At 70.9% G+C, this 56,907-nt stretch carries 50 protein-coding genes and 1 riboswitch (2 of these 51 cut by a window edge); of the genes, 17 read left to right on the top strand and 33 right to left on the bottom strand.

Going from position 1 to position 56,907, the window contains the following annotated elements; translation table 11 throughout:
• Positions 1-1,777 carry the 3' portion of an anthranilate synthase family protein gene (locus PGH47_RS11570; protein ID WP_271663350.1) on the top strand. It extends 113 nt beyond the left edge of the window, so the window shows 1,777 of its 1,890 coding nt (coding positions 114-1,890); its start codon lies off the left edge, out of view; the stop codon is at positions 1,775-1,777.
• Here PGH47_RS11570 and PGH47_RS11575 read toward each other — a convergent pair.
• From PGH47_RS11575 to PGH47_RS11595, 5 genes are all read right to left on the bottom strand, one after another.
• Complete coding sequence (locus PGH47_RS11575) at positions 1,729-2,724, bottom strand: 2-hydroxyacid dehydrogenase (RefSeq protein ID WP_271663351.1); 996 nt, start codon at positions 2,722-2,724, stop codon at positions 1,729-1,731. The genes PGH47_RS11570 and PGH47_RS11575 overlap by 49 nt on opposite strands.
• Positions 2,725-2,840: 116 nt before the next feature.
• The gene (locus PGH47_RS11580) at positions 2,841-3,869 is read right to left on the bottom strand and encodes a 6-phosphofructokinase (RefSeq protein WP_271663352.1); all 1,029 of its coding nucleotides are present in this window, start codon (positions 3,867-3,869) and stop codon (positions 2,841-2,843) included.
• A gap of 138 nt (positions 3,870-4,007) precedes the next feature.
• Entirely contained in the window at positions 4,008-4,697 is a 690-nt protein-coding gene (locus PGH47_RS11585) for a response regulator (protein WP_107907021.1), read from the bottom strand.
• Positions 4,694-5,923 (bottom strand): MacS family sensor histidine kinase, encoded by a 1,230-nt coding sequence (macS, locus tag PGH47_RS11590; RefSeq protein WP_271663353.1) that lies wholly within the window; start codon positions 5,921-5,923, stop codon positions 4,694-4,696. Before macS ends, PGH47_RS11585 begins: the two co-directional genes overlap by 4 nt.
• A 96-nt stretch (positions 5,924-6,019) precedes the next feature.
• On the bottom strand, positions 6,020-6,751 hold the full coding sequence (locus PGH47_RS11595) for a lysophospholipid acyltransferase family protein (protein ID WP_030958580.1): 732 nt from the start codon (positions 6,749-6,751) through the stop codon (positions 6,020-6,022).
• A 192-nt stretch (positions 6,752-6,943) separates the two neighbouring features.
• On the opposite strand from PGH47_RS11595, the gene PGH47_RS11600 reads away from it, so the two are divergent.
• Positions 6,944-7,723 carry an alpha/beta hydrolase gene (locus PGH47_RS11600; RefSeq protein WP_271663354.1) on the top strand — a complete coding sequence of 260 codons (780 nt, stop codon included), beginning with the start codon at positions 6,944-6,946 and terminating at the stop codon, positions 7,721-7,723.
• A complete protein-coding gene (locus tag PGH47_RS11605) occupies positions 7,716-8,351 on the top strand; it encodes a hypothetical protein (protein WP_271663355.1) in 636 nt (211 codons plus the stop codon). The genes PGH47_RS11600 and PGH47_RS11605 overlap by 8 nt, the downstream gene beginning before the upstream one ends.
• A gap of 1 nt (position 8,352) precedes the next feature.
• On the opposite strand, the gene PGH47_RS11610 is transcribed toward PGH47_RS11605, so the two are convergent.
• The 6 genes from PGH47_RS11610 to PGH47_RS11635 all read right to left on the bottom strand — a co-directional run bounded on the left by PGH47_RS11610 (position 8,353) and on the right by PGH47_RS11635 (position 13,494).
• Positions 8,353-9,102, bottom strand: coding sequence for an endonuclease/exonuclease/phosphatase family protein (locus tag PGH47_RS11610; RefSeq protein ID WP_271663356.1), 750 nt, complete (start codon positions 9,100-9,102; stop codon positions 8,353-8,355).
• Positions 9,103-9,232: 130 nt separating this feature from the next.
• Positions 9,233-10,186 (bottom strand): ROK family glucokinase, encoded by a 954-nt coding sequence (locus PGH47_RS11615; protein WP_107907018.1) that lies wholly within the window; start codon positions 10,184-10,186, stop codon positions 9,233-9,235.
• 112 nt (positions 10,187-10,298) lie between these two features.
• Positions 10,299-10,805 (bottom strand): DUF5304 domain-containing protein, encoded by a 507-nt coding sequence (locus tag PGH47_RS11620; protein ID WP_271663357.1) that lies wholly within the window; start codon positions 10,803-10,805, stop codon positions 10,299-10,301.
• A 57-nt stretch (positions 10,806-10,862) separates the two neighbouring features.
• A complete protein-coding gene (locus PGH47_RS11625; RefSeq protein ID WP_271663358.1) occupies positions 10,863-12,038 on the bottom strand; it encodes an ArsA family ATPase in 1,176 nt (391 codons plus the stop codon).
• A gap of 73 nt (positions 12,039-12,111) precedes the next feature.
• Positions 12,112-12,552 carry an SRPBCC family protein gene (locus tag PGH47_RS11630; RefSeq protein ID WP_030954567.1) on the bottom strand — a complete coding sequence of 147 codons (441 nt, stop codon included), beginning with the start codon at positions 12,550-12,552 and terminating at the stop codon, positions 12,112-12,114.
• Between the two features lie 144 nt (positions 12,553-12,696).
• Positions 12,697-13,494 (bottom strand): metallophosphoesterase family protein, encoded by a 798-nt coding sequence (locus PGH47_RS11635; RefSeq protein ID WP_271663359.1) that lies wholly within the window; start codon positions 13,492-13,494, stop codon positions 12,697-12,699.
• 296 nt (positions 13,495-13,790) lie between these two features.
• Between PGH47_RS11635 and PGH47_RS11640 the strand changes: the two genes are divergently transcribed.
• Positions 13,791-15,587: an AMP-dependent synthetase/ligase gene (locus tag PGH47_RS11640; RefSeq protein ID WP_271663360.1), complete on the top strand. Its 1,797-nt coding sequence runs from the start codon at positions 13,791-13,793 to the stop codon at positions 15,585-15,587.
• Between the two features lie 91 nt (positions 15,588-15,678).
• Here PGH47_RS11640 and PGH47_RS11645 read toward each other — a convergent pair whose 3' ends face one another.
• Positions 15,679-16,821 carry a glycosyltransferase family 4 protein gene (locus PGH47_RS11645; protein ID WP_271663361.1) on the bottom strand — a complete coding sequence of 381 codons (1,143 nt, stop codon included), beginning with the start codon at positions 16,819-16,821 and terminating at the stop codon, positions 15,679-15,681.
• 120 nt (positions 16,822-16,941) lie between these two features.
• On the opposite strand from PGH47_RS11645, the gene PGH47_RS11650 reads away from it, so the two are divergent.
• Complete coding sequence (locus PGH47_RS11650) at positions 16,942-18,177, top strand: glycosyltransferase 87 family protein (RefSeq protein ID WP_271663362.1); 1,236 nt, start codon at positions 16,942-16,944, stop codon at positions 18,175-18,177.
• Between the two features lie 16 nt (positions 18,178-18,193).
• Here PGH47_RS11650 and PGH47_RS11655 read toward each other — a convergent pair whose 3' ends face one another.
• The 5 genes from PGH47_RS11655 to PGH47_RS11675 all read right to left on the bottom strand — a co-directional run bounded on the left by PGH47_RS11655 (position 18,194) and on the right by PGH47_RS11675 (position 23,526).
• Complete coding sequence (locus tag PGH47_RS11655) at positions 18,194-19,384, bottom strand: hypothetical protein (RefSeq protein ID WP_271663363.1); 1,191 nt, start codon at positions 19,382-19,384, stop codon at positions 18,194-18,196.
• Positions 19,385-19,416: 32 nt separating this feature from the next.
• Positions 19,417-20,430 (bottom strand): C40 family peptidase, encoded by a 1,014-nt coding sequence (locus PGH47_RS11660; protein ID WP_271663364.1) that lies wholly within the window; start codon positions 20,428-20,430, stop codon positions 19,417-19,419.
• 229 nt (positions 20,431-20,659) lie between these two features.
• Positions 20,660-21,691, bottom strand: a complete 1,032-nt coding sequence (locus PGH47_RS11665; RefSeq protein ID WP_125529424.1) for a C40 family peptidase — start codon at positions 21,689-21,691, stop codon at positions 20,660-20,662.
• Between the two features lie 211 nt (positions 21,692-21,902).
• Positions 21,903-23,246: an NYN domain-containing protein gene (locus PGH47_RS11670; RefSeq protein WP_271663365.1), complete on the bottom strand. Its 1,344-nt coding sequence runs from the start codon at positions 23,244-23,246 to the stop codon at positions 21,903-21,905.
• Positions 23,247-23,286: 40 nt separating this feature from the next.
• Positions 23,287-23,526 carry a hypothetical protein gene (locus PGH47_RS11675; RefSeq protein WP_030953300.1) on the bottom strand — a complete coding sequence of 80 codons (240 nt, stop codon included), beginning with the start codon at positions 23,524-23,526 and terminating at the stop codon, positions 23,287-23,289.
• A gap of 164 nt (positions 23,527-23,690) precedes the next feature.
• Here PGH47_RS11675 and PGH47_RS11680 point away from each other — a divergent pair, with 164 nt between their 5' ends.
• The 7 genes from PGH47_RS11680 (at position 23,691) to PGH47_RS11710 (ending at position 30,083) form a co-directional block, all read left to right on the top strand.
• A complete protein-coding gene (locus PGH47_RS11680; RefSeq protein WP_271663366.1) occupies positions 23,691-24,452 on the top strand; it encodes a rhomboid family intramembrane serine protease in 762 nt (253 codons plus the stop codon).
• Entirely contained in the window at positions 24,449-24,730 is a 282-nt protein-coding gene (locus PGH47_RS11685; RefSeq protein WP_030953305.1) for an Lrp/AsnC family transcriptional regulator, read from the top strand. Before PGH47_RS11680 ends, PGH47_RS11685 begins: the two co-directional genes overlap by 4 nt.
• A 98-nt stretch (positions 24,731-24,828) precedes the next feature.
• Positions 24,829-25,098, top strand: coding sequence for a small secreted hydrophilic protein (locus PGH47_RS11690; protein WP_271663367.1), 270 nt, complete (start codon positions 24,829-24,831; stop codon positions 25,096-25,098).
• Between the two features lie 179 nt (positions 25,099-25,277).
• The gene (locus PGH47_RS11695; protein ID WP_365103237.1) at positions 25,278-26,642 is read left to right on the top strand and encodes a sensor histidine kinase; all 1,365 of its coding nucleotides are present in this window, start codon (positions 25,278-25,280) and stop codon (positions 26,640-26,642) included.
• Positions 26,639-27,301: a response regulator transcription factor gene (locus PGH47_RS11700; protein ID WP_271663369.1), complete on the top strand. Its 663-nt coding sequence runs from the start codon at positions 26,639-26,641 to the stop codon at positions 27,299-27,301. Before PGH47_RS11695 ends, PGH47_RS11700 begins: the two co-directional genes overlap by 4 nt.
• A gap of 57 nt (positions 27,302-27,358) precedes the next feature.
• Entirely contained in the window at positions 27,359-28,768 is a 1,410-nt protein-coding gene (locus PGH47_RS11705; protein ID WP_271663370.1) for an SLC13 family permease, read from the top strand.
• 121 nt (positions 28,769-28,889) lie between these two features.
• On the top strand, positions 28,890-30,083 hold the full coding sequence (locus tag PGH47_RS11710) for a glycerate kinase (RefSeq protein WP_271663371.1): 1,194 nt from the start codon (positions 28,890-28,892) through the stop codon (positions 30,081-30,083).
• On the opposite strand, the gene PGH47_RS11715 is transcribed toward PGH47_RS11710, so the two are convergent.
• The 6 genes from PGH47_RS11715 to ctaE all read right to left on the bottom strand — a co-directional run bounded on the left by PGH47_RS11715 (position 30,038) and on the right by ctaE (position 37,139).
• A complete protein-coding gene (locus PGH47_RS11715; protein WP_271663372.1) occupies positions 30,038-31,420 on the bottom strand; it encodes an aminotransferase class V-fold PLP-dependent enzyme in 1,383 nt (460 codons plus the stop codon). The two genes, PGH47_RS11710 and PGH47_RS11715, sit on opposite strands and share 46 nt — an antisense overlap.
• 129 nt (positions 31,421-31,549) lie before the next feature.
• A riboswitch (SAM riboswitch) is annotated at positions 31,550-31,666 on the bottom strand.
• Between the two features lie 75 nt (positions 31,667-31,741).
• Positions 31,742-32,806, bottom strand: coding sequence for an anthranilate phosphoribosyltransferase (trpD, locus tag PGH47_RS11720; protein ID WP_271663373.1), 1,065 nt, complete (start codon positions 32,804-32,806; stop codon positions 31,742-31,744).
• A gap of 140 nt (positions 32,807-32,946) precedes the next feature.
• On the bottom strand, positions 32,947-34,584 hold the full coding sequence (qcrB, locus tag PGH47_RS11725; RefSeq protein ID WP_107907005.1) for a cytochrome bc1 complex cytochrome b subunit: 1,638 nt from the start codon (positions 34,582-34,584) through the stop codon (positions 32,947-32,949).
• On the bottom strand, positions 34,581-35,630 hold the full coding sequence (gene qcrA, locus PGH47_RS11730; protein WP_107907004.1) for a cytochrome bc1 complex Rieske iron-sulfur subunit: 1,050 nt from the start codon (positions 35,628-35,630) through the stop codon (positions 34,581-34,583). The genes qcrB and qcrA overlap by 4 nt, the downstream gene beginning before the upstream one ends.
• A complete protein-coding gene (qcrC, locus tag PGH47_RS11735) occupies positions 35,627-36,439 on the bottom strand; it encodes a cytochrome bc1 complex diheme cytochrome c subunit (protein WP_107907003.1) in 813 nt (270 codons plus the stop codon). Before qcrC ends, qcrA begins: the two co-directional genes overlap by 4 nt.
• Before the next feature lie 79 nt (positions 36,440-36,518).
• Complete coding sequence (gene ctaE / locus PGH47_RS11740; RefSeq protein ID WP_107907002.1) at positions 36,519-37,139, bottom strand: aa3-type cytochrome oxidase subunit III; 621 nt, start codon at positions 37,137-37,139, stop codon at positions 36,519-36,521.
• Between the two features lie 145 nt (positions 37,140-37,284).
• Here ctaE and PGH47_RS11745 point away from each other — a divergent pair, with 145 nt between their 5' ends.
• Complete coding sequence (locus PGH47_RS11745; RefSeq protein ID WP_107907001.1) at positions 37,285-37,686, top strand: response regulator transcription factor; 402 nt, start codon at positions 37,285-37,287, stop codon at positions 37,684-37,686.
• Positions 37,687-37,801: 115 nt separating this feature from the next.
• On the opposite strand, the gene PGH47_RS11750 is transcribed toward PGH47_RS11745, so the two are convergent.
• From PGH47_RS11750 to ctaC, 4 genes are all read right to left on the bottom strand, one after another.
• Positions 37,802-39,064: a L,D-transpeptidase gene (locus PGH47_RS11750; protein ID WP_271663374.1), complete on the bottom strand. Its 1,263-nt coding sequence runs from the start codon at positions 39,062-39,064 to the stop codon at positions 37,802-37,804.
• A 130-nt stretch (positions 39,065-39,194) separates the two neighbouring features.
• Positions 39,195-39,593: a cytochrome c oxidase subunit 4 gene (locus tag PGH47_RS11755; protein WP_030967416.1), complete on the bottom strand. Its 399-nt coding sequence runs from the start codon at positions 39,591-39,593 to the stop codon at positions 39,195-39,197.
• A complete protein-coding gene (gene ctaD / locus PGH47_RS11760; protein WP_093745727.1) occupies positions 39,590-41,326 on the bottom strand; it encodes an aa3-type cytochrome oxidase subunit I in 1,737 nt (578 codons plus the stop codon). The genes PGH47_RS11755 and ctaD overlap by 4 nt, the downstream gene beginning before the upstream one ends.
• On the bottom strand, positions 41,323-42,288 hold the full coding sequence (ctaC, locus tag PGH47_RS11765; RefSeq protein ID WP_271663375.1) for an aa3-type cytochrome oxidase subunit II: 966 nt from the start codon (positions 42,286-42,288) through the stop codon (positions 41,323-41,325). Before ctaC ends, ctaD begins: the two co-directional genes overlap by 4 nt.
• 288 nt (positions 42,289-42,576) lie before the next feature.
• On the opposite strand from ctaC, the gene PGH47_RS11770 reads away from it, so the two are divergent.
• On the top strand, positions 42,577-43,956 hold the full coding sequence (locus tag PGH47_RS11770) for a cysteine desulfurase/sulfurtransferase TusA family protein (RefSeq protein WP_271663376.1): 1,380 nt from the start codon (positions 42,577-42,579) through the stop codon (positions 43,954-43,956).
• 80 nt (positions 43,957-44,036) lie between these two features.
• On the opposite strand, the gene PGH47_RS11775 is transcribed toward PGH47_RS11770, so the two are convergent.
• Entirely contained in the window at positions 44,037-45,011 is a 975-nt protein-coding gene (locus PGH47_RS11775) for a carbohydrate kinase family protein (protein ID WP_271663377.1), read from the bottom strand.
• A 131-nt stretch (positions 45,012-45,142) separates the two neighbouring features.
• Here PGH47_RS11775 and PGH47_RS11780 point away from each other — a divergent pair, with 131 nt between their 5' ends.
• A complete protein-coding gene (locus tag PGH47_RS11780) occupies positions 45,143-45,352 on the top strand; it encodes a hypothetical protein (protein WP_030967407.1) in 210 nt (69 codons plus the stop codon).
• A 180-nt stretch (positions 45,353-45,532) separates the two neighbouring features.
• Positions 45,533-47,449: a hypothetical protein gene (locus PGH47_RS11785; RefSeq protein WP_271663378.1), complete on the top strand. Its 1,917-nt coding sequence runs from the start codon at positions 45,533-45,535 to the stop codon at positions 47,447-47,449.
• Positions 47,450-47,542: 93 nt separating this feature from the next.
• Here the strand turns inward: PGH47_RS11785 and PGH47_RS11790 are convergent, their stop codons facing one another.
• On the bottom strand, positions 47,543-47,899 hold the full coding sequence (locus PGH47_RS11790) for a HesB/IscA family protein (protein ID WP_126902039.1): 357 nt from the start codon (positions 47,897-47,899) through the stop codon (positions 47,543-47,545).
• A 328-nt stretch (positions 47,900-48,227) separates the two neighbouring features.
• On the opposite strand from PGH47_RS11790, the gene nadA reads away from it, so the two are divergent.
• The gene (gene nadA, locus PGH47_RS11795) at positions 48,228-49,412 is read left to right on the top strand and encodes a quinolinate synthase NadA (protein WP_271663379.1); all 1,185 of its coding nucleotides are present in this window, start codon (positions 48,228-48,230) and stop codon (positions 49,410-49,412) included.
• A 16-nt stretch (positions 49,413-49,428) separates the two neighbouring features.
• On the opposite strand, the gene PGH47_RS11800 is transcribed toward nadA, so the two are convergent.
• From PGH47_RS11800 to PGH47_RS11815, 4 genes are all read right to left on the bottom strand, one after another.
• A complete protein-coding gene (locus tag PGH47_RS11800) occupies positions 49,429-51,669 on the bottom strand; it encodes a protein kinase domain-containing protein (RefSeq protein WP_271663380.1) in 2,241 nt (746 codons plus the stop codon).
• Positions 51,670-51,805: 136 nt separating this feature from the next.
• Positions 51,806-54,940 (bottom strand): efflux RND transporter permease subunit, encoded by a 3,135-nt coding sequence (locus PGH47_RS11805; protein WP_271663381.1) that lies wholly within the window; start codon positions 54,938-54,940, stop codon positions 51,806-51,808.
• Between the two features lie 143 nt (positions 54,941-55,083).
• Complete coding sequence (locus PGH47_RS11810; protein WP_271663382.1) at positions 55,084-55,764, bottom strand: response regulator; 681 nt, start codon at positions 55,762-55,764, stop codon at positions 55,084-55,086.
• 82 nt (positions 55,765-55,846) lie between these two features.
• A protein-coding gene (locus PGH47_RS11815) for a sensor histidine kinase (RefSeq protein WP_271663383.1) crosses the window boundary here: on the bottom strand, positions 55,847-56,907 show its 3' portion. 157 nt of this gene lie beyond the right edge of the window; only the last 1,061 of its 1,218 coding nucleotides appear in the window; the start codon falls outside the window, past its right edge; its stop codon occupies positions 55,847-55,849.

A 56,907-nucleotide genomic window follows, 5' to 3' on the forward strand; every position in this document is an offset into this window, starting at 1 on the left:
GTCCACCCGCGACCGCCTCGCCGACCTCCCGGACGAGGGCCTGGCCCTTGTCCCCTTCCGGCAGATCCGCGAGCGGGGCTTCGACGTCCGCGACGACGGCACCCCCCTGACGGTGCTCACCCCCGAGGAGTCGTACGCCGTCCCGCTCGCCGACGCGCTCGAGCAGCTCCCTTCGCACGACGTGCGCGTCGAGGGCGGCGGCTTCGACGTGGCCGACGAGGAGTACTCGGAGATCGTCGGGCGGGTGCTGCGGGACGAGATCGGGCAGGGCGAGGGCGCCAACTTCGTGATCCGGCGGACCTACGAGGGTGAGATCCCGGGGTTCGGTCGCGCCGACGCGCTCGCGCTGTTCCGGCGGCTGCTGGAGGGCGAGCGGGGGGCCTACTGGACGTTCGTGGTGCACACCGGGGAGCGGACATTGGTGGGCGCCAGCCCTGAGGTGCATGTGCGGATGTCCGGCGGCACGGTCGTCATGAACCCGATCAGCGGGACGTACCGCTACCCCGCCGAGGGCCCGACGCCGGAGCACCTGCTCGACTTCCTCGCCGACGGCAAGGAGATCGAGGAGCTGTCGATGGTCGTCGACGAGGAGCTCAAGATGATGTGCACGGTCGGCGACATGGGCGGTGTCGTCGTCGGGCCCCGGCTGAAGGAGATGGCGCATCTCGCGCACACCGAGTACGAGCTGCGCGGGAAGTCCTCGCTGGATGTGCGCGAGGTCCTGAAGGAGACCATGTTCGCGGCCACCGTGACCGGCTCACCCGTGCAGAACGCGTGCCGGGTCATCGAGCGGCACGAGGTCGGCGGACGCGGGTACTACGCGGGGGCGCTGGCCCTGATCGGGCGGGACTCCGGCGGCGCCCAGACCCTCGACTCCCCCATCCTCATCCGCACCGCCGACATCGACGCCGACGGCGGGCTGCGGGTGCCGGTCGGCGCGACCCTCGTACGCGGCTCGGACCCGGCGAGCGAGGTCGCCGAGACGCACGCGAAGGCGGCGGGTGTGCTGGCGGCCCTCGGTGTACGGCCGGGCCGGCCGCAGGAGGAGCACACGCGCGTGCGTCTCGCCGACGACCCACGCGTGCGTGCCGCGCTCGACGGGCGCCGGGCCTCGCTCGCGCCGTTCTGGCTGCGGATGCAGGAGCGGTCCGGGGAGCTCTCCGGGCATGCCCTGGTAGTCGACGGCGAGGACACCTTCACGGCGATGCTCGGCCATGTGCTGCGCTCCAGCGGCCTGGAGGTGACCGTGCGGCGCTACGACGAGCCGGGGCTGCGGGAGGCGGTGCTCGCGCACGAGGGGCCGGTCGTGCTGGGCCCCGGGCCCGGTGACCCCTCCGACCTGGACGACCCGAAGATGCGCTTCCTGCGGGACCTCGCGGCCGAGGTCGTCACGGAGCACCGGCACGGTGTGCTCGGCGTCTGCCTCGGCCATGAGCTGATCGCCGCCGAACTGGGGCTGGACATCGTGCGCAAGGAAGTGCCGTACCAGGGCGCGCAGACGACGATCGACCTGTTCGGGCGGCCGGAGACGGTCGGCTTCTACAACAGCTTCGTGGCGCACTGCGACGACGACGTGCACGCGGAGCTCGCCGAGCACGGCATCGAGGTCAGCCGGGCCGGCAACGGCGAGGTGCACGCCGTGCGCGGGCCCGGCTTCGCCGGGGTGCAGTTCCACCCGGAGTCGGTCCTGACGCTGAACGGCGCCGCCGTCGTCCGCGATCTGGTGGGTCAGCTGCGGGGCACGAGCACGTTCTCCGAGCGGCGGCCGGCCTTGTAGTCGAGGACGTTCCTCAGGGTGGTCTCGACGATCTGCCCGACGGCGTCCTCGGTGTAGTACGCCTGGTGCGAGGTGACCAGGACGTTCGGGAAGGTGACGAGCCGGGCCAGGGTGTCGTCCTCGACGGCCTGGAGCGACTTGTCGAGGAAGAAGAGCCCGGCCTCCGCCTCGTAGACGTCGAGGCCGACACCGGTGAAGCGGCCCTCGCGCAGTTCGGCGACGAGGGCCGCGGTGTCGATGAGGCCGCCGCGGCTTGAGTTGATCAGGATCGCGTCGTTCTTCATCGCCTTCAGGGCGTCGGCGTCGATCAGCCGGCTGGTCTCCGGCATCAGCGGCACGTGCAGGCTGACCAGGTCGGACTCGGCGAGAAGGCGTTCCTTGGCGACGTAGCGCATGCCGAGCTGCATACAGGCGGGGTTCTCGGCGACGTCCCAGCCGAGCAGGTTCATGCCGAAGCCGTGGGCGATGCGGGCGAAGGCCTCGCCGATCTTCCCGGTGCCGAGGACGCCGGCGGTGCGGCCGTGCATGTCGCGGCCCATCAGGCCGTCGAGGCGGAAGTCGAAGTCACGCGTGCGCGTGGAGGCGCGCACGATACGGCGGTTGACCGCCATGGCGAGGGTCCAGGCGAACTCGGCCACGGAGTAGGGCGAGTAGTAGGAGACCCGCGAGACGGTCATGGCCAGGCGCTCGGCGACCTTGAGGTCGATGTTGTTGAAGCCGGTGGAACGCTGGGCGACCATCCGGGTGCCGCCGGCCGCGAGGGTCTGCAGGACGTGGTTGCCGAGGTCGCAGTTGACGCTGGTGCAGACGACCTCGTAGCCGGCCGCGATGGGAGCGGTGTCCTCGTTGAGGAAGACGTCCAGGCAGCGGACCTCGTGATGACCCCGGAAGGCCTGTTCGATCAGGGGTTTCTCGTCCGCCTGCACTCCGAAGGCGAGAATCTCCAAGGCTGCTCCCGTCGCACTGGGCCGTGGGCCATGGGCCGAATATACGGCCCACGACCCAGTGCCGCCGGGCGGAAAGCGGTCAGCTCGGACGGTCGTCGGACGGGTCGTCGGACGGGTCAGCCGAAGAAGACCCCGACCTCGTCGTACAGCTTCGGATCCACCGTCTTCAGCTTGGCGGTGGCGTGCGCGATCGGGACGCGGACGATGTCCGTGCCGCGCAGGGCGACCATCTTGCCGAAGTCGCCGTCGCGGACGGCCTCGATGGCGTGCAGTCCGAAGCGGGTGGCCAGCCAGCGGTCGAAGGCGCTCGGGGTGCCGCCGCGCTGGATGTGCCCGAGGACCGTCGTACGGGCCTCCTTGCCGGTCCGCCTCTCGATCTCCTTGGCCAGCCACTCGCCGACCCCGGACAGCCGGACGTGTCCGAAGGAGTCCAGCGACTCGTCCTTGAGCACCATGTCGCCGTCCTTGGGCATGGCGCCCTCGGCGACGACGACGATCGGGGCGTACGACGCCTTGAAGCGCGAGGTGATCCACGCGCAGACCTTGTCGACGTCGAAGCGCTGTTCCGGGATGAGGATGACGTTGGCGCCGCCGGCAAGGCCGGAGTGGATGGCGATCCAGCCGGCGTGACGCCCCATCACCTCGCAGACGAGGACGCGCATATGGGACTCGGCGGTGGTGTGCAGCCGGTCGATGGCCTCCGTCGCGATGCCGACGGCGGTGTCGAAGCCGAAGGTGTAGTCGGTGGCGGACAGGTCGTTGTCGATGGTCTTCGGCACGCCGACGCAGGGCACGCCGTAGTCGTCGGAGAGGCGGGTGGCGACGCCGAGGGTGTCCTCGCCGCCGATGGCGATGAGCGCCTCGACCTCCTGCTTGGCGAGGTTCTCCTTGATGCGGCGGATGCCGTCGTCCTGCTTGAGGGGGTTGGTGCGCGAGGAGCCGAGGATGGTGCCGCCGCGGGGCAGGATGCCGCGCACGGCGGGGATGTCGAGACGGACGGTGTCGTTCTCGAGCGGACCTCGCCAGCCGTCCCGGAAGCCGACGAAGTCGTAGCCGTACTCCTGCACGCCCTTGCGGACGACGGCCCGGATGACGGCGTTGAGACCGGGGCAGTCGCCGCCTCCGGTCAGTACTCCGACCCGCATGGAAATGTCCCTTCGCCGCGGTTGCCTGGTGAGGGCCACGCTAATGGTGAGCCAGGTCACAGCGGGATGGGTCGGAACGGCAATTCCGGTGAATGGCCGGGTGGCCGGTTTACGCGCCGTCAAGCCGGCGCCGCCGGATCACTCGTCGTCGAGGCCGCGCTCGATCGCGTATCGCACCAGCTCGACGCGGTTGTGCAGCTGAAGCTTGCCGAGGGTGTTCTGGACGTGGTTCTGCACGGTGCGGTGGGAGATGACCAGGCGTTCGGCGATCTGCTTGTAGCTCAGGCCCTTGGCGACGAGCCGCAGCACCTCGGTCTCGCGGTCGGTGAGCTGCGGGGCGCCGGGCTGGTCGGCGTCCTGGGCGGCGGGCGCCGGTTCGGAGGCGAGCCGGCGGTACTCGCCGAGGACCAGACCGGCCAGGCCCGGCGTGAACACCGGGTCGCCCACCGCCGTGCGGCGCACCGCGTCGAGCAGTTCCTCGGTGGAGGCCGACTTCAGCAGGTAGCCGGTGGCGCCGGACTTCACCGCCTCCAGCACATCGGCGTGCTCGCCGCTCGCGGACAGGACGAGGACGCGCAGGGCGGGGTTGTGGCCGACGAGTTCCTTGCAGACCTGGACGCCGGGCTTGGCCGGCAGGTTGAGGTCGAGGACCAGGACGTCGGGGGCGGCGGCCTTGGCGCGGCGTACCGCCTGGTCGCCGTCGCCCGCCGTGGCGACCACGTCGAAGCCGGACTCGCTCAGGTCGCGGGCGACCGCGTCGCGCCACATGGGGTGGTCGTCGACCACCATGACCCTGATCGGGTCCCGCTGCTCGCCGGTGTCCGTCATCGCTGCTCCGCCTTCCCCCGTGAAGCGCTGGTGGCCTTGGGTACCTTCAGTTCCACCTCGGTGCCCTGGCCCGGCACCGAGATCAGTTCGGCGCTGCCGCCGAGCTCCCGCAGACGCCCCCGGATCGACAGGGCGACGCCGAGCCGCCCCTCGCCCTCGGCCTGCGCGAGCCGGCCCTCGGGGATGCCGGGTCCGTCGTCCCGGACGGTGACGATCACCTCGCCGGGCTCGTCCTCGACGAGGATCCACGCGCGTGCCTGCTCGCCGGCGTGCCTGCGGACGTTGTCCAGGGCCGCGCCGACGGCCGCGGCCAGTTCCCGCGCGGCGGCCGGCGCCAGCGTCACCGGCGCCCCCGGCTCGGCGAGGCTTACCTTCGCACCGGCGTACCGGGCGAGCAGCACCCGCAGGTCGACGGCACCGTCGGAGTCGTCGGGCTCCTCCACGGCCCGTACGACGGCGCCCTCGGCGGCGTCCTCCGACACCCGGGACACGGGTACCAGGCCGCCGGAGACCAGGGTGCGCAGCGCCACCTCCTGCTCGCCGGCCAGTCGGCCCAGCTCGGCCGCCTCGCCGCCGATGACGGCGCCGCGCCGCTGGACCATCGCGAGCACCTGGAGCACGCTGTCGTGGATGTCCCGGGCGAGCCGCTCCCGTTCCCGGGTCGCCGCCTCGATCTCCAGGGCGCGGGCGAGGGTGCGCTCGGAGGCGCGGGCCACCTCGACGACGTAGCCGATGGCGATGGAGGCGATCCAGACGAGCAGCACCATGTGGACGGTGTCGCGGGTCGGTACGCCGGAGCGGTGGATCAGGTTGGCGACGGCGACCAGCGTGGAGGCGAACGCGGCCCAGCGCCAGCCGCCCTTGATGGCGAACGCCAGCACGGCGCCCGCCGTCCATATCGACGGCAGGGTCGGGGCGCCGGCCTCGATCCGCTCGTGCGTCTCGGCGATCCGCGTGAGAAGGATGCCGGTCAGGGCGATGGTGAGGTCGGCGGCGAGGAAGCGCTTGGTGCAGCTCGCGGCGTTCGCGACCCTCGGCAGGGTGGCCAGCGTCCACACGGCCAGGACGGCGAAGTAGGAGATGGCCACCCAGGGGTGGGCGACCTCGTCGTAGGCGCTGACGAACAGCCCGATGGCGTACACCATCGTCAGTACCCGGTATCCGGTGAGCGCGCGCCACAGCGGCTGCTCGACGGACATCCGCATGACCCGCTCGCGCTTGGCCATGCCCCCACCCCCTTGTTGTCGGAACGCCCCGGCCAAGACTGCCCTGTCCCGGCCCGGACCGCCCCGCCTCGTCCGCCCGCTTCTCGTGCCGGCCCGCTACTTCTCCTGCTGGGCCTTCTTCGCCTGTTCCTTCTCGGCCTTCGCCGCGTCCGCGATCTGCCGCTTGGCGGCGGTCGCGTACATGTCGACGTACTCCTGGCCGGAGAGCTTCATGATCTCGTACATGACCTCGTCGGTCACCGCGCGCAGCACGAAGCGGTCGTGCTCCATGCCCTGGTACCGGCTGAAGTCGAGGGGCTCGCCGATCCGGATGCCGGGCCGCATGAGCTTGGGCATGACCTTGCCCGGCGGCTGGATCTTCTCCGTGTCGATCATGGCGACCGGGATGACCGGCGCACCGGTGGCGAGCGCCACGCGCGCGAGGCCGCCGGGCTTGCCCCGGTAGAGCCGGCCGTCGGGCGAGCGCGTGCCCTCGGGGTAGATGCCGAACAGCTCGCCGCGCTCCAGGACCTCTATGCCGCTCTTGATCGCGGCCTCACCCGCGCCGCGCGCCCCGGACCGGTCCACGGGCAACTGGCCGACACCCTTGAAGAACGCGGCCGTCAATCGGCCCTTGACGCCGGGGGTGGTGAAGTACTCGGCCTTCGCGATGAAGGTCACCTTGCGGTCCAGGACCGCGGGCAGGAAGAACGAGTCGGAGAACGACAGGTGATTGCTCGCCAGGATCGCGGCACCCTCGGCCGGAATGTTCTCCAGCCCTTCCACCCATGGCCGGAAGGCGACCTTCAACGGTCCCCCGATGGCCACCTTCATCGTGCCGTACAACAACCGAGTGCCTCCTGTGTCTGTCGATCAGACCTTAACCCGGAGCGCCGTCAATGAGCCCGACGGCCCTGGTCGGTGTCAGTGCGGTCGCGTACGGTGAAGCACACCTGGCTCTGTCGGCACGCGGCTCCGCCGCGTGGGTTGATGTCATTGCTCTCGTCCATGTCGTCCTTCTCACGAACAGGAGACCGTAAGGTGCCGGTCCTTCCTGGAGCCGAGCCGTACCGCCGAGACGGCGGGGAGGTCGGGGTCCTCCTCTGCCACGGTTTCACCGGTTCCCCGCAGTCGCTGCGCCCGTGGGCGGAGTACCTCGCAGAGCACGGGCTCACCGTCTCGCTGCCGCTGCTGCCGGGGCACGGCACCCGCTGGGAGGACATGCGGCTCACCGGCTGGCAGGACTGGTACGCCGAGGTGGACCGCGAGCTGCGCGCCCTGCGCGACCGGTGCGCTCAGGTCTTCGTGGCCGGCCTCTCCATGGGCGGCGCCCTGGCCCTGCGGCTCGCCGCGAAGCACGGGGACGACGTGGCCGGGGGCGTGGTCGTCAACCCGGCGAACAAGGTGCACGGTCTGTTCGCGTACACCCTTCCGGTCTCCCGGCACCTGGTCCGCACGGTGCCGGGGATCGCCAGCGACATCGCCAAGGAGGGCGCCGCCGAGCTCGGGTACGACCGGGTGCCGCTGCACTCGGCGCACTCCCTGCGGAACTTCTTCCGGCTGGTCGACGGCGAGTTGCCGCAGGTCACCCAGCCGCTGCTGGTGCTGCGCAGCAGGCAGGACCACACCGTGCCCGCCGTGGACACCGCCCGGATCCTGAGCCGGGTGTCCTCCACGGACGTAACGGAGATCGTGCTGGAACAGAGCTATCACGTGGCGACGTTGGACCATGATGCGGACCGGATCTTCGAGGAGAGCCTCGGATTCATCGACCGGCTCGCGACCGGCGTCGGCAAGGAAGGGACGACCACACGTGGCTGAGCACGACTCCGATCGCGAGAGGCGCGAGGACAGCGATCCCGAGGAGCAGAACGTTCCGTTCGACGAGGACGCCGCCTGGGCCGCGATCGTCGCCGGGTTCGGCGAGGAGCCGAAGGACCCGCCGGGCTCGAAGCCCTTCAAGTCGGTCGAGGACCTGGCGCTGCTGGAGACCGAGGCGAACGGCGAGACGAGCGGTGCCTCGGCCCCGGAGCCCAAGGGCGACAAGGGCGAGACGGCTCCGGCAGCCCAGCCGGCCGACGAGCCCGGCGAGGAGAAGCCGGCCGGGCCGCTGGGCAGCTCGGTGTCCTTCGCGCCCGGTGTCGGGCCGCGCGACTACAGCGTGGCCGAGCCGTCCGAGGACGACTTCGAACCCGAAGACGAGGGTCACTTCGTGCCGCCGGAGCCGCCGCCGCTGCCCGCCGCCGACGCGACGGCGAAGTTCGCCTGGCTCGCGGTGGTCGGCGGACCGGTCCTGCTGCTGCTCGCCGTGCTGTTCGGCTGGGAGATGACGTGGTGGCTGGCCACCCTCGGCATCGGCGGGTTCCTGGGCGGGTTCGCCACCCTGGTGATGCGGATGAAGACGGATGACGAGGGCGACGACGACCCCGGCCGGGGCGCCGTCGTCTGACCTACAGCGCTGCGGGGACTCTGAGGGCGGCCAGGACCGGAAGGTGGTCCGTGGCCGCCCTCAGGTCTGTCCGCGTCACCCCCGGCCGGCCGGTCGGGACACCGCAGCCGAGCACCTCGATGCCCTTGGTGGCGAAGATCGCGTCGATGCGCTGGTGCGGATCGGCCGGGGTCGAGGAGTACTCGCCGCCCCAGGGGGCGGTGGCCCAGCAGTCCTGAAGGCTGTCGGCGAGCAGGCTGAAGGTGCGGCCGGTGGGGCGGTCGTTGAGGTCGCCGCCGGCGATCGCGTGCTCCGTGCCCAGCCCCGCGAGGCGGTCCAGGAGCATGCCGCCCTGTTCGAGGCGCTCGTCCTTCTGCAGCGAGAGATGGCAGCTGAGCACACCGAGGCGGGCGCCGCCGAAGCGGACCACGGCGGTGGCGAAACCGCGCCGGTGGAGTCCGGGAGTGAGCGGGAGGAGCACGTCCTCCGTCCGTTCCACGGTCGCCCTCAGGTTGCACAGGATCGCGGGGCCCGCGGCGGTGGCGCCGCCGGTGAGGACGACGAGGTCCGAGGCGCGGGCCAGGCGGGCGAGCTTCTTGCGCCAGCGGAAGAAGCGGGGGGCTTCCTGGATCAGGACCAGGTCGGGGGCGCAGGCGCGGATGACGCGGGCGAGGGCGTCGGTGTCGTCGCGCATGGAGCGGATGTTGTAACTGAGGACGCGGATGGTGGCTGAACCGTCGGGGTCTGTGCGGGACTCAGGGAGCAGCGCCATGTGGATCAATGTACGCCCACTGACTCGGGGCGCGAGGTCTGTGCGCGACCGCCGGTTCGATGTGGCTGGTCGCGCAGTTCCCCGCGCCCCTGAGGAGTTGCAGTTGCCGCGTCTTGAGAGGTGATAGGCGCTACATGATCGGGTCCGGCTCCCGGGCCAGGTCCGCCGCGCCCACGAGACCCGCGTCGTTGCCGAGCTGGGCGGCGATGACGTCGGCGACCGGGCGCCAGTTGCCGCCCACCAGCCAGCGCTTGTAGGACTTGCGGATGGGGTCCAGGACCAGTTCGCCCTCGTCCGAGAGGCCGCCGCCGACGATGAAGGCGGACGGGTCGAACAGGGAGGCCAGGTCGGCGAGGCCTGCGCCGGCCCAGCGGGCGAGCTCGCGGTAGGAGTCGACGGCGACCGGGTCGCCCTGGCGGGCGGCCACGGAGATGTGCTTGCCCTCGATGCCGTCGGGGCTGCCGTCGCCCAGGGCGAGCAGGATCTCGGCGTTCTCCGGGGTGGCGTTGGCGCGCTGCTTGGCGTACCTGACCAGGGCGCGGCCGGAGGCGTACTGCTCCCAGCAGCCCTGCGAGCCGCAGCCGCACAGCAGCCCGTCCGGGACCATCCGGATGTGGCCGAACTCGGCGGCGACGCCGTAGTGGCCGCGGCGCAGCTTGTTGCCGATGATGATGCCGCCGCCGAGGCCGGTGCCCAGCGTGATGCAGATGACGTTGCGGTGGCCCTTGCCGGCGCCGAACTTGTACTCGCCCCATGCTGCCGCGTTGGCGTCGTTCTCCACGACGACCGGGAGGCCGACGCGGGCCTCGACCTTCTCCTTCAGCGGCTCGTTGCGCCAGTCGATGTTCGGCGCGAAGTAGACCTCGGAGCGCTGGCGGTTGACGTAACCGGCCGCACCGATGCCCACGCCCACGATCTCGTGCCCGGCCCGTGCTCCCTCGACGGCGGAGGCAATGGCGTCCACGATCCCGTCGGGCGTGCCCGGGGTCGGCACCTTGTGGGTCGAGAGGATGTTGCCTTCCTCGTCGACCACACCGGCCGCGATCTTGGTACCGCCGATGTCGACGCCGATGGTGAGTCCCATGAATCCCTCAGTTTCGGTCGAGCCCCGCTACGGCCAACCGTACCCGAGGCCCTCCCCCCGGGGTCCCGGCGTCCGCCCGGCGGACCGGGCGTGAAGAGGGAGTCGCGCGCGCTCAGTCCAGATCGATGCGCTGGCCGGGGCCGGTGCCCTCGCCGGGGTCGCGCTTGTCGTCGTCGAGTTCGTCCAGCCCCTGGGCGTCCTTCGGACCGCTCGTCCAGCGCTGTTCCTGGTTCTGGACGGCGGAGCGGTAGGCGGCGAGGAGTTCGTTGCCGGCGGCCGCCAGGTGGTCGAAGACGTCCGGGTTGCGGTCGATGACGGGCTCGACGGCGGCCTTGGCCTGCTCCACGACCTGCTTGACCACCTGCTGGGCGGCGGGTCCCGCGACCGCGCCGAGCAGCGGCGACTGGATGGTCGAGAGCTTGTCCGCGACGGCGTCGACGAGCTTGCGCAGTTCCTCGGCGGCGGAGCCGGGCGGCACGCCGTGCTCGGCGCGGCGGCGGGCCTTCTCCGCCGCGAGGTCCTCGGCGCACGCCGTCGCCCAGGCGTCGGCGTCGGTCGCCCGTGCCTCGTCGACGGCCTCGGGTTCGGCGGCGTCGGACGGGGGGAGCTCTTCGCTCATGACGGACTCCTGACTACGGTTCGTCCCTACGACGTTACCCGAACGGGCGTACCCGCTTCACCGGGACCGCGGCCAGAGGTCCGGATCCGGCGCGAACCGGATCCGCAGCTCGCCGTCGCGCAGCGCGGCCCCGTCCACGGCGCACCGGCGCAGGGCGGACGGCAGTGGCACGATGCGCCGGAACTGCCCGGCGGTGACGACGAGTTCGTCGCCGCGCCGGATGAGGTCGAGCTCCTCGCGGGCGGCGCCCGGCAGCGGGATGTGCCAGACCAGGACGCCGTCGTCGGCGAGCCGGTCGGTGACGGGCCACTCGACGGTGGAGGACGTGCCGTTGACGGCGGGCGTGGTCAGCGCGGCGAGGTCGTCGGCGCCGCGGGGGTCGTGTCCGAGGTGGGCGACGCGGTGGACGTCGTACGCCTCCTCCCACTCCTCCAGGACCTTGCGCTGCTGGGCGACGGGCCCGGCGAGCCAGCTGCCGGCGGCGGCCTCCGCGTCCGGCAGGACCCGGTTGGCGATCAGCAGGTCGGGGCTCAGGCCGCGCAGGGCGAGGGCGAGGCCGGCGGCACGCACGGCGTCGGCGCCGCCGGGGCCGGGCTCGGCGACCAGACGTACGACGGTGTCGCGGTCGGCGAGGACGGCCTCGACGGCGGCGAGCTCGACGTCCCAGCGGGCGGTGGTCTCGTACAGCCACTCCGACGGCATCGGCACGCCGGCCAGCCGGCCGAGGACGGGCCGCAGTGCCCGGGCCGCCTGCCGCTCGGGCGGGAGGAGGCGTCGCAGGTAGCGGCGCAGTTCCTCGGGGAGGGAGAGCAGGGCGAGGGCGTGCGGGGTGGCGGGCAGGTCGACGACGAGCAGGTCGTGGGCCTCGGTGAGGGCGGCGTCCCGCAGCGCCCGCAGCAGCGCGAGTTCCTCGGCGCCGGGGAGGGGAGTGACCTCCTCCGGGTCCAGCCGGGAGGCGCCGAGGAGGTCGAGGGCGGTGGTGGCGCGTTCCTGGAAGGCGGCGAGGTCGTCCCGGAATCCGGTGGCGGCGTCGGGCCGCCAGGCGGTGAGGGTCTCGGCGACCCGGGTCGGGGTCGCGCCGGTGGCCACGCCGAGTGCCGCACCCAGGGTGTCGGTGCGGTCGGCGCTGAGGACGAGGGTTCTGGTGCCTTCGGCCGCCGCCGCCAGCGCGGTGGCGGCCGCGACGGTGGTACGGCCGCTGCCGCCGGGGCCTGTGATCAGGATGGTGCGCATGGGGGTGAACGGTAACCGAGACGCCTCGTGCGGCGCGGGGCCGTGCCTGTGCCGGTGTCCTGGCGGCGAACCCCTACTTGCCCGACTCGACCCGCTTCTTCAGCCCCGCCAGCGCCCGGTCGATGATGACCTTCTCGGCCTTGCGCTTGATCATCCCCAGCATCGGGATCTTTACGTCGACCGTCAGCTGGTAGGTGACCTCGGTGGAACCCGCGCCGGCCGGCTTGAGGATGTACGAGCCGTCGAGGGAGCGCAGCATCTGGGACTTCACCAGCGTCCAGGACACTTCGTTCTCGCCGGTCCAGGTGTACCCGAGGACCTGGTCGTCCTTGATCGCCCCGGCGTCCATGACGAGGCGGACCTGCTCGGCCCGGCCCTCGGCGTCGGTCTTGAGGACCTCCGCCTCCTTCACCTCGCCGGTCCAGTCCGGGTAGCGGGCGAAGTCGGCGATCACCCCCATCACGTCGGCCGGTGCCGCCTCGATCGTGATGCTCGAGCTGGTGTGTTCCGCCATCGCCGTGGCTCCTCCAGATGCGGGCCGGTAGGGAAGTCGTGGTGCGCACGCGTGCGCAGCGTGAAGGCTACCGCGCGCCCGACCGGCCGACTTCACCCCCACCTGCGCGATTGTCGCGAAAGCGCCCACCACGCCCGAATTCACTCACCATTCCAGTACCCATGGCGTTCCTGACGCCGCGAAGTGCCCCACGTTCACGCACTCCGTGGCCCCGATCCGCATCCGCGGCACCAGCGGCTGATGGACGTGCCCGAAGAGGGAGTAGCGGGGGCGGGTGCGGCGGATCGCCGCCAGCAGCGCCTTGCTCCCGCGCTCGAACCGGCGGGCCACCGTGTCGTAGACGAGCTCCGGGACCTCCGGCGGAATGTGCGTGCACAGCACGTCCACCTCGCCGACGGCCTCGATCTTCGCCGCGTACTCCTCGTCGCTGATCTCGTACGGCGTGCGCATCGGGGTGCGCAGTCCGCCGCCCACGAAGCCGAAGGTCCGCCCGCCGATCTCGACGCGCTGTCCGTCCAGCACCGTCGTACCGGGCTCGGCGTACTCCGGCCACAGGGGCGGCATGTCGACATTGCCGTAGGTGGCGTACGTCGGGGTGGGGAACGCCGCGAACAGCTCGGCGTACTGCTTGCGCACCGCCTTCTCGATCGCCGCGCCCCGGTCGGCGCCGATCCCGGCCCACAGCCGCGCCCCGAACTCCCGTGCCTCCTCGAAGCGCCGGGCGGTGCGCAGTTCCACGATGCGGTCGGCGTTCTCCACTCCGAACAGGTCGGGGAAGATGCCGCGCGAGTGGTCTGCGTAGTCCAGGAACAGCACCAGGTCCCCCAGGCAGATCAGCGCGTCCGCGCCCGTGCCGGCCCGGGCCAGGTCGCGGGCGTTGCCGTGCACATCGCTGACCACATGAACGCGGGTCCTGCTGTTTCGGGTCGGTGTCGGTGCCATGGCGATCAAGGGTAGGCGTGTGCGGCATACGTGAACAGTGGCAGCCGAACCGGCGGTTACTGGCCAGTCGTCAGAGCGCTCGACTACTGTGCGCGCAGAAACACCAATCCGTGTGACGCAGCGAACATCTCGCCGGGACCCCCTGTCGAAGAAGCCATACCGGCGGGTAACGTCCGGTCGGTCCAGTCGTGCTCTGGATTTCAACTTGTGAATCCGTGAGCACTTGCCCGAGCCGTGGACCGCACCGTCGCATCACACAACGTCGTGGCGCCGGCGCCCTATGAGGAGCAGCAGTCTTGCGCGAGTTCAGCCTTCCGGCTTTGTACGAGGTCCCTGCGGACGGGAATCTGACCGACATCGTCCGCAGAAACGCCGCGCAGCACCCGGACGTGGCCGTCATCGCCCGCAAGGTGGGCGGTGCCTGGCAGGACGTCTCGGCCACCACGTTCCTCGCCGAGGTGCGCGCGGCCGCGAAGGGGCTCATCGCCGCCGGCGTCCAGCCGGGCGACCGGGTGGGCCTGATGTCCCGCACCCGCTACGAGTGGACGCTGCTCGACTTCGCGATCTGGTCGGCCGGCGCGGTCACCGTGCCGGTGTACGAGACCAGCTCGCCGGAGCAGGTGCAGTGGATCCTCGGCGACTCGGGCGCGACCGCCATGATCACGGAGCTGGACGGCCACACCGCCGCCGTCGAGTCGGTGCGCGACCGGCTGCCCGCGCTGAAGCACGTGTGGCAGATCGAGGGCGGCGGCGTCGAGGAGCTGGGCCGGCTCGGCCAGGACATCAGCGACGCGACGGTCGAGGAGCGCGGCTCGCTGGCGAAGGCCGACGACCCCGCGACGATCGTGTACACCTCCGGCACCACCGGCCGCCCCAAGGGCTGTGTGCTGACCCACCGCAGCTTCTTCGCGGAGTGCGGCAACATCGTCGAGCGGCTGCGCCCGCTGTTCCGCACCGGCGAGTGCTCGGTACTGCTCTTCCTGCCGCTGGCGCACGTCTTCGGGCGCCTGGTGCAGGTCGCGCCGATGATGGCGCCGATCAAGCTGGGCACCGTCCCGGACATCAAGAACCTCACCGACGAGCTGGCCTCGTTCCGCCCGACGCTGATCCTGGGCGTGCCCCGCGTCTTCGAGAAGGTCTACAACTCGGCGCGCGCCAAGGCCCAGGCCGACGGCAAGGGCAAGATCTTCGACAAGGCCGCCGACACGGCGATCGCCTACAGCCAGGCGCTGGACACCCCGTCCGGCCCGTCCGTCGGTCTGAAGATCAAGCACAAGGTCTTCGACAAGCTGGTCTACAGCAAGCTGCGCGCGGTCCTCGGCGGCAAGGGCGAGTACGCCATCTCCGGCGGCGCCCCGCTGGGCGAGCGGCTCGGGCACTTCTTCCGCGGCATCGGCTTCACGGTCCTGGAGGGCTACGGTCTGACCGAGTCCTGCGCCGCGACCGCGTTCAACCCCTGGGACCGGCAGAAGATCGGCACGGTCGGTCAGCCGCTGCCGGGTTCCGTGGTGCGCATCGCGGACGACGGGGAGGTGCTGCTGCACGGCGAGCACCTGTTCAAGGAGTACTGGAACAACCCGGGCGCGACCGAGGAGGCGCTGGCCGACGGCTGGTTCCACACCGGTGACATCGGCACCCTCGACGAGGACGGCTACCTCCGCATCACCGGCCGCAAGAAGGAGATCATCGTCACCGCGGGCGGCAAGAACGTCGCCCCGGCCGTGATCGAGGACCGCATCCGGGCGCACGCCCTGGTCGCGGAGTGCATGGTGGTCGGCGACGGCCGGCCGTTCGTGGGCGCGCTCGTCACCATCGACGAGGAGTTCCTGGAGCGCTGGTGCGCCGATCACGGCAAGCCCGCCGGCTCCACCGCCGCGTCCCTGCGCGAGGACGCCGACCTGGTGGCCGCGATCCAGTCGGCGATCGACGACGGCAACGCCGCGGTGTCGAAGGCGGAGTCGGTGCGCAAGTTCCGTATCCTGCCCGCCCAGTTCACGGAGGACTCGGGCCATCTGACGCCGTCGCTGAAGCTGAAGCGCAACGTCGTGGCGAAGGACTACTCGGACGAGATCGAGGCGATCTACCAGAAGTAGTCCCCCCGGCACACGAGTTCACGGCGCGGGTCCTCGGCGAGGGCCCGCGCCTTCGTGTGCGCGAGGTCCGGTCAGCTGCCGAAGACCCCTGTCACAGCAGAGCTTTGAGCTTCTCCGCGAGCAGGTCCCAGCGCCACTTCTCCTCGACCCACTCCCGGCCCCGCTCCCCCATCCTGCGGCGCAGCTCGGCGTCGCCGAGCAGGGCGAGGACGCGCTCGGCGGTGTCCTCCGCGGAACCGCCCCGCACGACCCAGCCCGTCTCCCCGTCGAGCACGGCGTCCGGCGCCCCGCCCGAGTCACCGGCCACGACCGGCAGTCCCGTCGCCGAGGCCTCCAGGTAGACGATCCCGAGCCCTTCGACGTCCAGGCCGCCCCGCCGGGTCCGGCACGGCATCGCGAAGACGTCACCGGCGCCGTAGTGCGCGGGCAGCTCGGCCCAGGGCACCGGGCCGGTGAAGTGGACCGAGCCGGCCACGCCCGTGTCGTGGGCCAGCCTGCGCAGGTCCTTCTCGTAGGGCCCGCCGCCGACGATCAGCAGCACGGTCTCCGGCTCGGCGGCCAGGATCCGCGGCAGGGCCCGGATCAGGGTGTCCTGCCCCTTGCGTCGCACCAGCCGGGACACGCACACCACGACAGGCCGGTCCGTCAGCCCGAGCCGCGCGCGCACCTCGTCGCCACCCGACCCGGGATGGAAGGTCTTCTCGTCGACCCCCGGCGGCAGCTGCGCCATCCGGGAGGCCGCCTCGGGGGTCAGGGCGGTCGCGATCCGCGAGCGCGTGTACTCGCCGAGGTAGGTGATCGTGTCCGTCGCCTCCCCGATCCGGCCCAGCAGCTGCCGGGCCGCGGGCAGCTGGGCCCACCCCGCCTCATGGCCGTGGGTCGTGGCCACCAGCCGCTGCGCCCCCGCCTTCCGCAGCGCCGGTGCCATCAGGCCGAGCGGTGCCGCGGCCCCGAACCACACCGACGTGCAGCCGTGCTCGCGCAGCAGCCCGGCCGCCCGCCGGGTCGCCCCGGGCGTCGGCAGCAGCATCGTCGTACGGTCCCGTACGACCGTGAAGGGCTGCTCGGCGTCGAAGGCGGCCGTGGCCTCGGCGCCCTCGTGGCCCCGCTTCCAGGTCGAGGCGTAGACGACGAGGCGCTCCGGGTCGAGCCGCAGCGCCATGTTGTGCAGGAACGCCTGGATACCGCCGGGGCGGGGCGGGAAGTCGTTCGTCACGATCAGGGTCTTGTGCATCGCCGCCGACCTTATCGAAGGGCCCGTTCACAGCCGGGCCCGGCCACGCCTGTGGCCCGCACACAGCCGGAGGGGACATCATGTTCCATTCAAGGCGGGCACCGAACGGCAGGGGATTTCGTGGAGACGACGGGCACGCGGCGGTCTTCGGCGTGGCTTCTGGGCGTCTGGGGCCTGACCAGGGCCGCCCTGCTGCTCTTCGTGTTCAAGGTGTACGTCTTCCCCGGCCCCGACGTCACCAGCGACGTCTCGGTCATCTACCAGGGCTGGTACGACGTGCTGCGCACCGGCACCTTCCCGCTGGACGACGTCACCTGGCAGTACCCGCCCGCCGGCGCCCTCGCCATACTCTCCCCCGCGCTGGTCTTCTGGCTGGACTACCCGTCCGCGTTCTTCGTCCTGGCGTTCACCGCCGACCTGGCCGTCCTGCTGCTTCTGCTGAACGGGGGCCTGCGCCGGGGCCGCACCCTGCGTGGCGCCGCGGTGTGGGTGGCGGGCGTACCGCTGCTCGGACCGACCGTGTACGCGCGCTACGACGTCATGGTCACCGCCGTCGCCGTGGCCGCGCTGCTCGCGGGCGCCCGCCGTCCGCGGCTGATGGGGGCCCTGACGGCCTTCGGGGCGATGCTGAAGGTGTGGCCGGTGCTGCTGCTCCTCGCGGCCCGCAGCCGCGCCGCCTGGGCCTGGGCCGCGGCGACCGCCGGCGCGCTCGCGGCGGTGTTCGCGCTCGCCATGCCGGGCGCCTTCGCCTTCCTGACCTTCCAGCGCGACCGCGGCACCGAGGTGGAGTCGCTGGGCGCGCTGGTCTTCCATGTGGCCCGGCAGTACGGCTGGAGCGGCGAGGTGCTGCTGAACTACGGCTCGGTGGAATTCCTCGGCCCGTACGTCGACGTCGTCAGCACGGCGGCCCTGGTGCTGAGCGGGCTTGCCTTCGCCTGGCTGCTGCTGTGGCGGCTGCGGGCGCGGCGGTTCGAGGCGCACACGGTCGCCGAGGCGGCCTTCGTGGCGGTGCTGATGTTCACGACGACGAGCCGGGTGATCAGCCCGCAGTACATGGTGTGGCTGGTCGGTCTGGCGGCCGTGTGCCTGTGCTTCCGGGAGAGCCGGATGCGGCTCCCGGTCGCGCTGGTCCTCGGGGCGTGCCTCGCCACGGTCCTGGAGTTCCCGGTCTGGTTCTCGCACGTGGTCGCCAGCGACGGCCTCGGCGTCACCCTGCTGTTCCTGCGCAACGGCCTGCTGGTGCTCGCCACCGTCCTCGCGGCCCGCGTGCTCTGGCGCTCGACGGTGACCCGCCCCGCCTCCGTCGCCGTACCGGCGCAGCCCACCCGCCCCAGGGAAACGTCTCTGCCCTCCTGAGCCCCGGCCCGCCGCCTCAGCCCAGCTGTGCCCGCAGGTACTCGACCCACTGGGCCGTGAAGTCCTCGAGCGAGGTCCCGAGCACGTCCTTCATCGCGCCCTCGACCGCTCCGGCCCGCCGCTCGTGGCCGCCCACGGCACGGTAGAACTCGGCGAGTCTGACCTCGCCCCAGCGGTCGGCGATCATGCGGCAGGCCATCCAGCCGCCCTCGTAGGCCTGGGCCAGCTCGGTCGCGTCGCCGGCGAAGCCGAAGTCCGCGTCCAGCGGGAGGCTCCCGGGCACCCGGCCCTCGGCCACCGCGCGCCGCAGCTCGGGGGCCGCCTGGGACGGGGAGCGGCCGCTGCCGAGGTAGCCGATCCAGTCCGCGTAGCCCTCGGAGAGCCACAGCGGGGTGGCGGGGGTGGTGTGGGTGCGGGTGGCCACGTGCGTGGTCTCGTGGGTGAGCACGACCTGTTTGCCGGTGTCGCCGAGCACGCCGTACGCGTCGGGATTCAGGATGATCCGGTCGGCGGGGGCGCCGGCCGGGGCACCGGTCTCGCCGGTGGTGACCGCGGCGATCCCGCGGTAGGAGGACTCGGGCGCCCCGAGCAGCCCCGCCATGTCGGACAGCGACCCCGGGACGAGGACGACGACGTGCCGGGCCCACTCCGTGCCCCATGCCTGGGCGACCGCCGGCACCGCGTGGTCGGCCAGCCGGGCATAGGACCGCAGCTGGGTGGCGGACTGCCCGACGCCCAGGACCAGGCTGTCCTGACCGCGTACGGCCACGACCTCGCCCTGGTCCCACAGCTGCTCGGCGGAGCCCTTGGCGGGCTTGTCCGACTCGACGTACCAGCGGCCCCCGGTCAGGGCCAGGCGCAGGGTGCGGCCGGCCCGGACGGGAGCGCGGTCGTAGCCCCGGACGCGATAGCGGAGCTCGGCGTCGGCGACCGCGGTGTCGCCGGTGCGGCGCAGCCCGGTCAGGCGGTACGACCAGTCGGCCAGGGGCATCGCGCGCAGATTGCCGAACCAGCCCCGCGCTCCGGTGCGCAGATAGGCGGCCTCGTCACGGTCGAGGACGGCGGTGGCCCGCCGGTCCAGGAGGCTCTGCACCTCGGCGCGGGCACTGTCGGTGGCGGGCCGCCCGCCGCAGCCCACCAGCCCGATCAGCAGCAGGCAGACGGCGACGACGACTCGCGTTCCCGACGCCCGCCTTCGACCAGCCACTTCCCGATCGTACGGCGGCGGGGGCGCCGGGGTCAGACCCTGGTGACCGTCGCCCCGGGGATCATGCCCACCGGGTCGTAGCGCACGGGCGCGCCGGGGTAGGGCGCGTGGATCACCTGGCCGTTGCCCATGTACATCCCGACATGGCTGGCGTCGGAGCGGTAGGTGACGACGTCGCCGGGCCGGGCCTCGGAGAGCGGGACCTGCCGGCCGGCGTACCGCTGCCCCTGCGAGGTGCGCGGCAGGGAGACGCCGGCCTGGGCGTAGGACCACTGGATCAGGCCCGAGCAGTCGAAGCCGGAGGGTCCGTTGGCGCCCCAGATGTACGGCCGCCCCAGTGCGGACCGGGCGGCGGCGACGGCGGCCGCCGCGCGGCCCGAGGCGGGGCCGACGCCGCCGAGGTCGGGCAGGTCCATCCGGCCGGAGCGCGAGGCCCGGTCGTAGGCGGCGCGGTCGCTCGCCGTCAGGGAGTTGAGGAGCCTGCGGGCCTCGGCGAGCTTGCGCTCGACGGTCCGCTTGTGTCCGGCGACGGCCTTGCGGCTCTTCTCCAGCTCGACGAGCTTCCCGGTGGCCTCGGCGCGCTCCTGGGCGAGTTCGCGCATGGCGTCCTGGAGCTCTTTGAGTTCACCGGCCTGGTGGGCGGTGATGCGGGCGAGCGCGGCGGCCTTGTCGAGGTAGTCCTCGGGGTCGTCGGAGAGCAGCAGGGCGAGGGAGGGGTCGAGGCCGCCGGAGCGGTACTGGGCGCCGGCCAGCGAACCGAGCACGTCCCGCTTGGAGTTGATGTGCTCCTGCTGCCGGGCGATGCGGTCCTGGGCCCGGCCCACCTGCTCGCGGAGCGCGTCGGCGCGCTCGTCGGCCTTGTTGTAGGCCTCGGTGGCCTTCTCGGCCTCCTCGTAGAGGCGGTCCACCTTGGCGCGGGTGTCGTCCTGTGGCGCGGCCGTGGCCGGAGTGACCCCGAGGGCCGCGGCGGCGGCCGACATGACGCAGAGCGCTGCGTTGGCGCCCCGGTCGAACCCGGGCGATGCAAGGCGACGATGGAACCCCACGGGAAGCCGCTCTCCTTCCGCTGGCGGACAGGACCGTTTCCCCGGCGTCGGGGAAACGCGGCAGACAGTAGCTCCGTGCGGGGGCGGCGACCAACGACCGTGGCGAACACACAAAGTGACGCCCCGCCTCTGACGCAGGTCATCGGCGGGGCGTGGGGTCAGTCGGGGGTGCCGCAATTCGCTCGTTCGGGCGGCACCCTGTGTTGATCTTGCGGGCGTCGAGCCGGGATCAGATCCGGACGCCGAACTGGAACGGCATGTTGTTGATCGACTCGTAGCGGACGACCGTGCCGCTGCGCGGGGCGTGGATGACCTGGCCGTTGCCGGCGTAGAGGCCGACGTGGTGCAGGTCGCCGTAGAAGATGACCAGGTCGCCGACCTTGAGCTCGCTCATCGACAGGTGCGTGCCGTAGCTCGCCTGGGCCTGCGAGGTGCGCGGGATGGAGACGCCGGCCTGGCCGTAGGCCCAGGAGGTCAGGCCCGAGCAGTCGTAGGAGGCGGTGCCGGTGGCGCCGTAGACGTACGGCTTGCCGAGCTGGCTCTGGGCGGCCTGGAAGGCGGCCATGGCGCGGCCGGAGGCGGAGCCGGTGTTGCCGAGGTCGACGCGGTCGGCGGCGGAGCGGCTGGCGCGCTGCTCCTCGGCGGCGAGGGCGGCCTTCTCGGCGGCCGTCAGGGTGTTGAGAAGCTTCTGGGCCTCGGCGAGCTTGCCCTGAACCTGCTTCTTCTTCTTGCCCAGTTCGGTGCGGGTGGAGGCGAGGTCCTTGAGCTTCTCGGAGGCCTCGGCGCGCTGCTGTGCGAGCTCGCGCTGCTTCTCCTGGACCTTCTTCAGCTGCTCGACCTGCTGGGCGCTGAGCTGGTCGGCGGTGGACGCCTTGTCCAGGTAATCGTCGGGGTTCGACGACAGGAACAGCTGGAGGGAGGAGTCGATGCTGCCGGTGCGGTACTGGGCGGCGGCGGCCAGGCCCATGGAGTCGCGCAGCTCGTTCAGGTCTTCCTGACCGCGGGCCACGTTGTCCTGGATGGTGGAGATCTCCTTCTGGAGCTTCTCCTGCTTCTCCTTGGCCCCGTTGTACTTCTCGGTGGCCTGCTCGGCCTCCTCGTAGAGCTTGTCGACCTTGGCCTTGACCTCGTCCTTGCTCGGCTTCTCGCTGGGGGCCGCGTTGGCCGCCTGCGAACTTATGGCCACGGCAGCAGCCGCCGCTGTGGTGAGCACGGTCACGCGTGCTCGGCTCGGCTGCTTCGGTCGACGGTGGGACGCCACTGAGGTGAAACCCTTCTTGTGAGTGATCACCCGCTCGGAGGTTCGAGGCCAGACCCTAGTGACCCTCCTGTGATCAGATCAAATCCTCACAAGAAAAATCTCGTCACACACTGCATTCTTTACACACAACTCACATGGTGTGATGCGCGGTTGACACTACGTTGCGCGACGGTCCACCCAATTCGGGCATTGCCCCAGTACGTTGACCGATTCAGGACAGTCGCTTCAGAAGCACCGCAGAAGCCACCGGGCGTGCGCCGGCGCGCGCCACTCCGTCGGCGACCTCGCGGTCGGTGGAGGCGACGATGACCGGACGCCCCGGCGGCTCGGCGCGCACCAGCTGTCGGATCAGCTCGTCGGCGGTCACGCCCGGCTTGGAGAACAGCACCCGCACGCCGCGTGGCGGCGCGAGCAGCACCGGCGCGGCCAGCTCGGCCCCGTCGAAGACACAGGTCACCTCGGCGCCGGTCTGCGCGGCGAGCTGCGAGAGCTGGCCCAGCAGCCGCAGACGCTGCTTCTCCAGGGGCATCTGGGGATAGCCGGTCTTGGTGACGTTGTAGCCGTCGACCACCAAGTGGGCCTGCGGCAGGGCCAGAAGCTGGTCGAGGATCGCGGGGTCGTTCTCCGACAGCGCCCGCGCGGCGATGTCCTTCGGGGTCATTCGTCCCGGTTCGACCGCGTCCACGGTCTCGGCGGGGCGCACGGAGACCGGCGGCAACGCCAGTTCCCGGCGCAGCCCTTGGGTGGCGTCCAGCAGGGTGTCCAGAAGCAGCCGGACGCGCATGTCCTCGACACTGCGCCCCTCGCGTGCCGCTCTGCGCGTGCCCTCCAGGGCGGCCTCGGCCTCCCCGAGCCGCGCCTTGAGCCGGCGGGTCTCGCTCTCGGCCGCGGAGACCTGCGCCTGCCCCTCGGCGCGCACGGTCTCGATCTCGGTCTGCACCTTGCGCAGGGCGGCCTCGCCGCGCTTGACGTCACTGAGGGCGGAGCGCAGCTTGCGGTGAAGCGATTCGGCTTCCTTCTTGGCCGCGTCCAGCTCGGTGCGCAGCCGCTCGGCCTCGTCCCGGGTGTGCTCCCGGGCGTGGGCCAGCTCCTCGCGCAGCCGGTCAAGCTCGGCGCGGGTCTCCTCGTCGGCACGCTCGGCGTCGGCCCGCTGGGCCTCCTCGCCGGCCGCCGTGACCAACTTGACCCAGCCGGTGGGCCGCAGAACATAGGCCGCGGCCGCCACGTCGAGCGGGTCCGCGGCCGGAGGCGCCGAGCCTGAGTCGAGAGCGCCGGTGAGTTCCGGCTGGGCCTCTCTGAGCTTCTCGCCGATGCGCTGGCGGAACAGCGGATCCGTCTCCAGCGCGGCGGCCATCGCGTTGCCGGCGAACTTGGCCCGCCGGTTCGGCGCGAATCTGGCGTACTGGCGGAGCTGCGCGGGCAGTTCGCCCACGGTCAGCCCGCCGAAGCCGTCGGACACGATCTGGACGACCTTGCGCCGCACGGCGTCGGGCAGCGGACGGTCGAGCACCTCGGCGGCGCCGTCGCCCGGCCCCCCGCCTTGTGTCTCCACCATCCGTCACACCTCGATATCCGTGCGGGGCCGTCCCCGATCGTCAGGAACCGGCGCCCGGCCTGTCCACGAGTTCCACCTTGTCCACCGCGTTGCACCAGCGGCAGCGCACCGACTCGATCGTCTCACTGAGCACCTCGCGCTCCTCGACCTTCGGCTCGCCGGCCAGATCGAGGTGCAGGTACTCCACGACCTTGGACGAACGTGTCACGTCGAAGCGGGTGAGGTTGCCACAGAGGGTGCAACGCCACCGCGTCGTGTCGGTCGGCAGGGGAACCGTCATCGTGACTGCGCTCTTTTCCTCTAGGCCTTCTATTGTCGGCCACGCGCCGGGCTGCGGTGCGTGTGGCTCGTAACCCTACGGCCTGGCGGGTACTCGTCGCCCGTCCGTCCACGGCGGCGAGGCGGTCTGTGCGACTGCGTCCGGTTACGTCATGCTCTGTATCCATGATCGGCAACTGGAGCGTGGCGCATTTCCGGGCTCGGTTCGGCAGAGCCGGGGGACGACCTGCCCTCGCGTCGCCGTCGCCGGTGACGTACGGGCTGATCACCCTGTGCTGCCTGCTCTTCCTGCTGAGCCCGGCTGCGGGGCTCAATCCGGCGTACGGCTCCGGCGAGGAGCTGATCGCCGCGCAGCGGGCCTATTTCCATCGCTGGGGCGTGGTGCCGGCGGAGCTGTTCGAGGGGGCGCCCCGGGCCGTCCTCACTCCCGCGACGGCCCTGTTCGTGCACGGCAGCTGGGTGCACCTGCTCGGCAACATGCTCTTCCTCTACGTCTTCGGCGCGATGACCGAGGAGCGGATGGGCCGCGTCCAGTTCACGCTCTTCTACCTCGGCTGCGGCTATCTGGCCCTGCTGGGCTACGCCGCCGCCAACGACGACTCCACCCAGTCCCTGGTCGGCGCGTCCGGGGCGATCTCGGCCGTCCTGGGCGCGTTCCTTTTCCTCTTCCCCGGAGCGCGGGTGACAAGCCTGCTGCCGTTCCTGCTCTTCCTGCCGCTGCGCTTCCCGGCCTGGGTCGTGCTGCCCTTCTGGGCGGCCCTGCAGTGGGTGGCGGCCGGGCGGGCGACGCAGGGGCCCGGGGTGGCGTATCTGGCGCACCTGGTGGGGTTCGGCCTTGGCTTCGGCTACGCGTGGGCCCGGTTCGGGCGGCCTACTAGAGTGAAAGCCGCCCCAGCTCCGGCCCCCGAGGGAGAGAACCAGCCGTGATCACCGCGATCGTCCTGATCAAGACCAGCGTGGACCGGATCCCCGAGATCGCGGAGCGGATCGCTTCGCTGGAGAACGTGACCGAGGTCTTCTCCGTCACCGGCACCTACGACCTGATCGCCATGGTCCGGGTGACGGAGCACGAGGAGCTCGCCGAGGTCATCCCGGGCCGGATCAGCAAGATCCCCGGCGTCGAGGGCACGGACACGCACGTGGCGTTCCGCACCTACTCCCAGCACGACATCGAGGCCGCGTTCGCCATCGGCCTGGACAGCTGAGGCCCGGGGCCGCCGCTCAGGATGCCGCCGCTCAGGATGAGGAGTTCTTCATCCTGGGCTCATCCTGAACGCCGTCCGGCGTGGGCAGGATCGCCCGTATGGCCTTCTCGCACCGGATCGCGGCCCTCGCCGCCGTCGTGGCGATCCCGCTCGGCATCGCCGCGACCAGCTTCGCCCTCACCGACCAGCCGAAGTCGCCGGAGGTGCCGTCCAGGGTGGAGCTGGACAGCGGCTCCCCCACGCCGACGCCCACCCGGCCCGCACCGACGCCGACGCCCAGCGACGAGGTCGTCTCCCGCCCGCCGGTGACCGACAGCCCCGCGAGTGACGACGATGACGATGAATCTGACCGGGACGAGGACGGCTGAGCGCCTTGCCGGAAGAGTCGTGATCATCCGTCTGCGGGTTCGTCGTGGCTGGTCGCGCAGTTCCCCGCGCCCCTTCGGGGCGCGGCTGCACGGAACGGTGTTCTGTGGTGACACCCCCTAGCCCCGTCTCCCGGCGGGTCTCCGCGCGGGTTCGGATTCTGTTGTGGCTGTTGCTCGTGATGGCCGTGGGGCTGGTGTCCGTGGCCACGACGACGCGGTCGATCCTGCTGCGGGACGTCGATCACCGGGCGAACGGGCTGCTGGCGCAGGAGGCCGGGGAGTTCGCCAACTTCGAGGAGCGGGGCGTCGACCCCGAGACGGGCCGGCCGTTCACCGACCCGTCGCGGCTGCTGCGGGAGTTCCTGGTGCGGCAGTACGCCGACCCCGACGAGGAGCTGATCGGCCTGGTGGGCCGGGCGGGCGACACCCCGGCCCAGATCATCCAGCCGCGCGAGATCCCGGTGGCCGTACCGCTGCACGAGGACGCCGCCGCCCGCCGCCGTATCTTCGACTCCCCCGGCTCCACGGGCACGGTCGACCGGTCCTCCGGCGAGATCCGCTGGGCGAAGGTCGCCGTCGCACGGGCGGGCGGCGAGACGGAGGCCGCGTTCGTCGTGGCGTTCCACCCGGGGCGCCAACAGGCCGCGGTGAACGAGGAGTTCCGTATCCTGCTCGCCATCTCCGGCGTCGCCCTGCTGCTGACGACCGGCATCGGCTGGGCGGTGGCGGGACGCATCCTCAAACCCGTACGGCTGGTGCGCACCGCGGCCGCGCAGCTCACCGAGCAGGACCTCACCCGCCGTATCCCGGTACACGGGCACGACGACATCGCCGCGCTCGCGGAGACCTTCAACGCGATGCTCGACCGGCTGGAGCGCGCCTTCGCCGCCCAGCGCGAGTTCGTCGACGACGCGGGCCACGAACTGCGCACACCGATCACCATCGTGCGCGGCCACCTGGAGCTGATGGGCGACGACCCGGCCGAGCGCGAGGAGACGATACGGCTGGTCACCGACGAGCTGGACCGGATGAGCCGCATCGTGGAGGACCTGCTGCTGCTCGCCAAGGCCGAGCGCCCCGACTTCGTCGCCCCGGAGCCGGTGCAGCTCGCCGAGCTCACCGCCGACGTCTACGTCAAGGCCCGCACCCTCGGCGAGCGGGACTGGCAGCTCGCCGAGGTGGCCGACGTCGAGGCCGAGCTGGACGCCCAGCGGATCACCCAGGCGATGGTCCAGCTCGCCCAGAACGCCGTGCAGCACACCGCACCCGGACAGTCCGTGCTGATCGGCTCCCGCGCCGACGGGCACGGCGTCGAGTTGTACGTCGCCGACTCCGGCTGCGGTGTGCAGCCGCAGGACGCCGACGTGATCTTCGAGCGGTTCCGGCGCGGCACGTCCCGGCGCGGCGCCCGGGGCTCCGGGGCCGGGCTCGGCCTGTCGATCGTCCGGGCCATCGCCGAGGCGCACGGCGGCCGGGTGCGGCTGCGCGCCACCGAGGGCGGCGGCGCCACCTTCGTACTGGCACTGGGAGAGGGACACACGTGAACCGGATCCTCATCGTCGAGGACGAGGAGCGCATCGCCTCCTTCGTCGAGAAGGGCCTGCGCTCGAACGGCTTCACCACGACCGTCGTCGGCGACGGCGAGGCGGCGTACGAGTACGCCGTCACGGGCGCCTTCGACCTGGTGGTCCTCGACATCGGCCTGCCCGGCCGGGACGGCTTCACGGTGCTGCGCGAGATGCGCGAGGCCCGGGTGACGGTCCCGGTGATCGTGCTGACCGCGCGGGACTCCGTACGGGACACGGTGGCCGGTCTGGAGGGCGGCGCCGACGACTGGATGACCAAGCCGTTCCGCTTCGAGGAACTCCTCGCCCGGGTGCGGCTGCGACTGCGTACGGCGGCCAGGGCGCCCGAGGTGACGGTGCTGCGGTCCGGCCCGCTCACCCTGGACCTGCGCACCCGGCGGGCCCGGTCCGGGGACCGGACGGTCGATCTGACGGCCCGTGAGTTCGTGCTCCTGGAACTGTTCCTGAGGCACCCGGGGCAGGTACTGTCCCGCGAGCAGATCCTGTCGCACGTGTGGGGCTACGACTTCGACCCCGGCTCCAACATCGTGGATGTGTACGTGCGGTCGCTGCGCAAGAAACTCGGCGCCGAACGGGTCGAGACGGTCCGCGGCGTGGGGTACCGGCTGCCCGCGTGAAGTCCCCTTCATGTACCGCTCATCGAGAGCTCACGGCTCAGGTGAACCCTCGATGACGTGACCCTGAACCTCCGTCCGCTCGCGGCCCTGTGTGTGGCGCTCTCGCTGTGCGCGCTGCTCGCGGTGCCCGGCAACTTCGCGGGACTCGGCGCCGACGCCCGCCTCACCCTCGCCGTGTTCGCGCTGGCGACCTGCGCCTGGATCGCGACGCCGGTCGACGACACGTACATCGCGCTGGGCGCCGGGCTGGCGCTCACGGTGACCGGCGTGATCAGCAGCGACACGCTCTTCGGCACCCTCGGCGACTCCACGGTGTGGCTGCTGATCTGCGCCTTCGTGCTGGCGGCCGCGGTGACCCGGACGGGGCTCGCGGGCCGGGCGGCGGCGTTCCTGGTCGGCGGGGCGCGCACGGTGCGGCAGCTGGTGCATCTGACCACGGCCGCGCTGGTCGTCACGGCGTTCGCGGTGCCGGCCACCTCGGGACGGGCGGCGCTCGCGCTGCCGGTGTTCCTGGCGCTGGCCAAGGCTCTGGCCGACCGGCGGCGACTGGTCGTGATGCTGGCGCTGCTGTTCCCGACCGTGATCCTGCTGTCGGCGGTGGCGACCCTGATCGGGGCCGGCGCGCATCTGATCACCGTGTCGGTGCTGTGGCAGGCCACGGGTGACCGGATCGGCTTCACCGAGTGGCTGCTGCTGGGGCTGCCGCTCGCCGTGGTCTCCTCCCACCTGGCCGCCGAGACCGTCCTCCTGACGACCACCCGTCGCGCGGACCGCGAGGGCGCCGTGCGCATCACGCCCGAGCAGATCCAGGAACAGAGCGACGACCCGGTCACCGGGCCCTGGTCGCAGGCCGAGAAGCGGTGTGCGCTGCTGCTCGGCACGGTCGTGGTGCTGTGGTGCAGCGAGCCGTTGCACCGGGTACCGCCCGCGGTCGTGGCGCTGATCGGCGCGGTGGTGGCGGCCTCGCCCGCCCTGGGGACGGTGCATCTCAAGGACGCGCTGAAGACGGTTCCGTGGGCGCTGCTGCTGTTCATGGCGGCGACGATGGCGATGGGTGTGGCGCTCGCCGACTCCGGGGCGGCTGGGTGGCTGGTCGGCGGGCTTCCGTCGGGCGTCAGCCCGCTGTTGTTCCTGGTCGTCGTGGTGGTGATCAGTACGGCCGCCCATCTGGTCCTGCAGTCCCGGTCGGCCCGGTCCTCGGTGCTGGTGCCGTTGGTGGTCGCGGCGGCGGTGGGGGCCGGGGTGAATCCGGTCGCGGCGGCGCTCGCGTCCACCGCGGCGGCGGGGTTCTGCCATACGCTGCCGGCTTCGGCCAAGCCGGTGGCTCTCTTCTCCGACCTTACCGGGACTCCGACGTACACCCCGCGTGACCTGCTGCGCCTGTCCGCAGTCCTGGCACCGCTGACCGCCGCGCTCGTCCTGCTCTTCGCCGTGGCGGTGTGGCCGCTGTTGGGAGTTCCACTGTGAGTGCCCCCGACATGTCTACGGGTGGCTGCCGCGCCGTCTTGGCTGGTCGCCCAGTTCCCCGCGCCCCTTGGGGGCGTTGCCCCTCAGGCGTTGTCCTGTCCCGACCTGCTGAGGAGATCCGATGCTGACCCGAGTAGTGGTGGCCCCCAGCGGGTTCAAGGAGTCGTTGTCCGCGCAGGCCGCCGCCGATGCCATCGCGGGCGGGGTGCGGCGGGTGTTGCCGGAGGCCGTGCTCGATCTGATTCCGCTGGTGGACGGGGGTGAGGGGACCGCCACCGCGCTGGCCGCCGCGACCGGCGGGCGGCTCGTCGCCCTGCCTGCCACGGGGCCGGTGGGCGAACGCGTCGGCACGCACTTCGCGCTGCTCGGCTCCCGGGACACGGCGGTCGTGGAGATGGCCGCGGTGGCCGGGCTGTCCCTCGTCCCCCGGACCCGGCGCGACCCGGGCACTACGACGACGTACGGCGTCGGCGAGCTGATCCGCGCCGCGCTCGACACCGGCGTACGACGGATCCTGGTCGGCTGCGGGGACTCCGGTACGTCCGACGGGGGCGCCGGCGCGCTCCAGGCACTCGGCGCCCGGCTGCTGGACGCCGACGGCTTCGAACTCCCGCACGGCGGAGGCGAGTTGGCCCGGCTCGCGCGGATCGACCCGGCCGGCCTCGACCCGCGTCTGCGGGACGTGGAGCTGCTCGTGGCGTGCAATCCGTACAACGTCCTGTGCGGCGAGCGCGGCGTGGCCCGTGTCTTCGGACCGCAGAAGGGCGCGACGCCCGCGCAGGTGGAGCACCTGTCGACGGGGCTGGAGAACTGGGCAAGCGTCCTCACCCGTGACCTGGGTGTCGCGGGGACGGACCTCTACGGCGGCCCCGGCACCGGAGCCTCCGGCGGTCTGGGCGCCGGCCTCGCCGCGCTCGGCGCCCGCCTGCTCCCCCGCTTCGACGTGCTCCTCGACCACCTCGACCTCGATGCCCGCCTGGCCCGCGCCGACCTGGTCGTCACCGCCGAGGGCGCCCTGGACCACCAGACGTCCCGCGGAAAGGTCCCGGCCGAGGTGGCCCGCCGGGCCAAGCTGTACGGCCGCCCGGTGCTCGCGCTGGCGGGCACGCTGGGCGAGGGCGCCCACGACGTACCCGGCGTCGACGCGTTCAGCGGCATCCTGCCCGCGCCGATGGCCCTGGCGGAGGCCCTGGTGCGGGCCTCCGAACTGCTCACGGACGCGACCGAACGCGCCCTGCGCATGATCCTGCTGGGCGCCCGGCTACCCGCTCACGCGGAGGTGTCCGGCACGCAACGACCGTCCTCGGTGCGGTAGTTCCACTTCGCGCCGTCCGTCACGAGTTCCTTCACGGCGTTCACGAACCGCTCGACGTGCTCGTCCGGCGTACCGGCACCGAAGCTTACGCGGATGGCGTTGAGGGACTTCTCGCCGGGCGCCGCCTCCGGGGCACCGCACTCGCCCTGGGCCTGCGGGTCGCTGCCGAGCAGGGTGCGGACCAGCGGGTGGGCGCAGAACAGGCCGTCCCGGACCCCGATGCCGTACTCGGCGGACAGGGCGGCGGCGAAGTGGGAGCTGTTCCAGCCCGCGACGACGAAGGAGAGCACGCCGACCCGCGGGGCGTCGTCGCCGAAGAGGGAGAGGATCCGGACCTCGGGCACCTCGGCGAGACCGGCCCGCACCTTCTCGATCAGGTACTGCTCACGGGCGACGAGGTCGTCGAAACCGGCCTCGGTGAGTGCCTTGCAGGCGGAGGCGATGGAGTACGCGCCGATGACGTTCGGGGAGCCCGCTTCGTGCCGGGCGGCGCTGTCGTGCCACTCGACGTCGACGCCGCCGTCCTCGCGCCGGGACACCTTGCGGCTGGCGCCGCCGCCCGCGAGGTACGGCTCCGCCGCGCGCAGCCAGTCGGAGCGGCCGGCCAGCACGCCGGAGCCGAACGGGGCGTACAGCTTGTGTCCGGAGAAGGCGATCCAGTCGACGTCCAGGTCACGGACGCTGACCGCGTGGTGCGGGGCCAGCTGGGCGGCGTCCAGGACGATCCGGGCGCCGTGGGCGTGCGCGGCGGCGGCGAGTTCGCGCACCGGCCACAGCTCGCCGGTGACGTTCGAGGCGCCGGTGACACAGACCAGGGCCGGGCCGTAGCCCCCATCAATCGACACAGTGCGGTCCGCGAGGGCGCGCTCCAGCGTCTCGACGGCCTGGCGGGGGGTGCGGGGCGCGTTGAGGTAGGTGACGCGGGCGTCGCGCCACGGCAGCAGCGAGGCGTGGTGCTCGGTCTCGAACACGAAGACCTGGCAGTCGGCCGGGAGGGCGGCGGCGAGGAGGTTCAGCGAGTCGGTGGTGGACCGGGTGAAGACGACCTGGTCGTCGTCCCGGCAGTCGAGGAACTCGGCGACCGTCCGGCGGGCGTTCTCGAACAGGTCGGTGGAGAGCTGCGAGAGGTATCCGGCACCGCGGTGGACGCTGCCGTAGTACGGCGCGTAGGCGGCCACGTCGTCCCAGACGCGCTGGAGGGCGGGGGCGCTGGCGGCGTAGTCCAGCGCGGCGTAGGTGACTTCGCCGCCAGTGACGAGGGGGACGGTGACATCCCGGCCCAGAACGGGCAGCGGGGCACAAATGGTCTGAACGGAGGCAGCGGTGGAGACAGACATGACGGAACTCCCGTGAGAGGAAAGAAGAAAGTGAAAGTGGGTGCGCGGAGGCGGGGCTCGGCGGCCCTATCGCATTCGCTTGCTCACGGAAGACTCCCTCGAACGACCAGGACCCTTGGTTTCGAGAGGGGCCCGCGCTTGCCGTAGACCTCGCTGCCTACGGCCTGGTCTTCACCCGGGGCACCCCGCCACGGACGGAGGGTTGCCGGACAGTCGGCCGGGGCCTCATGACTGTCACTCATGACCTGGTACAGGAACGTACGCGAAATGATCGTCGTCCCGCAACCCGTGTCCGGATCGCGGGACGACGTCAGGTGCCGATCAGGCGTTGCTCGCGGCGACCCACCGCTCCAGCGTCCGCTTCGCGGACCCCGAGTCGATGGACTCCGCCGCCTTGGCCATACCGGCCCTGATCTGCTCAGTCAGCGGCCCGTCGCCGGGCGCCAGCGCCACCAGCGCCGCCGCCGAGTTCAGCAGTACGGCGTCGCGCACCGGCCCTGTCTCGCCGTCCAGGAGGCGTCGGGCGACCTCGGCGTTGTAGGAGGCGTCGGCGCCGCGCAGCGCCTCCACGGGGACCAGCTCGATGCCGACGTCGCGCGGGTCGAAGGCCTCCTCGGTCACCTTGCCGTCGCGCACGACCCACACCCGTGAGGTCGCGGTGGTCGTCAGCTCGTCGAGGCCGTCGTCGCCGCGGAACACCAGCGAGGAGTTGCCGCGCTCGGCGAAGACGCCCGCGACGATCGGCGCCATACGTGGGTCGGCCACGCCGACCGCCTGGGCCCGCACCTTGGCGGGGTTGGTCAGCGGACCGAGCACGTTGAACGTCGTCCGGATGCCCAACTGTCCGCGCGCCGCGGCCACATGGCGCAGCGACGGGTGGAACTTCACCGCGAAGCAGAAGGTGATCCCGGCCTGCTCGGCGACCTGCGCCACCCGCCCGACCGGCAGTTCCAGGTTGACGCCGAGCTTCTCCAGCACGTCCGAGGCGCCCGACGCCGACGACGCGGCCCGGTTGCCGTGCTTGACGACCTTCGCGCCGGTGCCGGCGATGACGATCGCCGACATCGTGGAGATGTTGACCGTCTTCGCGCCGTCGCCGCCCGTGCCGACGATGTCGACGGTCGGCCCCGGCACCTCGATCACATTCGCGTGCGCGTACATCGTCCGGACCAGTCCGGTGATCTCCTGCACCGTCTCGCCCTTGGCCCGCAGCGCCACCACGAACCCGGCGATCTGCGCGTCCGTCGCCTCGCCGCGCATGATCAGGTCCATCGCCCACGCGGTGTCGTCGGCGGACAGGTCCCGGCCGTCCAGCAGGCCGTTCAGCAGCAGGGGCCAGGAGCGGCCCGCCGCGGTGTCGCCTCCAGCGGGGGTCACAGCGCTCATAAGCCGCTCCAGGTTCGGGCGTCCCGCACTACGGGACGCGAGTCTCAACGAGTCCACCCTATCCAGCCCCGGGACACGGAGAAGGGCCCCGTCCGAAGATCGGACGGGGCCCTTCTGCCGTGGCGTGGCGTGCGCAGCGATCAGTGGTGGCCGTGGCCGCTCGTGATCTCCTTGTACTCCTCGACGGTCGGCTTCGGGATCTGGCCGTCCTCGCCGTAGTAGGACTTGCTGAGCTTGGCGCGCAGCTTCTCGGAGCCCTTCACCTTGCGCTCGACGCCGTTCTCGTCGACCGCGGGGCCGATCTGGGCCGGCTCGTACTGCTCGTGCGCGGTGAGCGTGTACAGCGCGTCCTGGCTGAGCGGCTCGTGGACCTCGATGAACTCACCGTGCGGCAGGCGCTTGATGATGCCCGACTCGCGGCCGTGCAGCACCTTGTCCTTGTCCCGGCGCTGGAGGCCGAGGCAGATGCGCTTGGTGATGATGAACGCGAGGACCGGTCCGGCGAAGAAGCTGATCCGGACGAACCAGGTGACGGCGTTGATCGACAGGTGGAAGTGGGTGGCCCACAGGTCGTTGCCACCGCCGACCAGACCGATCATGTACACCGTGACCCAGGCGACGCCGAACGCGGTACGCGTCGGGGCGTTGCGCGGGCGGTCCAGGATGTGGTGCTCGCTCTTGTCGCCGGTGACCCAGGACTCGATGAACGGGTAGAGCGCGATCGCACCGAGGACCAGGCCGAAGAGCACCAGCGGGATGAACACGCCGAGGACCAGCGTGTGACCCCAGAAGTTGACCTCCCAGCCCGGCATGTACCGGACCAGACCCTCGGCGAAGCCCATGTACCAGTCGGGCTGGGCGCCGGTGGAGACCATGTCCGGCCGGTAGGGACCGATGGCCCAGACCGGGTTGATCTGCGCGACCGCCGCGATCACCGCGATGACACCGAAGACCAGGAAGAAGAAGCCTCCGGCCTTGGCCATGTAGACCGGCAGCAGCGGCATGCCGACGACGTTCTTGTTCGTCTTTCCGGGGCCCGCGAACTGCGTGTGCTTGTGGTAGAAGACCAGGATCAGGTGGCCGACGACCAGACCGAGCATGATGCCCGGCAGCAGCAGGATGTGGATCGAGTAGAAGCGGGCGACGAAGTCGACGCCCGGGAACTCGCCGCCGAAGAGGAAGAACGAGATGTACGTGCCGACGATCGGCATGGACAGGATCGCGCCCTCGGTGAAGCGGACACCGGTGCCGGAGAGCAGGTCGTCCGGGAGCGAGTAGCCGGTGAAACCGGTGAACATGCCCAGGACGAACAGCAGGAAGCCGAACAGCCAGTTGATCTCACGCGGCTTGCGGAACGCGCCCGTGAAGAACACGCGCATCATGTGCACGAACATGCCCGCGAGGAAGATCAGCGCGGCCCAGTGGTGGATCTGCCGGATGAGCAGACCACCGCGCACGTCGAAGGAGATGTGCAGCGTGGAGCTGAACGCCTCCGACATGAGCTGTCCCTGGAGCGGGACGTAGGAGCCGTGGTACTCCACCTCGTTCATCGACGGGTGGAAGAACAGCGTCAGATACACACCCGTGAGGATGATGATGATGAAGCTGTAGAGGCAGACCTCACCCAACATGAACGACCAGTGGTCGGGGAAGATCTTGCGCATGTTGGCCTTGGCGAGGGAGTAGATCCCCAGCCGGCCGTCGGCCCAGTCGGCGACGCGCTCGCCGGCCGGTGCCTTCCCGCGAGAGCGGGACTCGGTGGTCTCTGTAGTGCTCATCCGCGCTCCCAGAATGCAGGACCGACGGGCTCCGTGAAGTCGCCGAGCGCCTCAAGGTAACCCTCGTCGTTCACCCCGATGCGCAGCTGCGGCAAGGGGTGGCCGGCCGGGCCGAAGATGACCTTGGCACCGTCGGCGAGGTCGAAGGTGGACTGGTGGCAGGGGCAGAGCGCGTGGTGCGTCTGCTGCTCGTACAGGGAGATCGGGCAACCGACGTGGGTGCAGATCTTCGAGTACGCGACGATGCCCTGGTAGGACCAGTCGAGTTCCTGCTTGTCCTTGATGTCGTCCGGCTGGAGCCGGATGACCATCAGGGCCGCCTTGGCGATCTCGTTCTGGAAGTCGTGGTCGTGCTCCTCGAGGCCTTCGGGCTTGACGAAGGTGAGGGAGCCGACCGCGACGTCCGCGGGACGCAGCGGCTCGTTGGTGTTCATGTTCACGAGCAGCTTGCCCTTGGACCACAGGGTGTGGCGCAGCTTGGTCCCGGGCAGCGGGCCGAGGTCACGCAGCAGGACGACGCCGGAGAGCGGGAACAGGGCCAGCGCGCCGAACATCGTGTTGCGGATCAGCTTGCGCCGACCCAGCGCCGACTCCTTGGCGCCCTGCTTGAAGTCGGCCATGACCTTGGCCTTGACCTCGGGCTCCGCGGCGATCGGGTGCCGGTCGTCCGCGACCTCCTCGTCCGACATCAGGGTGCGGGCCCAGTGGACCGCGCCCGCGCCGATGCAGAAGAGCGCCGCGCCGAGGGTCAGACCCAGCGCGAAGTTCAGCGCGTTGAGGTGACCGATCGGGAAGACGAAGATCGACTTGTCGTGCGGGATCGCCACGTACGAGGCGATGAAGCCGACGGTGGCGAGCATCGAGACCGTGAACAGCAGGGCGACCGTGCGCTCGGACCGCTTGGCGGCCCGCTCGTCGATGTCCTGGATCCGGTGCTCGTGGGGCGGCAGGCCGGGGTCGGCGAAGGGGTGCTTCTCGTCCGCTACCGCGACGGTGGCGTCCTGCTCAGCGGGCAGGTTCTCTTCTGGAATGTCTTGGCTACTCATGACTTCTTGGCCTTTGCGGTCCGAGCGGCGACCCAGATGGCGACCGCGATCAGGGCACCGAGACCGAAGATCCAGGAGAAGAGGCCCTCACTGACCGGCCCGAGGCCGCCCAGCTCCAGACCACCCGGGTTCACCGTCTCGTCACTGTTGACCGCGTGGAGGTACGCGATGATGTCCTTCTTGTTCTGCTCCGACAGCGTGGTGTCGGGGAAGGACGGCATGTTCTGCGGGCCGGTCTGCATGGCCTCGTAGATGTGCTTGGGGTCGACACCCTCGAGGCTCGGGGCGTACTTGCCCTTCGTCAGCGCGCCGCCCTTGCCGGTGAAGTTGTGGCACTGGGCGCAGTTGTTGCGGAAGAGCTCACCGCCCTTGGCGATGTCCGCACCCTCCGGTCCGTACTGCTCCTCGGTGGGGACGGACGGACCCGCACCCAGAGAGGCGATGAACGCGGCGAGCTGGTCGATCTCGGCCTGCGAGTAGATGTTCTTCTTCGCGGGGACCTGGGCGCCCTGGGAGGTGGCGGCCGGCATACGGCCCGTCGACACCTGGAAGTCGACGGCGGCAGCGCCGACGCCCACCAGGCTCGGGCCGTCGGAGGTCCCCTCACCACTGGCTCCGTGGCAGCTGGCGCAGCCGACGGTGTAGAGCTTCTTGCCCTCCTCGATGGTGAGGGACTGGGCGGTTTCCTCGGCCTGCGCCTTGTCCGCGGGAGCGAACACGGCGTACAGCCCCCCCGTGCACGCCAGCGCGAGGAGTAGGACGACGACTGCCGCCAGCGGATGGCGTCGTCGTGCGGAGAGCTTTTTCACGGATTACCCCGGTGTCAGGATCTTCTGCGTCGATGCTTCTGTTAGGTGCGTTGTGGAACGCGCGCGGGATCGGGCCCGGCTACTTGATCATGTAGATCGTGGCGAAGAGGCCGATCCAGACGACATCGACGAAGTGCCAGTAGTAGGACACGACGATCGCTGCGGTCGCCTGCTCATGCGTGAACCTCCGAGCCGCGTAGGTGCGGCCGAGGACAAACAGGAAGGCGATGAGTCCGCCCGTCACATGCAGTCCGTGGAAGCCGGTGGTCAGGTAGAAGACCGAGCCGTACGGGCCGGACGAGAGCGAGATGCCCTCGTGCCTGACCAGCTCGGTGTACTCGTACACCTGACCGCCGATGAAGATCGCACCCATGATGAAGGTGACGATGAACCAGCCCCGGAGCTTCTTCACGTCACCGCGCTCGGCGGCGAAGACGCCGAGCTGGCAGGTGAGGGAGGAGAGCACCAGGATCGTGGTGTTCGTCGCCGAGAACGGGAAGTTCAAGGCCTCGGCCTGTGAATCCCAGTACTCGGGCCCCGTCACCGATCGCAGGGTGAAGTACATCGCGAAGAGGGCCGCGAAGAACATCAGCTCGGAACTCAGCCAGATGATGGTTCCGACGCTGGTGAGGTTCGGCCGGTTGACCGACGGGTGCGCGTGCCCGGTTTCTACTGTCGTTGCTGTCGCCACGACCGACATTATGTCGGTCGCTTATCCCGCCCTCACTCCGGGGGGTGCCGTTCGGAGTGTCTTGGCCGTTCGTACCGGTGTTGACGTGGTGTTCAAGGGAGTAGCATCCGCGGCATCGGGTCTTTCCGTACGACACTTACGTCTCGGAGGAAGCATGCAGCCGACCGCCACGGTGCTGGTCTACAGCGACGACTCCAACACCCGCGAGCAGGTGCGGCTGGCGACCGGGCGAAGGCCCGCTCCGGACGTCCCCGTGGTGGAGTTCGTGGAGTGCGCGACGCCCGCGGCCGTCGTCAAGGAGCTGGACAAGGGCGGGATCGACGTCTGCGTCCTGGACGGCGAGGCCGTGCCGATGGGCGGCATGGGGGTCTGCCGGCAGATCAAGGACGAGGTGTTCAACTGCCCGCCGGTGCTGTTGCTCATCGGGCGGCCGCAGGACGCGTGGCTGGCCACGTGGAGCCGTGCCGAGGCGGCTGTGACGCTGCCTGTGGAGCCCGTGGAGTTCGCGGAGGCGTTGGCGGGCCTGCTGCGCACGAAGCGGCTGCAGAGCGCCTAGGAGCGCGGTCGGGCGCCGAGGGGTTCGGGGGCGCGGCTCTGTGGGCGGCTGCGGGTCCGGTGTGGCTGGTCGCGCAGTTCCCCGCGCCCCTGAGGTCGGCGGCTGCCCTGTCGGCCTAGACGCTCTGTGGCCTCAGCCGTGCCCGTTCCGCGGGGCTCGGGCCGTCAGGGGTGCCGGCGACCAGGGCGCTGCCGTTGCGCCAGTTCTTCCAGTCCAGGTTCCAGTCGCCGAAGCCGTTGCCGAACGGCTCCATCGTGTTGCCGTACGAGTTCACGACCTTGACGATGTCGCCCTCGCGGACGTTGTCGAAGAACCACTCGGCGTTGGCGGTGCTCATGCCGGTGCAGCCGTGGCTGACGTTGGCGTAACCCTGGGAGCCGACCGACCAGGGGGCTGCGTGCACGTATTCGCCGCTCCAGGTCACCCTGGTGGCGTAGTAGACGGGTAGGTCGTACGACTCGGAGGAGCCCTCGGCTATGCCGATGCTGGTTCCGCGCATCCGTACGAAGTACTCCTTGCCCAGGACCACCTTGACGCCGTTGCGGGTCTCGAAGCCTGGCTTGCCCGTCGTCACGGGTATGGACCGCACCTCCTCGCCGTTGCGGTAGAGCGTCAGCTGGTGGGTGGAGGCGTCCGTGACGGCTATGACCTGGTCTCCGATGGTGACCTTCAGGGGCTTGCCCTTGCCGCCCCAGAGGCGGTCGCTGATCCGCACGCCCTCCAGGTCGCTGCGGGCCTGGACGGTGGCGCCGGCGGGCCAGTACTCCTTGGGCCGGTAGTGGAGCTTCTTGTCGTCCACCCAGTGCCAGTTGCCGTCCACCGCGGGGACGGAGTCGACCCGCAGGGCCCGCTCGACCGTCGCCCGCTGGTTCTTGTCCTTGACGGGCCGGCTCAGTTCGGCGGTGATGGGCTGGCCGACGCCGTACTTGCCCGCCTTGGGCCCGAACGTCACCGTCAGGTGCTTCTTGCTGGTCGGCTTGCTGGTGTCGAAGGTGAGGACCTTGCGGCCGGGGGCGCCGTCCTCGTCCTCGGTGCTCACGCGGACCGTGTAGCGGGCGTTGGCGGCCAGCGGGGAGGTGCTGTGCCACCTGGTGCCGTCGGCGGAGAGTTCGCCCGTCACGTAGCGCCCTGCGGCGTCCTTGGCGGTGACGTCGGTGATCCGACCGTCGGAGTCCTCCGCGGTGATCTCCAGGGGCTTGTCGGGGTCGGCCTTCTCGCCGTCGCCCGAGGGGCCGTTGAAGGCGATCTGGTCGGCCGCGTCGTACGGCTCCGCTGACAGCGGATTGCCGTCGCTGCTGCATGCGGCGGCGCTCGCGCCGAGCGCTATCAGCAGGAGCGTGCAGCCTATGACGGTGCTCTTGCTCGGTGTTTTGCTCATGGCCTCACGCTAGGAAGCAGCGTCAGCGGCGGCGCGCCGGAGGACACGTACGGGTGACATGCATTGCGGCAAAAGAAGGAGCCCGGACCCTCCTGACGGAGTGTCCGGGCTCCTGTGAGCTCAGCTCGTGCTACTGGGTGCGGTTCTCACCGCGGTAGTACTCGAAGACCCAGCCCCAGAGACCGATGAGGATCAGCGGGGCCGAGAAGTAGAGCAGCCACCAGCCGACCGCGATCCCCAGGAAGGCGAGCGCGCCGCCGATGCCGAGGGACAGCGGCTGCCAGCTGTGCGGGCTGAAGAACCCGACCTCGCCGGCGTCGTCCGCGACGTCCGCTTCCTTGTTGTCCTGCGCACCCGCGTCGACCCGCCGGGCGGTGAAGCCCAGGTAGAAGCCGATCATGATGCACAGCGCGAAGGCCAGGAAGAGGGCCGTGGTACCGGCCGGCTCCTTCGACCAGACGCCGTAGACGATCGCCATGGCCAGGACGAAGATGCCCAGCCAGGCGAACATCGTGCCTTGGGTCTTCACTTGCCGGCCTCCTTGCCACCAGCCAGAGCCTTGTCACCGTGAGGCGCGTTCTCGAGCTGGTCGAGAGCGGCGATCTCAGGGTGATGCAGGTCGAACGCCGGGGATTCGGAACGGATCCGCGGCAGAGTGAGGAAGTTGTGCCGCGGCGGCGGGCAGGAGGTCGCCCACTCCAGCGAGCGGCCGTAACCCCACGGGTCGTCGACTTCGACCTTCTTGCCGTACTTGGCGGTCTTCCACACGTTGTAGAAGAACGGCAGCAGCGACGCGCCGAGCACGAACGAGCTGATCGTCGAGATCGTGTTCAGGGCGGTGAAGCCGTCCTGCGCCAGGTAGTCGGCGTAACGACGCGGCATGCCCTCGGCGCCCAGCCAGTGCTGGACCAGGAAGGTGCCGTGGAAGCCGACGAACAGCGTCCAGAAGGTCATCTTGCCGAGCCGCTCGTCGAGCATCTTGCCCGTGAACTTCGGCCACCAGAAGTGGAAGCCGGAGAACATCGCGAACACGACGGTGCCGAAGACGACGTAGTGGAAGTGCGCCACCACGAAGTACGAGTCGGACACGTGGAAGTCCATCGGCGGCGAGGCCAGGATGACGCCGGTCAGACCACCGAAGGTGAAGGTGATGAGGAAGCCGACCGCCCAGAGCATCGGTGTCTCGAAGGACAACGAGCCCTTCCACATCGTTCCGATCCAGTTGAAGAACTTCACGCCGGTCGGTACGGCGATGAGGAACGTCATGAAGGAGAAGAACGGCAGTAGGACGCCGCCGGTGACGTACATGTGGTGCGCCCACACCGTCACGGACAGACCCGCGATGGCGATGGTCGCCGCGATCAGACCCATGTAGCCGAACATCGGCTTGCGGGAGAAGACCGGGATGACCTCACTGATGATGCCGAAGAACGGCAGCGCGATGATGTACACCTCTGGATGGCCGAAGAACCAGAAGAGGTGTTGCCACAGCAACGCTCCTCCGTTCGAGGCATCGAAGACGTGGGCGCCGAACTTGCGGTCCGCCTCCAGCGCGAAGAGCGCCGCCGCCAGGACGGGGAAGGCGAGCAGGACGAGCACCGCGGTCAGCAGCACGTTCCACACGAAGATCGGCATGCGGAACATGGTCATGCCCGGCGCACGCATGCAGATGATCGTGGTGATGAAGTTGACCGAGCCGAGGATGGTGCCGAAGCCGGAGAAGGCCAGACCCATGATCCACAGGTCGGCGCCGATGCCCGGCGAGCGGACCGCGTCCGACAGCGGGCTGTAGGCGAACCAGCCGAAGTCGGCGGCACCGTCGGGGGTGAGGAAGCCGCCCACCGCGATGAGGGAGCCGAACAGGTAGAGCCAGTAGGCGAACATGTTCAGGCGGGGGAACGCCACGTCCGGCGCGCCGATCTGGAGCGGCATGATCCAGTTCGTGAAGCCGGCGAACAGCGGCGTCGCGAACATCAGCAGCATGATCGTGCCGTGCATCGTGAACGCCTGGTTGAACTGCTCGTTCGACATGATCTGAAGACCGGGCCGGGCGAGCTCGGCGCGCATGAAGAGCGCCATCACGCCGCCGATCACGAAGAACGCGAACGACGTGACGAGGTACAGCGTGCCGATCGTCTTGTGGTCGGTGGTGGTGAGCCACTTGACCACGACGTTGCCGGGTTGCCTGCGCCGGACCGGCAGCTCGTTCTCGTACGAGTCCTCAGCTGCCGCGGCACCCTGGGGTTCGTTGAGGATGCTCACAGGTTTGTCGTCTCCCGGTTCTTCTCGTGGCTCGTCTGCGCGATGCCGGCGGGAACGTAACCGGTCTGCCCCTTCTTGGCGAGGTCCTTGAGGTGCTGCTCGTAGCGCTCGGGGGAGACGACCTTCACGTTGAACAGCATCCGGGAGTGGTCGACGCCGCACAGCTCGGCGCACTTGCCCAGGAAGGTGCCCTGCCTGTTGGGGGTCACCTCGAAGGCGTTGGTGTGGCCCGGGATGACGTCCTGCTTCATGAGGAACGGCACCACCCAGAAGGAGTGGATGACGTCACGCGAGGTGAGGACGAAGCGGACCGTCTTGCCCTCCGGCAGCCACAGGGTGGGACCCGGGTTGCCCGTCTGAGGGTTGCGCGTGCCGGGCGTGCCGCAGTCGTACACACCGCCGGCGTTCGCCGGGAAGTCCTCCTTGAACCGGTCCGGGATCGCGGCCAGTTCCTTGGAGGTCTTGGCGTCGCCGGTGGAGCCATCCACGTCGGCGATCATGTTGAAGCACCAGCTCCACTGGAAGCCGACGACGTTGACAGTGACGTCGGGCTTGTCCTTGAGGCTGAGGATCTTCGACTCGTCGCGGGCCGTGAAGTAGAACAGGACCGAGACGATGATGAGCGGGACCACCGTGTACAGCGCCTCGATGGGCATGTTGTACCGGGTCTGCGGAGGTACCTCGACCTTGGTGCGGCTGCGCCGGTGGAACATGGCGCTCCACAGGATCAGACCCCACACCAGCACGCCGACGGCGAGCGCAGCCGCCCAGGAACCCTGCCACAGGGAGAGGATCCGCGGAGCCTCTTCCGTGGTCGGGGTGGGCATACCAAGGCGGGGGAAGTCTTCCCAGTTGTACGAGCAACCGCTGGCTGTCGCCAGGACCAGGCCCGCAGTCATGCCTTGCAGCAGCTTCCGCCGCATCGGGCGCCGCGGCGAGCGGTCGGAGCCGTTGGGACTCACGTAGCGCCTTCCCGAGAGTCTCGCCCGCGCGGATCGGCTGCGGCCTGGCCTTCTCGCTGGTCGGTCGCCGCCCTGCGTCGGGCAGGGGTTTGGATGTTTATGCGGACCAAACCCTAGCCGACGCGTTCTTGGGGTTCGCGGGGAGGGGTGCCTATGGGGTGGGGTGGTTCGCTGGTTTGGCGGCTGCGGGTTCGTTTGGGCTTGTCGCGCCCCGCGGCGGAGCCGCACGTGTCACCGCCCCGCGCCCCTGTGGGGCGCTCCCGTCGCCGGACGTTCTAGCGTTGCTGTGTGGGCTACTTCGATGCTGCTTCCAGTGCTCCTCTTCATCCCGTCGCTCGGCAGGCGCTCCTGGCCTCCCTTGATGAGGGATGGGCCGATCCGGCCCGTCTCTACAGGGAGGGGCGACGGGCGCGCATGCTCCTGGACGCCGCTCGGGAGACGGCGGCCGAGGCCGTGGGCTGCCGGGCGGACGAGTTGGTGTTCACCTCGTCCGGGACCCGGGCCGTGCACTCGGGCGTCGCGGGCGTGTTGGCGGGCCGTCGCCGGATCGGAAGCCACCTGATCGTGTCCGCGGTCGAACACTCCTCTGTGCTCCATGCGGCTGACGCGCACGAGGCCGACGGGGGTTCGGTCACTCAGATGGCGGTGGCCCGGAGCGGGGCGGTGGACGCGGGGGCGTACGCGCAGGCCCTGCGTCCGGACACCGCGCTCGCGTGTCTCCAGTCGGCCAACCACGAGGTGGGCACCGAGCAGCCGGTGGCCGAGGTGGCCGCCGCGTGCCGGCAGGCCGGGGTGCCGTTGCTGGTGGACGCGGCGCAGTCGCTCGGCTGGGGGCGCGTCGAGGGCGACTGGTCGGTGTTGACCGGGAGTGCCCACAAGTGGGGTGGCCCGTCCGGGGTGGGGCTGCTCGTGGTGCGCAAGGGGGTGCGGTTCGCCGCGCAAGGGCCCGTGGACGAGCGGGAGTCGGGGCGGGCCGCCGGGTTCGAGAACCTCCCGGCGATCGTCGCCGCGGCGGCGTCGCTGCGGGCCGTGCGGGCGGAGGCGGCCCAAGAGGCGGTACGGCTGCGGGAGCTGACGGAGCGGATCCGGGCCCGGGTGCCACGGCTGGTGCCGGACGTGGAGGTGGTCGGCGACCCGGAGCGGCGGCTGCCCGGGATCGTCACCTTCTCCTGTCTCTATGTCGACGGGGAGACACTGCTGCACGAGCTGGACCGGGCCGGCTTCTCGGTCTCCTCGGGCTCGTCCTGCACGAGCAGCACGCTGACGCCCAGCCATGTGCTGAAGGCGATGGGGGTGCTGAGCGAGGGGAACGTGCGCGTGTCCCTGCCGTTCGGGACGCCGGAGGAGGATGTCGAGCGGTTCCTCCGGGTGCTGGCGCCCGCGGTCGCCGGGATGCGCGAGAAGCTCGGGGCGCCGACGGCGGAGAAGGTCGCACGGGACGAGGACGTCCTCGTCGTGGACTCCCTCGGCAAGCGGTGCCCGATCCCCGTCATCGAGCTCGCCAAGGTCATCGGGGACGTGCCGGTGGGCGGCCTGGTCCGGGTTCTCTCCGACGACGAGGCGGCCCGCCTGGACATCCCGGCGTGGTGCGAGATGCGGGGGCAGGAGTACGTGGGCGAGGAGTCGGCGGAGCGCGGGGCCGCGTATGTCGTGCGCCGGGTGAGCTGAACGCCCCTTGAGGGGCGCGGGGAACTGCGCGAACAGCCCCCGCGCGCCCGCGGCCGACGACGAACCCGCCGAGGCGGATCTCAGCTCAGGTGCGTCCGGACCTCTTCGCCCGCGTCGTGGCCGTACGCCTTGGTGAACCGGTCCATGAAGTGGACGCGGCGCAGCTGGTACTCCTGGGTGCCCACCGTCTCGATGACGAGCGTGGCCAGCATGCAGCCGACCTGGGCGGCGCGCTCAAGGGAGACGCCCCACGCCAGTCCGGACAGGAAGCCGGCGCGGAAGGCGTCGCCGACGCCGGTGGGGTCGGCCTTGCGCTCCTCCTCGGGGCAGCCGACCTCGATCGGGTCGTGGCCGGCCCGCTCGATGCGTACGCCGCGCGAGCCGAGGGTGGTGACGCGGTGGCCGACCCTGGACAGGATCTCCTCGTCCGACCAGCCGGTCTTGGACTCGATGAGCCCCTTCTCGTACTCGTTGGAGAAGAGGTAGGTCGCCCCGTCCAGCAGTATCCGGATCTCGTCGCCGTTCATCCGGGCGATCTGCTGGGAGAAGTCGGCGGCGAAGGGGATCGAGCGGGAGCGGCACTCCTCGGTGTGGCGGAGCATGCCCTCCGGGTCGTCTGCGCCGATGGAGACCAGGTCGAGGCCGCCGACGCGGTCGGCGACGGTCTTCAGCTCGATCAGCCGGGCCTCGCTCATCGCGCCCGTGTAGAAGGAGCCGATCTGGTTGTGGTCGGCGTCGGTGGTGCAGACGAAGCGGGCGGTGTGCAGGGTCTCGGAGATACGGACCGAACCGGTGTCGACTCCGTGCCGGTCCAGCCAGGCCCGGTACTCGTCGAAGTCGGAGCCCGCGGCGCCGACGAGGATCGGCTTCGTGCCCAGCTGACCCATGCCGAAGGCGATGTTCGCGCCTACGCCGCCCCGGCGTACGTCCAGATTGTCGACCAGGAACGACAGCGAGACCGTGTGCAGCTGGTCCGCGACGAACTGGTCGGCGAAGCGGCCGGGGAAGGTCATGAGGTGGTCGGTGGCGATGGAGCCGGTGACTGCGATGCGCACGGCGTGAGGTCTCCTGCGGGGAGGTGGAATTGACAATCCACGCTACCGTTCGTGACCGGGACACAGAAGCAGCCAAAACTACCTGATAGTAGATCTTTCTTCGCGGGCTCGAGCGAGCATACGGTGCAGCTATGACGAAATTCGAGGTCCGTGCCCCCGCTCCGGCCGACCTGGAGGTCGACCTGGCGTCACTGCTGGGTGACTGCGCGCGGATGGCTCCGCACTGGGCCGCTCCCGACCGTGTCCTTTCCCGTCCGGTCTCTCCGTCACGCATCCACGGGGTGACCGTGCCCTCGAAGTCGGCGCGACTGCTGGACGCGATGTCCGACTACGGCGACTGACCGGGAGGCCGATCGAACTCCGGCGGCCCGATCGGCGCTTTTCAGGGAACCGTGCGCTCCCCCGCTGCGTCCCATCGGCGTCCCCCGTAAAGGGGATGCGGGATACGACCCGGTGGACCGGCCTTTTGACAGGGTCGGGTCAGGGTCCTGGGACATGTGCGCAGCCGAAGGAGCGATGCGGTGAACACCGAGCGACCCGACAACGACGACGCGGGCGCCTCCGGCAAGGACGCGGAGGAGGCACGGGCGGAGCAGAGCGCCGCCGGCGCCGACGGGCTCGCCGACGAGAGCGGGACGGCAGGCGGAGCTGCCGACGGCGAGGTCGAGGGGACCGGGAAGGTCGACGGGGACGAGACGGCCGACGGGACCGACCGTGCCGATGTGGCTGCTGCCGCCGAGGGCGAAGGGGCGTCGCGCGACGCGGGCGCCTCGGACGAGGAGTCCGCTTCCGGCCAGGAGCCCGCTTTCGGCCGGAAGAGTGTCCCGGACGCGGAAAGCGCCTCTGAGAGTGCCGATGCCGGCCCCGCCGAACCCGGCTCTTCCGTCCCGCCCGCTGTCGAGGCGCACGACGCCACGCCCACCCACGGGCCGGACGAACTGCACGGCGGCGCCCGTCGCCGCTCCCCCGCGATCATCGCCTCCGTCGCCGCGGCCGTGCTGCTGGTCGGGGGCGGTGGGGCCTATCTCGCCGCGAACGCGTCCGGTGGTTCGGACGGCGGTACGTCGTCCGGGGCACCCGGCGGTGAGACTCCCCCGCCGCTGCACCTCGACGGCTACACCGAGGCGGGCGGCGGCACCGGCGGCATCGCGCCCGGGGAGCCCAACCCGTACGGCGCCACCTACAAGGCCGGCGGCGATCTTCCGGACGGGCCCGGGTCGGCGCCGGTGTACCGGGCCGGCGGCGAGGTCGGCGCGGCCGAGGTGGCCCGGCTGGCCGAGGCGCTCGGGGTGGACGGGACGCCGGTGGCGCAGGGCGAGACCTGGCGGGTCGGCGCGTCGGACGGCGCGGGGCCGAGCCTCCAGGTGAACAAGCAGGCGCCTGGGACCTGGACCTTCTACCGGTACGCGCCCGGCACGGACAACTGCGAGAGCACCACCGTCTGCGCGAAGGCCCCCGCCGGCCGGGCCGGCGACCCGGTGAGCGAGGACGCCGCGAAGAAGGCCGCCGCGCCGGTGCTCAAGGCGATCGGTCAGGACGACGCGAAGCTCGACGCGGGCCAGGTCATGGGCGACCAGCGGGTGGTGAACGCCGATCCGGTGGTCGGCGGACTGCCCACGTACGGCTGGACGACGGGGGTCACCGTGAACGCCCAGGGTGAAGTGGTCGGCGGCAGCGGCCAGTTGAAGGCGCCGGTGAAGACGGACACGTACCCCGTGCTGAGCGCGGAGAAGACGCTCGGGCTGATGAACGCGGCACCGAAGGCCGACCACCGCATGGGCATCGGGGGCTGCGCCAGCCCCGTACCGCTGAAGGACCGGATGGAGGCGCCCTGCGGTGCGGAGGCGTCGATGCAGGCGTCCGGGTCGACGGGTGCGCCGCCGGAGCAGGACACCATCACCGTGGAGAAGGCCGTGTTCGGGCTGGCCTCGCACTACGTGGACGCCCGGCAGGCGCTGGTGCCGTCGTGGCTGTTCGAGGTGCGGACGCAGGGCGCGCAGGACAGCTTCACGGTGACGTACCCGGCGATCGACCCGAAGTACCTGGACTCGGCCACTCCCTCGCAGGAGCCGACCGGGCAGCCGAGTCCGCGGCCGACCGGGCCGAAGGACGACTCGACGGCGTCGCCGGTGACCCGGAACGTGGGCGTGGACGCCTATAAGGCCGACGACTCGAAGCTGACCGTCGCCTTCACCGGCGGTGTGTGCGCCGACTACAAGGTGACGGCGAGCGAGAGCGGTGACGAGGTGACCGTCCGGGTGACGGAGACCTCACAGCCGGACGAGGTCTGCATCCTGATCGCCAAGGTGTTCCACAAGACCGTGCAGCTGGACAAGCCGCTCGGGGACCGGAAGGTCGTGGGCACGGACGGCCAGGCGGTTCCGCTGGAGAAGCCCGGGATGCTCCCGGACGCACCGGAGACGTCCGGGGCCCGGTAAGGGTCCTCGGACAAGGAAAGGCGGCGGCCCCGTCGGAGGGGGTCGCCGCCTTTCCGTGTGTCCGGCCTGGATCTGCCGGACATTCGGCTGGGATCAGCTGAAGGAGTCGCCGCAGGCGCAGGAGCCCGTCGCGTTCGGGTTGTCGATCGTGAAGCCCTGCTTCTCGATGGTGTCCACGAAGTCGATGGACGCGCCGCCCAGGTACGGGGCGCTCATGCGGTCGGTGACGACCTTGACGCCGCCGAAGTCCTTGACGACGTCACCGTCGAGGGAACGCTCGTCGAAGAAGAGCTGGTAGCGCAGACCCGAGCAGCCACCGGGCTGGACAGCCACACGCAGGGCGAGGTCGTCACGGCCTTCCTGGTCGAGCAGGGCCTTCACCTTTTCCGCGGCGGCGTCGCTCAGAATGATGCCGTCGGTGGCGGTGCTGGTCTCGTCCGATACGGACATCTACATCTCTCCCGGGTTGTACGGAGACTGCTTGCCGACCATTGCAACCGGCGGGTCGGCGGATTCATTCCGGGGCCGGATGCTTGTCTTTCGGTCCTTCTTCATGCTCGCACACGGCGCGCGGAGCGGAAAACGCCTCATTCGGGATTGCGCGGGTCGGCCACCGGGATTCACGTCACATCGACACGATGGCCATCGTCAAACTGACGTGAACCGGTTATGATAGATAGCGTCAATCCGACGAGAAGTCGGTGAAGGTGTCCCGCTTGACCCGCCGGGACCGGATTCTCCGGTCCCGGCGAGCCGCAGAACAGAAAGGGTGCGTGTCGTGACCACCGCCCAGACCCAGGAGCTCGACGTACAGCCGACGCCCCTCGCCCTGCTGCTCCTCGGCCGTGAGGCCGACCCGAGGAGCGAGCGCGGCGTCGAGTGCCCCGGCGACCTGCCCTCGCCGTCCGACCCGGACCTGGTCGAGCGTGCCCGCGCCGCCAAGGAGAAGCTCGGCAACAAGGTCTTCGTGCTCGGCCACCACTACCAGCGTGACGAGGTCATCCAGTTCGCGGACGTGACCGGTGACTCGTTCAAGCTGGCCCGGGACGCGGCCGCGCGCCCGGAAGCCGAGTACATCGTGTTCTGCGGTGTGCACTTCATGGCGGAGTCGGCGGACATCCTGACCTCCGACGACCAGAAGGTCGTCCTGCCCGACCTCGCCGCCGGCTGCTCGATGGCCGACATGGCGACGGCCGAGCAGGTCGCCGAGTGCTGGGACGTGCTGACCGAGGCCGGCATAGCCGAGCAGGTCGTGCCGGTGTCGTACATGAACTCGTCCGCCGACATCAAGGCGTTCACGGGCAAGCACGGCGGCACGATCTGCACCTCCTCCAACGCCAAGCGCGCGCTGGACTGGGCCTTCGAGCAGGGCGAGAAGGTGCTCTTCCTGCCGGACCAGCACCTCGGCCGCAACACCGCCGTCCGGGACATGGGCATGTCCCTGGAGGACTGCGTCCTGTACAACCCGCACAAGCCGAACGGCGGACTGACCGCCGACGAGCTGCGTGCCGCGAAGATGATCCTGTGGCGCGGCCACTGCTCTGTGCACGGCCGCTTCAGCCTCGACTCGGTGAACGACGTGCGCGAGCGCATCCCGGGCGTGAACGTCCTGGTCCACCCCGAGTGCAAGCACGAGGTCGTGGCCGCCGCGGACTACGTCGGTTCGACGGAGTACATCATCAAGGCCCTGGAGGCCGCCCCGGCCGGCTCCAAGTGGGCCATCGGCACGGAGCTGAACCTGGTCCGCCGGCTGGCGAACCGTTTCGCGCCCGAGGGCAAGGAGATCGTCTTCCTCGACAAGACGGTCTGCTTCTGCTCGACCATGAACCGCATCGACCTGCCGCACCTGGTCTGGGCGCTGGAGTCGCTGGCCGAGGGCAACCTGGTCAACCGGATCGAGGTCGACAAGGAGACCGAGGCGTTCGCGAAGCTGGCGCTGGAGCGCATGCTGGCGCTGCCGTAGCCCCTGCTCGAAGTGCTCACCCCGACACGGGTTTCCGGTCGGGGTGAGCCGGGTCGAGGGTGAAGACGTCGCCGTCCGGGGTGGCGACGACCAGGGCACCCCGGTGCAGCAGCACCTCGGACAGCGACCAGCCCTGGTTGGTCACCCGCTGGGCACGCGGCAGGGTCTCCCACAGCAGCGTGCCCTTCTTGGTATCGAGGGCGGCGACCCGGCCGCTGGCGCTGGACATGTAGAGCACCCGGGCGCGCGGGTCGTGGGTGATGTCGCTCGGCTGCTCCAGGCTCGTCCGGGTCTGCCATTGCCGCTCCCCCGTCCGGGCCGACACGGCCGTCACCTGGCCGGAGGTCGTGGCGAACCACAGGGTGCCGTCCGCGAGCGACGCATTGCCCTCGAACCGCTGGGCCAATCGGGTCGTGGTGGCCGCACCGGTCGCCGGATCCACCAGCCGGATCCGGGAGAACGGCCCCTCCTCACCACCGACCGAGTTCCCGTCCTCGTCCTTCGCCGGATCGAGGAAGAGCAGACGGCCGTCGTACGTCCCCACGAGGACGCCCTCGTTGGGGACCGTCAGGCGCCGCGTCGAGCCGTCGGCCCGGTCCAGGGCCAGGAGCACCATGTGGTCGGAGGGCATCATGTCCGGGGCGCACTGGAGGAACAGGTCCTCGCCGGTGTTCGTGGGCCGGCAGTACTGCCCCTGCGGCAGCCCCGCCGTCCAGCGCTCGGCGCCGGTGCGCGGCGAACGGGCGGTCACCGAGCGGCCGCCGGCGTCCGGGACGATCACGAGATCGCCGGAGAGAAACGCGCGGACCGAGTCGACGTTCAACGTGCGATGCCAGAGCCGCTTGCCGGTCCCCGGGTCGAGGGCTGCGACCGAGACCACGACGTCGTCGCCGTAGTCGGGGCTGAAGGTCTGCTCGACCAGCATCGCGTCGTCGGCGACACCGAGGACCGTGAAGGTGTACGCCCCCTTGCCCGTGCCGGCGGGCAGCGGCTCGGCGCGCCACAGGGTCTGTCCGGTGAGCGCGTCGATGCGCAGCGGGAGGACGCCGTCGCCCGCGCAGTAGACGCCGCCCTCGTGCACCTGGCACTTCGGGCCGAAGCCCTGCGAACCGGCGTCGGTGACGCCGCGTCCCTTCTTCACGCCCTGCGCGGCGGTGGCGTACACCGTCGTCTGCCAGGGCTTCCAACCGGACGGCACGGCGGTCCAGCGGGAGGGCGCGGACGTGGCGGCCCCGGCGCCCGGTCGGGCGTCGTCATTCCCGATTCCTGGGCCGAGCAGCAGATATCCGGTCAGGCCGAGCGCGAGGGCACCGACCGTGCCGGCGGTGGCCCACAGCGGGCGTACCCGGCTGCGGCGCCGGACGGGTTCCTCGGCGGCGGGCCGGGTGCGGACCATGGCCACCTCGTCCGTGCGCAGTGTCACGGTGGGGCGGTCGTCCTCGCCCGGCTCCGGCAGCGCGGCCACGAACTCGCGTGCCACTTCGTCCAGTTCGGGCCGGTCCGCGGGGTCCTTGGCGAGGCAGCGTTCCAGGACCGCGTGCAGGGGCTGCGGCACGCCGTCCAGGACGGGGGCGTCGTGGACCACCCGGTAGGCGGTGAGGTACGGGCTGTCGGCGTCGAAGGGACCCCGGCCCGTCATCGTGAAGACGAGCAGCGCGCCGACGGAGAAGACGTCGGAGGCGGGGCCCACCGAGCGGGCGTCGGTGAGCTGTTCCGGGGACATGAACGGCGGGGTGCCGATCATCTGGCCGGTCTCGGTGAGGGTGTTGTGGTTCTCGGCGGCGCGGGAGATGCCGAAGTCGATGACGCGGGGGCCGTCCTCGGCCATCAGGACGTTGGCGGGCTTGAGGTCGCGATGCACGACGCCCGCCCGGTGGATGTCCCGCAGCGCCTCCACCAGGCCGAGGACCAGGCGCCGCAGTTCGGTGCCCTTGAGCGGGCCCCCGTCGCGGATCCGGGCGGCGAGGGAGGGTCCGGGCACGTACTGGGTCGCCATCCAGGGCCGTACCGCGTCGGCGTCGGCGTCCAGCACCGGGGCGGTGAAGGCGCCGCTGACCTTGCGGACGGCCTCGATCTCCTGCCGGAAACGGGCACGGAAGACGGCGTCCTCGGCGTACTGCGCGTGCACCACCTTGACGGCGACCTCGCGCCCCGAACGTGCTCTGCCCCGGTAGACGACGCCCATGCCCCCGGACCCGAGCCGGCCGACGAGTCTGTAGCCACCGACCGACTTCGGATCGTCCTTGTGCAGCGGCACGCCCGGTACCCCTCCCCCGTGATGCAGTCCGGGGCTCAGGATACGTAACGCGGAAACGACGGTGGCCGGGTCCCGAACCGTGCTTTCCGGTTCGGGACCCGGCCACCGCGGGTCACTCGCTCACGGGGTCACCCGCTCACACGGACGCGGGCTCCGCCTCGTCCGAGGCGTCCTTCGCCGGCTGCTCGGCGAGCCCCGCCTTCTTCGCCCGCTTCGCCGCGCGCTTCTTCGCCCGGCGCTCCTTGCGGAGCTCCAGCATCGCGTAGAGCGTCGGGACGAGGAGGAGGGTCAGCAGGGTGGAGGTGATCAGACCGCCGATCACGACCACGGCCAGCGGCTGGGCGATGAAGCCGCCCTCGCCGGTGACGCCCAGGGCCATGGGCAGCAGGGCGAAGATCGTCGCCAGGGCCGTCATGAGGATCGGGCGCAGCCGGTGCCGGCCGCCCTCGATCACGGCCTCGACGACGCCGTAACCCTGCCCCCGGTACTGGTTGATGAGGTCGATCAGCACGATCGCGTTCGTCACCACGATGCCGATCAGCATCAGCATGCCGATCATCGCGGGGACGCCCATCGGGGTGCCGGTCGCCACCAGGAGACCGATCGCGCCGGTCGCGGCGAACGGGATCGACACCAGCAGGATCAGCGGCTGGGCCAGCGAGCGGAACGTCGCGACCAGCAGCATGAAGACGATCGCGATGGCCGCGAGCATGGCCAGGCCCAGGTTGACGAACGCCTCGTCCTGGTCCTCGGAGACACCGCCGATCGAGGCCGTCGCGCCCGCCGGGAGCGTCAGCTGATCGATCTTCGACTGGAGGTCCGCGCTGACCGCGCCCGTGTTGTCGCCGGTCGGCTTCGCGGTGATGGTGGCCGCGCGCTGGCCGTCGATCCGGGTCATCGAGACCGGTCCGTCCACCAGCTTCACGTCCGCGATGTCACCCAGCTTCACCGGGCCGAGGCGCAGGCCCTGAAGCTGCTTCAGGGTCGTCGCCGGCTTTTCCGACCTGATGACGATGTCGCGCTCGGTGTCGTCCAGGGTCGCCTGGGCGGCGGTGTTGCCGCGCACCGCCTGGGCGACGGCGAGACCGAGGGTCTGGTCGTTGAAGCCCGCCGCGGCCGCCTTGTCGTTGGCCTTCACCGAGACGCGCGGCACGCTCTGCGCCAGGTCGCTGGTGACGTCGGTGACGTCGTCCAGTCCGGCGACCGCCTCGCGGACCTGCTCGGACGCCTTGCGCAGCACGTCCCCGTCGGCCGCCTTCACGACGACGCTCAGGTCCTGGGCGCCGAAGCCGTCACCGGCGGCGATCGTGGTGGTGCCGACGCCGTCGAGCTTCTTCAGGCCCGCCTCGATGCGGCCCTGGACGTCGTCGTAGGACGCGGAGTCCTCCAGCATCACCTGGTAGGACGCCTGGTTGGTGTCGGTGCCGCCGCCGAAGGCCGCCATGAAGCCGGACGAGCCGATGGTGACCTGGTAGTCCTTGACGCCCTTGGTGTCGGCGAGCAGCCGCTCGACCTTCTTCGCCTGCTCGTCGGTCGCGGCCAGGCTGGTGCCGGGCTTCAACTCCTGCTTGACGGTGAGGACTTCCTGCTCGCCCTGGTCGAAGAAGTTCGTCTTCAGCAGCGGAGCCATGCCGAACGTGCCGACGAGGATGACGATCGCCAGCAGCACACTGGTCAGCCGGCGCCGCGTCGCGAACCGCAGGACGGGGACGTAGATGCGCTGGAGCCTGCTCCTCGCCTCCTTCTCCTCGGCGATCCGGCGCGCCTCGTCGGCGTCCTCCGGGGTGCCCTTCGGGGCGCGCAGGAACCAGTACGACAGGACGGGGACGACCGTCAGCGACACCAGCAGCGACGCGAGCAGCGCGGCCGTCACGGTCAGGCTGAACGAGCCGAACAGCTCGCCCACCATGCCGCCGACCAGGCCGATCGGCAGGAACACGGCCACCGTGGTGAGCGTCGAGGAGGTCACCGCGCCGGCGACCTCGCGGACCGCCTTGATGATGGCGTCCTCGCGCTCCTCGCCGTAGCCGAGGTGACGCTTGATGTTCTCCAGGACCACGATCGAGTCGTCGACGACACGGCCGATGGCGATGGTGAGCGCGCCGAGGGTCAGCATGTTCAGGGAGAGGTCCCTGGTCCACAGGACGATCAGGGCCAGCACGACGGAGAGCGGGATGCTGACCGCGGTGACCAGCGTCGAGCGGATCGACGCCAGGAAGACCAGGATGATCAGCACCGCGAAGAGCAGACCGAGCGCGCCCTCCGTGGTCAGACCGTCGATGGACTTCTTCACGGCCGGGCCCTGGTCGCTGACCACGGTGACGGTGGCGTCCGCGCCGAGGTCCTTGCGGATCTCCGGGAGCTTGTCCTCGACGGCGTCCGAGATGGCGACCGCGCTGCCGTCGCGGTCCATGGTGACCGAGACCGCGAGGGACGGCTTGCCGTCGGTGCGGGTGATGGAGTCGGCCGGGGCCTGCTCCTGCTTCACGGAGGCGACGGAGCCGAGGCGGACCGGCTTGCCGGAGCCGGGCTCGCCGCTCACCATCAGGTCCTCGATCTGCTTCAGCGAGGTGAGGCCGCCGCCGACCTGGACGGTGCGGTTGCCGCCGTCCTCGTCGAAGGAGCCGGCCGGCACGGTGGCGCCGCCCGCCTGGAGGGCCTGGGAGACGGCCGCCGAGGTCAGGCCGGCCTTCGCCAGCTTGGCGTCGTCGGGCGTGACGGTGACCTGGAGGTCGCGCACACCGTCGACGGTGACCTGGCCGACGCCGTCGATGTCCTTCAGGTCCGGCACCAGGGTGCGGTCGAGCTTGTCGGCCAGGGCCTGCTGGTCCTTGCCGGAGGTGACGGCGAGGACGACGGTCGGGATGTCGTCCGTGGAGCCGGCGATGACCTGCGGGTCCACGTCGTCGGGCAACTGGATCCGGGCCCGGTTGACGGCCTGCTGGACGTCGGCGACGAGCTGCTGGGTGTCGGGGCCGTAGTCGAAGGACGCCATGATCACGGCGTTGCCCTCGCTGGCCGTGGAGGTGACGCCGGTGATGCCGTCGACGGCTTCGAGGCTGTCCTCGATCGGCTCGACGACCTGCTTCTCGACCACGTCCGGCGACGCGCCCTGGTACGGCGCGAGGACGGACACCATGGGCAGTTCGATGGACGGCAGGAGCTGCTGCTTGAGCTGAGGTATCGCGATCGCGCCGAAGGCGATCGCGATGATCGAGATCAGCCCTACCAGGGCGCGTTGGGCGAGGCTGAATCGGGACAGCCAGGACATGGGTGAGGGTCTCTCTTCTGTGAGCGGCAGAAGCGGGCAGCTCCCGCCCCTACACCCTCAGCCATCGGCAAGCCCCGTTTCGTAGGCCCCAGGTCCATTTCCTTATGCGGCGCATACTCCGGGCGCAGTACGCGGGGTCGGGTTCACTCCACCCTTGGACGTACCAGCCCCGACTCGTACGCGATCACCACGAGCTGGGCCCGGTCGCGGGCGCCGAGCTTCGACATGGCCCGGTTGACGTGCGTCTTCACGGTCAGCGGGCTGACCTCCAAGCGCTCGGCGATCTCGTCGTTGGAGTGCCCGCCCGCGACCTGGACCAGGACCTCGCGCTCGCGGCCGGTGAGGGCGTCGAGCCGCTCGGCGCGCGCCGGGTCGCGGTCGTCGTCGCCGTCGCCCTGGGCGAGGAAACGGGCGATCAGGCCCTTGGTGGCGGTCGGTGAGAGCAGCGCCTCGCCGCCGGCCGCGACGCGGATGGCGCTGAGGAGTTCGTCGGGTTCGGAGCCCTTGCCGAGGAAGCCGGAGGCTCCCGCGCGCAGGGACTGCACGACGTAGTCGTCGACCTCGAAGGTGGTGAGGATGACGACCCGGACATGGGCGAGGGCCGGGTCGGCGCTGATCATGCGGGTGGCGGCGAGGCCGTCGGTGCCGGGCATCCGGATGTCCATCAGGACGACGTCGGCGCCGCGCTCCTTGGCGAGGCGCACCGCCTCGGCGCCGTCGGACGCCTCGCCGACGACCTCCATGTCGGGCTCGGAGTCGACCAGCACCCGGAAGGCGCTGCGCAGCAGGGCCTGGTCGTCGGCGAGCAGGACGCGGATGGTCATGCGGAGTCCTCAGCGGTTCACGGGGCGGACGGCTTGGTGATACGACAACTGCCGCGGGGGGCTCCTGAGTTCCGCGGCGTCGTCATACGGCGTCCTCCGCTGCGCGGGTACGGCTCTTGACCGGCAGGATCGCATGGACGCGGAAGCCGCCGCCGTAGCGCGGGCCGGTGGTGAGGGTGCCGCGCAGGGCGGTGACGCGTTCGCGCATGCCGAGCAGGCCGTGGCCGCCGCCCTCGACGGTGTCGTCGTCGCCGGCGCCGTCGTCGAGGACCGTGATCTCGACGTTCGGCCCGACGCGCACGACGCTCACCTCGGCCCTGGCGGCCGTGCCCGCGTGCTTCTGGACATTGGTGAGCGCCTCCTGGATGACCCGGTAGGCGGCCAGGTCCACGGCGGCCGGGAGGGTGGTGCCCTGGTCGGTGCGGGCGACCTCGACGGGGAGACCGGCGCTGCGGAAGGTGCCCGCGAGTTCGTCGAGACGGTCGAGGCCGGGGGCGGGCTCGGTGGGCGCCTCGGGGTCGCCGGACTGGCGCAGCAGGCCGACCGTGGCCCGCAGCTCGTTGAGCGCGGAGCGGCTCGCCTCGCGCACGTGGGCGAGGGCCTCCTTGGCCTGGTCGGGCCGCCGGTCCATGACGTGGGCGGCGACTCCGGCCTGCACATTGACCAGGGCTATGTGGTGGGCGACGACGTCGTGCAGGTCCCGGGCGATGCGCAGCCGCTCCTCGGCGACGCGGCGGCGGGCCTCCTCCTCGCGGGTGCGCTCGGCCCGCTCGGCGCGCTCGCGGATGGCGGCGACGACGGCGCGGCGGCTGCGGACCGCGTCGCCCGCGGTGGCGCCGATGCCGGTCCAGGCGAAGATCGCGAGGTTCTCCTGGGCGTACCAGGGCAGCGGTCCCGCGAGCATCGCCGCGCCGGTCAGCACGGTGATGGTGAGCAGGCCGACGCGCCAGGTGGTGGTGCGGTCGGTGGTCGAGGCGACGGTGTACAGGGCGATGACCGCGGACATGGCGACCGGGGCGCGGGGGTCACCGGTGACGGACTCCACGAGGGAGACCGCGCCGGTGAGGGCGAGCACCGTCATGGGGGCGCGGCGGCGGAAGGCCAGGGCCGCGGAGCCGAGGGTGATGAGCACGAGGCTGAGCA

The sequence above is a fragment of the Streptomyces sp. HUAS 31 genome, from assembly GCF_028198125.1.
GTDB classification, from domain to species: domain Bacteria; phylum Actinomycetota; class Actinomycetes; order Streptomycetales; family Streptomycetaceae; genus Streptomyces; species Streptomyces chartreusis.

Bases quoted from the DNA above. Each gene is read 5' to 3' on its own strand.
- PGH47_RS11580 (WP_271663352.1), bottom strand. From the start codon at position 3,869: ATGCGGGTCGGAGTACTGACCGGAGGCGGCGACTGCCCCGGTCTCAAC.
- PGH47_RS11585 (WP_107907021.1), bottom strand. From the start codon at position 4,697: ATGACGGACACCGGCGAGCAGCGGGACCCGATCAGGGTCATGGTGGTC.
- macS (WP_271663353.1), bottom strand. From the start codon at position 5,923: ATGGCCAAGCGCGAGCGGGTCATGCGGATGTCCGTCGAGCAGCCGCTG.
- PGH47_RS11610 (WP_271663356.1), bottom strand. From the start codon at position 9,102: ATGGCGCTGCTCCCTGAGTCCCGCACAGACCCCGACGGTTCAGCCACC.
- PGH47_RS11615 (WP_107907018.1), bottom strand. From the start codon at position 10,186: ATGGGACTCACCATCGGCGTCGACATCGGCGGTACCAAGATCGCGGCC.
- PGH47_RS11620 (WP_271663357.1), bottom strand. From the start codon at position 10,805: ATGAGCGAAGAGCTCCCCCCGTCCGACGCCGCCGAACCCGAGGCCGTC.
- PGH47_RS11625 (WP_271663358.1), bottom strand. From the start codon at position 12,038: ATGCGCACCATCCTGATCACAGGCCCCGGCGGCAGCGGCCGTACCACC.
- PGH47_RS11630 (WP_030954567.1), bottom strand. From the start codon at position 12,552: ATGGCGGAACACACCAGCTCGAGCATCACGATCGAGGCGGCACCGGCC.
- PGH47_RS11635 (WP_271663359.1), bottom strand. From the start codon at position 13,494: ATGGCACCGACACCGACCCGAAACAGCAGGACCCGCGTTCATGTGGTC.
- PGH47_RS11645 (WP_271663361.1), bottom strand. From the start codon at position 16,821: ATGCACAAGACCCTGATCGTGACGAACGACTTCCCGCCCCGCCCCGGC.
- PGH47_RS11670 (WP_271663365.1), bottom strand. From the start codon at position 23,246: ATGGTGGAGACACAAGGCGGGGGGCCGGGCGACGGCGCCGCCGAGGTG.
- PGH47_RS11675 (WP_030953300.1), bottom strand. From the start codon at position 23,526: ATGACGGTTCCCCTGCCGACCGACACGACGCGGTGGCGTTGCACCCTC.
- PGH47_RS11680 (WP_271663366.1), top strand. From the start codon at position 23,691: ATGATCGGCAACTGGAGCGTGGCGCATTTCCGGGCTCGGTTCGGCAGA.
- PGH47_RS11690 (WP_271663367.1), top strand. From the start codon at position 24,829: ATGGCCTTCTCGCACCGGATCGCGGCCCTCGCCGCCGTCGTGGCGATC.
- PGH47_RS11695 (WP_365103237.1), top strand. From the start codon at position 25,278: ATGGCCGTGGGGCTGGTGTCCGTGGCCACGACGACGCGGTCGATCCTG.
- PGH47_RS11710 (WP_271663371.1), top strand. From the start codon at position 28,890: ATGCTGACCCGAGTAGTGGTGGCCCCCAGCGGGTTCAAGGAGTCGTTG.
- PGH47_RS11715 (WP_271663372.1), bottom strand. From the start codon at position 31,420: ATGTCTGTCTCCACCGCTGCCTCCGTTCAGACCATTTGTGCCCCGCTG.
- trpD (WP_271663373.1), bottom strand. From the start codon at position 32,806: ATGAGCGCTGTGACCCCCGCTGGAGGCGACACCGCGGCGGGCCGCTCC.
- qcrB (WP_107907005.1), bottom strand. From the start codon at position 34,584: ATGAGCACTACAGAGACCACCGAGTCCCGCTCTCGCGGGAAGGCACCG.
- qcrA (WP_107907004.1), bottom strand. From the start codon at position 35,630: ATGAGTAGCCAAGACATTCCAGAAGAGAACCTGCCCGCTGAGCAGGAC.
- ctaE (WP_107907002.1), bottom strand. From the start codon at position 37,139: ATGTCGGTCGTGGCGACAGCAACGACAGTAGAAACCGGGCACGCGCAC.
- PGH47_RS11745 (WP_107907001.1), top strand. From the start codon at position 37,285: ATGCAGCCGACCGCCACGGTGCTGGTCTACAGCGACGACTCCAACACC.
- PGH47_RS11750 (WP_271663374.1), bottom strand. From the start codon at position 39,064: ATGAGCAAAACACCGAGCAAGAGCACCGTCATAGGCTGCACGCTCCTG.
- PGH47_RS11780 (WP_030967407.1), top strand. From the start codon at position 45,143: ATGACGAAATTCGAGGTCCGTGCCCCCGCTCCGGCCGACCTGGAGGTC.
- PGH47_RS11790 (WP_126902039.1), bottom strand. From the start codon at position 47,899: ATGTCCGTATCGGACGAGACCAGCACCGCCACCGACGGCATCATTCTG.
- PGH47_RS11805 (WP_271663381.1), bottom strand. From the start codon at position 54,940: ATGTCCTGGCTGTCCCGATTCAGCCTCGCCCAACGCGCCCTGGTAGGG.
- PGH47_RS11810 (WP_271663382.1), bottom strand. From the start codon at position 55,764: ATGACCATCCGCGTCCTGCTCGCCGACGACCAGGCCCTGCTGCGCAGC.